The sequence below is a fragment of the Streptomyces sp. CB02923 genome (assembly GCF_001905005.1).
In the GTDB taxonomy this organism is placed as follows: Bacteria; Actinomycetota; Actinomycetes; order Streptomycetales; family Streptomycetaceae; genus Streptomyces.
The window spans coordinates 184,600-242,270 of record NZ_LWKZ01000003.1 but is presented as its reverse complement, the minus strand read 5'-3'; the positions used below and the strand labels follow the sequence as shown (position 1 = coordinate 242,270).

Annotated in this window: 29 protein-coding genes (1 of these 29 running past the window's edge); 17 read left to right on the top strand and 12 right to left on the bottom strand. The window is 72.1% G+C overall.

Annotated elements, in window-relative coordinates; translation table 11 throughout:
• The 3 genes in view from A6A06_RS08130 to A6A06_RS08120 are tightly spaced (at most 2 nt apart) and all read right to left on the bottom strand, a layout consistent with a single transcriptional unit that may run on beyond the window.
• A protein-coding gene (locus A6A06_RS08130) for a non-ribosomal peptide synthetase (RefSeq protein WP_073760499.1) crosses the window boundary here: on the bottom strand, positions 1-4,676 show its 5' portion. Its footprint begins 5,671 nt before the window's first position; 4,676 of the gene's 10,347 nt are visible here — the first part of the coding sequence; it begins with the start codon at positions 4,674-4,676; its stop codon lies off the left edge, out of view.
• Positions 4,673-12,508, bottom strand: a complete 7,836-nt coding sequence (locus A6A06_RS08125) for a non-ribosomal peptide synthetase (RefSeq protein WP_073760498.1) — start codon at positions 12,506-12,508, stop codon at positions 4,673-4,675. Before A6A06_RS08125 ends, A6A06_RS08130 begins: the two co-directional genes overlap by 4 nt.
• 2 nt (positions 12,509-12,510) lie before the next feature.
• Positions 12,511-22,755, bottom strand: a complete 10,245-nt coding sequence (locus A6A06_RS08120; protein ID WP_073760497.1) for a non-ribosomal peptide synthetase — start codon at positions 22,753-22,755, stop codon at positions 12,511-12,513.
• Positions 22,756-24,013: 1,258 nt separating this feature from the next.
• Between A6A06_RS08120 and A6A06_RS42600 the strand changes: the two genes are divergently transcribed.
• Genes A6A06_RS42600 through A6A06_RS08090 form a run of 5 tightly spaced genes read left to right on the top strand, consistent with a single transcriptional unit; the run spans position 24,014 to position 30,624 of the window.
• Positions 24,014-27,286 (top strand): amino acid adenylation domain-containing protein, encoded by a 3,273-nt coding sequence (locus A6A06_RS42600; RefSeq protein ID WP_079193875.1) that lies wholly within the window; start codon positions 24,014-24,016, stop codon positions 27,284-27,286.
• Between the two features lie 22 nt (positions 27,287-27,308).
• Positions 27,309-28,346: a 2,3-diaminopropionate biosynthesis protein SbnB gene (sbnB, locus tag A6A06_RS08105; protein WP_073760496.1), complete on the top strand. Its 1,038-nt coding sequence runs from the start codon at positions 27,309-27,311 to the stop codon at positions 28,344-28,346.
• 42 nt (positions 28,347-28,388) lie between these two features.
• The gene (gene sbnA / locus A6A06_RS08100; protein WP_073760495.1) at positions 28,389-29,375 is read left to right on the top strand and encodes a 2,3-diaminopropionate biosynthesis protein SbnA; all 987 of its coding nucleotides are present in this window, start codon (positions 28,389-28,391) and stop codon (positions 29,373-29,375) included.
• Positions 29,376-29,434: 59 nt separating this feature from the next.
• Positions 29,435-29,641, top strand: coding sequence for an MbtH family protein (locus tag A6A06_RS08095; RefSeq protein WP_073760494.1), 207 nt, complete (start codon positions 29,435-29,437; stop codon positions 29,639-29,641).
• 5 nt (positions 29,642-29,646) lie between these two features.
• Positions 29,647-30,624 carry a TauD/TfdA family dioxygenase gene (locus A6A06_RS08090; protein WP_073760493.1) on the top strand — a complete coding sequence of 326 codons (978 nt, stop codon included), beginning with the start codon at positions 29,647-29,649 and terminating at the stop codon, positions 30,622-30,624.
• A 93-nt stretch (positions 30,625-30,717) separates the two neighbouring features.
• Here A6A06_RS08090 and A6A06_RS08085 read toward each other — a convergent pair whose 3' ends face one another.
• From A6A06_RS08085 to A6A06_RS08075, 3 genes are all read right to left on the bottom strand, one after another.
• A complete protein-coding gene (locus A6A06_RS08085; protein WP_242440641.1) occupies positions 30,718-32,796 on the bottom strand; it encodes an AfsR/SARP family transcriptional regulator in 2,079 nt (692 codons plus the stop codon).
• Positions 32,797-33,297: 501 nt separating this feature from the next.
• Positions 33,298-33,957, bottom strand: a complete 660-nt coding sequence (locus A6A06_RS08080; protein WP_073760491.1) for a response regulator — start codon at positions 33,955-33,957, stop codon at positions 33,298-33,300.
• A 6-nt stretch (positions 33,958-33,963) separates the two neighbouring features.
• Positions 33,964-35,112 carry a sensor histidine kinase gene (locus A6A06_RS08075; protein ID WP_242440630.1) on the bottom strand — a complete coding sequence of 383 codons (1,149 nt, stop codon included), beginning with the start codon at positions 35,110-35,112 and terminating at the stop codon, positions 33,964-33,966.
• A gap of 531 nt (positions 35,113-35,643) precedes the next feature.
• Between A6A06_RS08075 and A6A06_RS08070 the strand changes: the two genes are divergently transcribed.
• The 3 genes from A6A06_RS08070 (at position 35,644) to A6A06_RS08060 (ending at position 38,668) form a co-directional block, all read left to right on the top strand.
• Positions 35,644-36,600, top strand: coding sequence for an alpha/beta hydrolase (locus A6A06_RS08070; protein WP_242440629.1), 957 nt, complete (start codon positions 35,644-35,646; stop codon positions 36,598-36,600).
• A complete protein-coding gene (locus tag A6A06_RS08065) occupies positions 36,593-37,894 on the top strand; it encodes an acyltransferase family protein (protein WP_073760489.1) in 1,302 nt (433 codons plus the stop codon). The genes A6A06_RS08070 and A6A06_RS08065 overlap by 8 nt, the downstream gene beginning before the upstream one ends.
• 75 nt (positions 37,895-37,969) lie before the next feature.
• The gene (locus A6A06_RS08060) at positions 37,970-38,668 is read left to right on the top strand and encodes a class I SAM-dependent methyltransferase (RefSeq protein ID WP_073760488.1); all 699 of its coding nucleotides are present in this window, start codon (positions 37,970-37,972) and stop codon (positions 38,666-38,668) included.
• 122 nt (positions 38,669-38,790) lie between these two features.
• On the opposite strand, the gene panD is transcribed toward A6A06_RS08060, so the two are convergent.
• The gene (gene panD, locus A6A06_RS08055) at positions 38,791-39,204 is read right to left on the bottom strand and encodes an aspartate 1-decarboxylase (RefSeq protein WP_073760487.1); all 414 of its coding nucleotides are present in this window, start codon (positions 39,202-39,204) and stop codon (positions 38,791-38,793) included.
• 117 nt (positions 39,205-39,321) lie between these two features.
• A complete protein-coding gene (locus A6A06_RS08050; RefSeq protein ID WP_242440628.1) occupies positions 39,322-40,032 on the bottom strand; it encodes a thioesterase II family protein in 711 nt (236 codons plus the stop codon).
• A 347-nt stretch (positions 40,033-40,379) separates the two neighbouring features.
• On the opposite strand from A6A06_RS08050, the gene A6A06_RS08045 reads away from it, so the two are divergent.
• The 6 genes from A6A06_RS08045 to A6A06_RS08020 all read left to right on the top strand — a co-directional run bounded on the left by A6A06_RS08045 (position 40,380) and on the right by A6A06_RS08020 (position 50,453).
• The gene (locus tag A6A06_RS08045) at positions 40,380-41,930 is read left to right on the top strand and encodes a tryptophan halogenase family protein (protein WP_073760485.1); all 1,551 of its coding nucleotides are present in this window, start codon (positions 40,380-40,382) and stop codon (positions 41,928-41,930) included.
• Between the two features lie 135 nt (positions 41,931-42,065).
• Positions 42,066-42,695: a flavin reductase family protein gene (locus tag A6A06_RS08040; RefSeq protein ID WP_079193872.1), complete on the top strand. Its 630-nt coding sequence runs from the start codon at positions 42,066-42,068 to the stop codon at positions 42,693-42,695.
• A 93-nt stretch (positions 42,696-42,788) separates the two neighbouring features.
• Positions 42,789-43,040 carry an acyl carrier protein gene (locus A6A06_RS08035; RefSeq protein WP_199930751.1) on the top strand — a complete coding sequence of 84 codons (252 nt, stop codon included), beginning with the start codon at positions 42,789-42,791 and terminating at the stop codon, positions 43,038-43,040.
• A complete protein-coding gene (locus tag A6A06_RS08030; protein ID WP_079193870.1) occupies positions 43,037-44,590 on the top strand; it encodes an amino acid adenylation domain-containing protein in 1,554 nt (517 codons plus the stop codon). Before A6A06_RS08035 ends, A6A06_RS08030 begins: the two co-directional genes overlap by 4 nt.
• A complete protein-coding gene (locus A6A06_RS08025; protein WP_073760482.1) occupies positions 44,590-49,035 on the top strand; it encodes a non-ribosomal peptide synthetase in 4,446 nt (1,481 codons plus the stop codon). Before A6A06_RS08030 ends, A6A06_RS08025 begins: the two co-directional genes overlap by 1 nt.
• Positions 49,032-50,453, top strand: coding sequence for a cation:proton antiporter (locus A6A06_RS08020; RefSeq protein ID WP_073760481.1), 1,422 nt, complete (start codon positions 49,032-49,034; stop codon positions 50,451-50,453). The genes A6A06_RS08025 and A6A06_RS08020 overlap by 4 nt, the downstream gene beginning before the upstream one ends.
• 132 nt (positions 50,454-50,585) lie before the next feature.
• On the opposite strand, the gene A6A06_RS08015 is transcribed toward A6A06_RS08020, so the two are convergent.
• A complete protein-coding gene (locus A6A06_RS08015; RefSeq protein WP_242440627.1) occupies positions 50,586-51,281 on the bottom strand; it encodes a TMEM175 family protein in 696 nt (231 codons plus the stop codon).
• Between the two features lie 165 nt (positions 51,282-51,446).
• Complete coding sequence (locus tag A6A06_RS08010) at positions 51,447-51,953, bottom strand: CcdC protein domain-containing protein (RefSeq protein WP_073760479.1); 507 nt, start codon at positions 51,951-51,953, stop codon at positions 51,447-51,449.
• 292 nt (positions 51,954-52,245) lie between these two features.
• On the opposite strand from A6A06_RS08010, the gene A6A06_RS08005 reads away from it, so the two are divergent.
• The 3 genes from A6A06_RS08005 to A6A06_RS07995 are packed head-to-tail and all read left to right on the top strand — an operon-like array spanning position 52,246 to position 54,389.
• Positions 52,246-53,370, top strand: coding sequence for a sensor histidine kinase (locus tag A6A06_RS08005; protein ID WP_073760478.1), 1,125 nt, complete (start codon positions 52,246-52,248; stop codon positions 53,368-53,370).
• Positions 53,367-54,062 (top strand): response regulator, encoded by a 696-nt coding sequence (locus A6A06_RS08000; protein WP_073760477.1) that lies wholly within the window; start codon positions 53,367-53,369, stop codon positions 54,060-54,062. The genes A6A06_RS08005 and A6A06_RS08000 overlap by 4 nt, the downstream gene beginning before the upstream one ends.
• Before the next feature lie 48 nt (positions 54,063-54,110).
• Positions 54,111-54,389, top strand: a complete 279-nt coding sequence (locus A6A06_RS07995) for a hypothetical protein (RefSeq protein WP_073760476.1) — start codon at positions 54,111-54,113, stop codon at positions 54,387-54,389.
• A 39-nt stretch (positions 54,390-54,428) separates the two neighbouring features.
• Here A6A06_RS07995 and A6A06_RS07990 read toward each other — a convergent pair whose 3' ends face one another.
• Positions 54,429-55,757, bottom strand: coding sequence for a class I SAM-dependent RNA methyltransferase (locus A6A06_RS07990; RefSeq protein ID WP_073760475.1), 1,329 nt, complete (start codon positions 55,755-55,757; stop codon positions 54,429-54,431).
• Positions 55,758-56,050: 293 nt separating this feature from the next.
• Positions 56,051-57,671 (bottom strand): APC family permease (locus tag A6A06_RS07985; protein ID WP_073760567.1); only part of this gene is annotated, 1,621 nt, incomplete at its 5' end.

Genomic DNA, 57,671 nt, shown 5'->3' with positions numbered 1-57,671 from the left:
GCGTTCAGCTCCGCGTACGACAGCTGCTCCCGGTCGTGTACGACCGCCACGGCGTCCGGCGTCCGCGCCACCTGGGCCTGGAACAGCTCCGGCAGCGTCGCCGCCGGGACGTGGTGTGCGGTGTCGTTCCAGCCGGTGAGCAGCTGCTCGCGTTCCTCGGAGGCGAGCAGTTCCAGCTCGCCGATCGGCCGGGTGACGTCCGTCGCCACGGCCCGCAGCAGCCGCTCCAGCCGCTCGGCGATCCGCCGCGCGGTGTCCGGTTCGAAGAGGTCCGCCGCGAACTCCACCGAACCGCGCAGCCCGGCCGGCGTCCCGTCGCCGGTGAGCTGTTCCTCGACGGTGAAGGACAGGTCGAACTTCGCCGCCACCGCGGACAGGATGTGGTCCCGGGCCTCGGCCCCCGGCAGATCGGCCTCGATCTCCTCGCTGTTCTGGAAGGTCAGGATGACCTGGAAGAGGGGGTGGTGGGAAAGCGAGCGGGTGGGGTTGAGGATTTCGACGAGCCGTTCGAAGGGCACGTCCTGGTGCGCGTAGGCCGCCAGATCCGTCTCCCGCACCCGCGCCAGCAGTTCGGCGAAAGTCGGGTCGCCGGAGGTGTCGGTGCGCAGCACGAGCGTGTTGACGAAGAACCCGACGAGGTCCTCCAGCGCATCATCGGTACGCCCGGCGATCGGCGAACCGATGGGGATGTCGGTGCCCGCGCCCAGCCGGGTCAGCAGCGCGGCGATACCTGCCTGCACCACCATGAACAGGCTCGCCTGGTGCTCCCGGGCCAGCCGCACCAGCCCGGTGTGCAGGTCCGCGTCCCACTGGAAGGCGACACTGGCGCCTTGGTGGCCGGCGATGGCGGGCCGGGGCCGGTCGGTGGGCAGTTCGAGCTGGTCGGGCAGCCCGGCCAGGGTGTCCTTCCAGTACGCGATCTGCCCGGCCAGCACCGACCCCGGGTCGTTCTCGTCACCGAGGACGTCACGCTGCCACAGCGTGTAGTCCGCGTACTGCACCGGCAACGGCGCCCACGCAGGCGCCCGCCCGGCACAACGCGCCCCGTACGCCGTCGACAGGTCCCGCAGCAGCGGGCCGGCCGACGCGCCGTCGCTGGCGATGTGATGGGCCACCAGCAGCAGGAGGTGGTCGTCCTCGGCCAGCGTGAACACATGGGCCCGCAGGGGCATCTCCCCCGTCAGGTCGAAGGGCCGGGCCAGCGCCTCCCGCACCTCAGCGTCCAGACGGTCCGCGTCGACATCGGCGGTTTCGAGCACCGGGCGGGCCGCGGTGCTCCCCAGCACCTGCTGGTACGGCGTGCCGTGGGCCTCGGGGAAGACGGTGCGCAGACTCTCGTGGCGCTCCGCCAGGTCGGCGAGCGCGGTACGCAGCGCCGTGACGTCGAGCGCGCCGGTCAGCCGCAGCGCCACCGGCACGTTGTAGGTCGCGCTGGGTCCCTCGAACTGGTGCAGGAACCACAGTCGGCGCTGGGCGAACGACAGCGGCACCCGTTCGGGCCGCTCGGCCGCCCGGGTCAGCGCGGGCCGCGCCCCCGCCACCCCGTCCAGCCGTGCCGCCAGCCGCGCCACCGTCGGTGCCTCGAACAGGTCGCGCACCGCCGGCTCCACCCCCAGTACGGCGCGGACCCGGCTGATCAGCCGCATCGCCAGCAGGGAGTGCCCGCCCAGGTCGAAGAAGGCGTCGTCGATGCCCACCCGCTGCACACCCAGCACACTTTCGAAAAGGCGGCACAGGATCTCTTCGCGCGGATCGCGCGGCCGCCGTGACCCGGCGGCCGCGCCGAACTCCGGGGCGGGCAGCGCGCGGCGGTCCAGTTTGGCGTTGGCCGTCAGCGGCAGCTTGTCCAGCACGACGAACGCGGCCGGCACCGCGTAGCCGGGCAGTGCTTCGGCGGCCCGTGCGCGCACCGACGCCACGTCCGGCTCTCCCTCGCCGGCGGGCACGAGGTAGGCGACCAGACGCCGGTCACCGGGCCGGTCCTCGCGGACCACGACCGCGGCCCGGCCCACCCGCGGGTCACCGGCCAGGACAGACTCGACCTCGCCCGGTTCGATCCGCTGGCCGCGGATCTTCACCTGGTCGTCGGCCCGCTCCAGGTACTCCAGCCGGCCGTCCGCCCGCCGGCGCACGACGTCGCCCGTGCGGTACAGCCGCTCGCCGGCCGCGCCGTAGGGGTGGGCGACGAACCGCTGCGCGGTCAGGCCGGGGCGGTTCAGGTAGCCGCGGGCCAGCTGGGCGCCCGCGACGTACAGCTCACCGGCGACCCCCACCGGGGCCGGGCGCAGCGCGGCGTCCAGCACGTACAGCCGGGTGTTCCACACCGGCTGTCCGATGGGCACCGTTCCGGTGTCGGCCGCCGGGTCGAAGTCGTGCGCCGTCACCTGGACCGTGGTCTCGGTCGGGCCGTACAGGTTGTGCACCCGCACGCCCCAGGCCGCGACCGCTGCCGCGGCCTGCCCGGACCCGATCGGTTCGCCGCCGACGAAGACATGCTCCAGCGGCGGTGCCGCGTCCACCGGCACGCGGAGCAGTTCGGCAAGCAGCGAAGGGACGAACTGGGCCACCGTGACGCGGTGCCGCGCGATGAACGCCATCAGGCGCTCCGGGTCCTTCACCACGTCGTCCGGCGCCACGCACAGGCCGGCACCGGTGAGCAGCGGGAGCCAGATCTCCCAGACCGACGCGTCGAAACTCACCGCCGTGCGGAACAGCACCCGGTCCTCCGGCTCCAGCGGGTACCTGGAGGCCATCCAGGCCAGGTGCCCGCTGACACCGGCGCAGGTGGTGAGGACGCCCTTGGGCCGGCCGGTGGACCCGGAGGTGTAGAGGGCGTACGCCGGGTGCGACGGGAGCAGGGGGGCGACGCGGTCGGCGTCGGACGGATCGGTGGCCGGCTGCGCGGCCAGCGCCGCCCGGGTGCCGGGAGAGTCCAGGACGAGCTGCGGGACGGCCGTCCCGGCCACCGCGCCGGCCGTCCCGGCAGCGGTGATCAGCGTGCTGGGGGCGGCGTCGCCGAGGGTGGACGCGATCCGCTCCCGTGGCTGGCCGGGGTCCAGCGGGAGGTAGGCCGCGCCGCTCTTGCACACGCCGAGCAGCGCCACCAGCAGGTCGGCCGAGCGCGGCAGCGCCAGCGCCACCAGCTGCTCGGGTCCCGCGCCCCGTCCGATCAGCAGATGGGCCAGCCGGTTGGCCCGCTCGTTGAGTTCCGCGTACGTCCAGCTGCCCCCGTCGTCCACCACCGCCGTGGCCTGCGGTGTCCGGGCGGCCTGTGCCTCGAACATGGCGGCCGGGTGGGTTTCGGGCAGGGGGTGAGCGGTGTCGTTCCACGTGCCGAGGACCTGCTCGCGTTCGGCCGCGCCGATCAGCGCGATCCGGTCCAGCGGGATGTCGGGCGTGTCGAGCACCGAGGCGAGCAGCGCCCGCACCCGGCCGAGGAGAGCGGTGGCGCGCTCCCGGTCCATGACGTCGGCGCGGTGGTCCAGGCGCAGCGCGAGCCGGTCGCCCACCAGTTCGCCCACGAGGTTGAGGGCGTAGTGCGTGGCGTCCCGGCCGTCGACCTCGGTCAGGCGCAGCCCGGCCACGACGTCCTCGTCGTCGGCGATGCCCAGCGGGTAGTTCTCCAGCAGCGCGGCGGTGTCGAAGAGGTCGCCGACGTCGGCCAGTTGCTGGATACGGCCCAGCCCCAGGTACTGGTGGGGCAGCAGGGCGCTCTGCTCCTCCTGGAGCCGTACGAGGTTGTCCAGCAGCGGCTGCCGCTGGTCCAGCCGCACCCGGACGGGAACGGTGTTGACGAACAGCCCGACCATCGACTCCGATCCGGGCAGGTCGGCCGGCCGGGTGGACACGGTCGTGCCGAACACCACGTCGTCCCGCCCGGTCAGCTGGGCGAGCGCGACCGCCCACGCGCCGTTCAGCAGGGTGCTCATCGTCAGCCGCCGCTCGCGCACCGCCGCGGTCAGCCTCGCGGTGTCCTCCCGCGGCAGTTCCAGCGCCACCCGGCCCGGCACCTCGGGTGTCCGGTCGGTGGCCGCCACCAGCGTCGGCTCCTCCAGGCCCGCCAGCGCCCGCTGCCAGGCGTCCTCCGCCGCCGCCTGGTCCTGCCGTCCCAGCCAGGCCAGGTAGTCGCGGTACGGGGTGACCCGGGGCATCCCCGCGTCGCTGCCCCGCTGTCCGTACAGCGTGAACAGTTCGCTCAGGACCAGTGGCGTCGACCAGCCGTCGAGGAGGACGTGATGGCAGGTCAGTGCCAGGCAGTAGCGGCGATCGGCGAGCCGGTACAGGGTCAGCCGCAGCAGCGGCGGGCGGGCCAGGTCGAACCGCTCGGCCCGGTCGGTGGCCAGCAGCCGTTCCAGCTCCGCGTCCTGTCCGGCGGGCCCGTCCGCGTACCCGGTCAGGTCGTGTTCCCGCCACGGCAGCGGCACCGCGCGGTGGATCACTTGGATCGGCTGGCCGTTCTTGCGGGTGCGGAATCCGGCCCGCAGGTTGGCGTGCCGGGCCAGCAGCGTGCCGGCGGAAGCGCGCAGCGCGGCGGCGTCCACCTCGCCCTCGATCCGCAGGATGAGCTGCACGTTGTAGATGTCGGGCGCCTGCCCGTCGTACAGCGAGTGGAACAGGAGCCCTTCTTGCAACGGCGCGAGCGGCAGGACGTCCTCAAGTGCGGACTGAGTCTTCACAGCATGTCCAATTCAGCTTCGAGGTCATTGATTTCGTCCTGGCTCATCGATTCCAGGGACAGGTCGGAAGGGGTGAGACCGCCGGCGTTCAGGTCCTCGCAGTGGGTCACCAGCGCGGTCAGAGCCGCGAGCCAGCTCTCGGCGAACGCCCGGACGTCCTGCTCGGCCAGCAGGTCCCGCGACCATTCCCAAGTGGCCGACAGCCGTGGTCCGCCGGGCAGGTCCTCGGTCACCGCGTTGATCGTCAGTGGGTGGCCGGCCGGCATCCGGGGGTCGGCGCCGGGCGGGGCCGGCGCATCCGCGACGACACCCCAGTCGTCGGTGGCGCCGCCCGCCGCTGCCGTCAGGCGGCCCAGGTAGTTGAAGCCGATCTGCGCGCCGGGCAGCCTGGACAGCTCGGCGGCGGTCCCGGGGTTGAGGTGGCGCAGCAGACCGAAGCCGATGCCGTGGTCGGGGACGGCGCGCAGCTGTTCCTTGATCCGCTTGACCACCTGGCCCGCCGCCGGGCCGCCGGCCCACACCTCGTCCCGGTCGAACGGCCCCGGGTCGAGCCGCACCGGATACAGGCTGGTGAACCAGCCGACGGTGCGGCTCAGGTCGGCACCGGGCACGATCTCCTCCCGGCCGTGCCCCTCCAGGTCGATCAGCACCTGGCTGCCGGCCTCGCCCCGGCTCCGGCGCCGGTCGACGGCGGCCAGCGCCAGCGCGGCCAGCAGGAAGTCGTCGACCCGGGCGTGGAAGGTTTCCGGCACCGCGGTGAGCAGCGCCGTCGTGGCCGGTACGGGCAGGGTGACGGTCAGCGACCAGGTGGTGCTTCCCACATCCCGGGTACGGTCCAGCGGCCGGCTGCCCAGCAGCGGCTCCTCGGTGCCCAGCAAGGCGGTCCACGACGGCAGTTCGGCCAGCCGCTCGGGACGGTGCGCGGCCGCCGGCAGCTGCCGCGCCCACTGTCGCAGGGAGGTCCCCGCGCGCTCCGGTGACGGCTGCTCGCCCGCTGCCACGGCCCGCCAGGCGGCGGCCAGGTCCGGCAGCAGGATCCGCCACGACACCCCGTCCACGACCAGGTGGTGCAGCATCAACAGCAGTCGGCCGGGTACGCCCGGCCCGGCGTCGAACCACACGGCCTGCACCATGGTCCCCTCGCGCGGCCGCAGCCGGTCCCGGGCCCGTTCGCCCTCGGCGGCCATCAGGTCGTCCAGTGCCGCGCCGTGCAGCCCTTCGGCAGCCACCCGCCGCACGCAGTCCCCGGCCGCCACCTTGCCGTGGGGCAGCACCTCGGGCTCCCAGTCCGGCAGCCCCGCGCCGTCGTCCGACGGCCGCTCCGTGAGGCGCATCCGCAGGGCGTCGTGGTGGTCGAGCAGCGACTGCACCACGTCGATGAGCTGCTGCTGGACCAGACCCGCCGGGGTCTGGAGGACCATCGACTGGTGGAAGCCGTCCATCGGCGCGTCCAGTTCCCGCAGCCAGTGCACGATCGGCGTCGGCGGCAGGGTGCCGACCGCGTCCTGCGGGTCCTCGGCGACCGCCGACGGCGCTTCGGCGGCGAACGCTGCCAGCGCCTCGGCGGTCTGGTGCCGCACGATCTCCCGCGCCGTGAGCACGATGCCCTCCTTCCGCGCCCGGGAGATCACCTGGATGGACAGGATGCTGTCCCCGCCCAGCGAGAAGAAGCTGTCGTCGACACCGACCCGGTCCAGGTGCAGTACCTCGGCGAAGATCCGGCAGAGCGTCTCCTCGCGTGCGGTGCGCGGTGCCCTGGTGCCCGCCGCCGCCGCGAAGTCCGGTGCCGGCAGGGACCGGACGTCCAGCTTGGCGTGGGTGGTCAGCGGCAGTGCGGCCAGTTCGAGGAACGCAGCAGGCAGCATGTAGTCGGGCAGCTGCCCGGCCAGGTGCGCCCGCAGCGCGCCGGCGTCCAGTGGGGCTTCCCCGGCCGTGACGACATAGGCGACGATGCGCTTGTCGCCGGGCCGGTCCTCACGGACGACGACGGCGGTCTCCGCCACTGCGGGGTGCCCCGCCAGGACGTTCTCGATCTCGCCCAGCTCGATGCGGAAACCGCGGACCTTGACCTGGTCGTCCGCGCGCCCGACGAACTCCAGCTGCCCGTCGGCGCGCCACCGCACGAGGTCACCGGTGCGGTACATCCGCGCTCCGGGCGCGCCGAACGGGTTGGCGACGAAGCGCGCGGCGGTCATTCCGGGGCGGTGCAGGTAGCCGCGGGCCAGCTGGACGCCCGCGAGGTACAGCTCGCCGGGCACCCCGGCCGGCACCGGGCACAGCGCGTCGTCGAGGACGTACACCCGGATGTTGCGCACCGGGCGGCCGATCGGCGGGGCGACCGGCTCGGACAGCGGCGGGCTCGATGTCACCCAGACCGTCGCCTCGGTCGGACCGTAGCCGTTGAACATCCGGCGCCCCCCGGCCCAGCGGGTGACGACCTCTCCGGTGAAGGCGTCTCCGCCGACCGTCAGCGACCGCAGCTCCGGCAGCGGTGTGGCCGGCACGCTCGCCAGCGCGGCCGGCGCCAGCACCGCGTGGTTGATGCGGAGTCCGGCCAGCTGCTGGGCCAGCACCTCACCGGCGAGCGGCCCGGCCGGGGGCATCACCAGGCAGGCGCCGGACAGCAGCGCCAGCCACAGTTCGAGTACCGACGCGTCGAAGCTGGGCGACGAGAACTGCGCCACCCGGCTGCCCGGCTCGACACCACAGCGGTCGATCTTGTCCGCCGCGAAGCTCGCCATACCGGTGTGCGCCACGACGACGCCCTTGGGCCGGCCGGTGGAGCCGGAGGTGTAGATGACATACGCCGGATGCCCCAGCAGCAGCGGCCCGGTGCGGTCGGCGTCGGCCGGATCGGTTCCGGGCCGGTGGGCCCAGGCGCCGGCGTTGCCGGGCACGGGCAGGGCGGCCAGGCCCGGTACGGGTGTCGCGGCGGCATCGGCCGTGGTGAGGACGAGGGCCGGACCGGCGTCGCGCAGCATGTAGTCGATGCGGTCGGCGGGGTACTCCGGGTCGACGGGCAGGTAGGCGGCGCCGGCCTTGAGGACCGCGAGCAGGGAGACGACCAGGTCCAGGGAGCGGGGCAGCAGCAAGGCCACGGTTTGCTCGGGGCCCACGCCCCGGCCGATCAGCTCGTGCGCCAGCCGGTTCGCCCGGGTGTTCAACTCCGCGTACGTCAGGACCCGGCCTTCGTGCTCGGCCGCCGGGGCGTGCGGGGTGCGGTCCGCCTGGGCCTGGAAGAGGTCCGGGAGGGTGGCCGGCGACACCTCGTGCGCGGTGTCGTTGCGCTCCACCAGCAGCCGGTGCCGCTCGGCCGGGGACAGCACGTCCAGCCGGGACACCGGCAGCGAGGCGTCCGCCACGACGGCACGCAGCAGCCGCTCCAGCCGCTCGGCCAGCGCCTCGGCCGTCTCCCGGTCGAAGAGGGCGGTCGCGAACTCCACGGTTCCCGTCATTCCCGCCGGAGTCCGCTCCGCGGAGTACAGCTCCTCCATGTTGAACGTCAGGTCGACCTTGGCGGCGCCGGTGTCGACGTCTTCCAGGGCGGCCCGCAGTCCGGGCAGGGCGAGCTGGGCGTCCTCGGTGTTCTGGAGGACCAGCAGCACCTGGAAGAGCGGGTGGTGCGCCATCGACCGGACGGGGTTGACGGCTTCCACGAGCCGTTCGAAGGGCACGTCCTGGTGGGCGTAGGCCGCCAGGTCCGTCTCCCGCACCCGCGCCAGCAGCTCGGCGAAGGCCGGATCGCCGGAAGTGTCCGTACGCAGCACGAGCGTGTTGACGAAGAACCCGACCAGGTCCTCCAAAGCATCATCGGTACGCCCCGCGATCGGCGAACCGATGGGAATGTCGGTCCCCGCACCCAGCCGGGTCAGCAACGCCGCCAGCGCAGCCTGCACCACCATGAACACACTGCACTGGTGCGTACGGGCCAGCCGGATCACACCGGCGTGCAGGTCCGCGTCCCAGGTGAAGGGGGCCTGGTCGCCCCGGTAACCGGCGACGGCGGGCCGCGGGCGGTCGGTGGGCAGCGCCAGCTCCTCCGGAACACCGGCCAGGGCCGTGCGCCAGTGGTCGATCTGGGCACGGATCACGCTGTCCGGGTCGTCCTCGTCGCCCAGCATGGCCTGCTGCCACAGCGTGTAGTCCGCGTACTGCACCGGCAGCGGCGGGAAAGCGGGCGCGGAGCCGGCCAGGCGCGCGGTGTAGGCGACGCTCAGGTCACGGGCGAGCGGCGCCAGCGAGGCGCCGTCGGCGGCGATGTGATGCACCAGGATCAGCAGTGCGTGCTCTTCGGGTGCCGTGGAGAACACCCAGGCCCGCAGCGGGACGTCCCGGGCCAGGTCGAAGGTGTGCCGGGCGGCCTCGGCGATCAGCTCCGGGGCCTGCCCGGCGACGGTCTCCACGGCCTCGACGACGGGCCGTGCCGCGGCGCCGTCCAGCACCAGCTGGTACGGCTTGCCGTCGACGTCCGGGAAGACCGTGCGCAGGCTCTCGTGGCGTTCCGTCAGGTCCGCCAGTGCCGCCCGCAGCGCCGGGACGTCCAGCTCCCCGGTCAGCCGCAGCAGCATCGGCACGTTGTACGTGGTGCTCGGCCCCTCCAGCTTGTCGAGGAACCACAGCCGCCGTTGCGCGAAGGACAGCGGTACCCGCGCGGGCCGCACCGCCGGCTCCAGCACCGCCCGTGCGCCCGCCGCGCCGTCCAGCCGCCCGGCCAGGCCGGCGGCCGTCGGGGCCTCGAACAGGTCCCGGACCGCCAGCTCCACCCCGAAGGCGGCACGTACCCGGCTGATCAGCCGGGTCGCGAGCAGCGAATGCCCGCCCAGCTCGAAGAAGTCGTCGTCGGCCCCGGCCCGGTCGATGCCGAGGACCTCCGCGAAGATGCCGCACAGGATCTCCTCGCGTGCGGTACGCGGCCCCCGGCTGCCGGTGTCCGGCTCGCTCTCCGGAGCCGGCAGCGCCGCCCGGTCGACCTTGCCGTTCGGGGTCAGCGGAAGGGCGTCGAGCACGACGAAGGCGGTGGGCAGCATGTACTCCGGCAGCAGGGTGCCCGCATGGCGCCGCAGCCCGGCCGACGCGGGCGCCGCGCCGCCGTGGGCCGGCACCACGTAGACCACGATGCGCTGGTCGCCCGGCCGGTCCTCCCGGACCAGCGCCGTGGCCTGCCCGACGGCCGGGTGCCCGGCGACAGCGGACTCGATCTCGCCCAGTTCGATGCGGAAGCCGCGGACCTTGACCTGGTGGTCGACGCGGCCGAGGAATTCCAGCTGCCCGTCGGCGCGCCACCGCACGAGGTCACCGGTGCGGTACATCCGCGCTCCGGGCGCGCCGAACGGGTTCGCCACGAAGCGTCCTGCCGTCACCCCGGGCCGCCCGCGGTAGCCGCGTGCCACGCCCCGCCCGGCGAGGTAGAACTCGCCCGGGACGCCGGGCGGTACCGGCCGCAGCCGCGCGTCCAGCACGTACGCCCGGGTGTTGCCGATCGGCCGGCCGATGGGGGCCGCGCCCTCCCCGGTGACGTCCGCGAGGGTCGACCAGATGGTGGTCTCCGTCGGGCCGTAGAGGTTCGTCACGCCGGCGGCGTGCGCGGCCAGGGCGTGCGCCAGCGGGGTGGGCAGCGCCTCGCCGCCGACCAGAACCCGCAGCCCGTGCAGCGCTTCGGGGAACTGGTCCACCAGGCCCTGCCACAGCGACGGGGTGGCCTGCATCAGCGTGGCACCGGAGGAGGTCAGCAGCGCGGCCAGGCGCGGGGTGTCGCGCACCTCCTCGGACGTGGCGAGGTGGACGGACGCGCCGCAGATCAGCGGCAGGTACATCTCCAGTCCCGCAATGTCGAACGCGATGGTGGTGACGGCGAGCAACCGGTCCGACGGTTGCGGAGCGAACACCTGCCGCATCGCGCCGAGGAAGTTGACCAGGTTGCCGACCGAGACGACGACGCCCTTGGGGCGGCCGGTCGACCCGGAGGTGTAGATCGCGTAGGCCGGGCTTTCCGGCGTCGTGCCGACCGGCTGCTCGGGCCCGGTGAGGCGGCCGTCCGGCAGGGCCGCCAACGCGGCCGTGGTGTCCGGCGCGTCGAGCACCACCCGTGCGGCCCCCGTGCCGGGGAGCCGCGGTGCGAGGGCACCGGTGGTGAGCACGCAGACCGGGGCGGCGTCGGCGAGGACGTGGGCGAGGCGGTCGGCGGGGTGGTCGGGGTCGACGGGCAGGTAGGCGGCGCCGGTCTTGGCGACGGCCAGCAGCGCGACGGGAAGTTCGACGGACCGGGGCAGGGCGAGGGCCGCATAGCTCTCCGGGCCGACGCCGTGGGTGCGCAGCAGGCGCGCCAGCCGGTTGGCGCGGGCGTCGAGCGCCGCGTAGCTCAGGCACGCGTCCCCGCAGCGCACCGCGGCGGCGCCGGGTGTCCGGTCGGCCTGGGCCTCGAACAGCTCCCGCACGCTCGCCGCCGGCACCTCGCGGTCCGTGGCATTCCACGTGACGAGCTGCCGGTGGAGCTCTTCCTCCGAGAGCACCGCCAACTCCCCGACCGTCCGTGACGGGTCGGCGAGTGCCGCTCGCAGCAGCCGTTCCAGCCGCCGCACCATCAGCTCGACGCTGCCCTTGTCGAACAGCTCCGTGGCGAACTCCACCTCGACGGCGATCCCCTCGGGTTCACCCGCGGAATCCAGCCGCTCCTCCAGGTCGAAGGAGAGGTCGAACTTGGCGACCCCGGTGTCGACACCGTCCAGCTCGGCCCGCAGCCCCGGGAACTCCGGCACGGCCTTGGCGTTGTTCTGGAGGACCAGCAGTACCTGGAAGAGCGGGTGGTGCGCCATCGACCGGACGGGGTTGACGGCTTCCACGAGCCGCTCGAAGGGCACGTCCTGGTGCGCGTAGGCCGCCAGGTCCGTCTCCCGCACCCGCGCCAACAGCTCGGCGAAGGCCGGATCGCCGGACGTGTCGGTACGCAGCACGAGCGTGTTGACGAAGAACCCGACCAGGTCCTCCAGAGCATCATCGGTACGCCCGGCGATCGGCGAACCGATGGGAATGTCGGTCCCCGCACCCAGCCGGGTCAGCAACGCCGCCAGCGCAGCCTGCACCACCATGAACACACTGCACTGGTGCGTACGGGCCACGCGCACCAGATCACGGTGCAGCCCGGCATCCCAGGACAGCGCGACCTGGTCGCCCCGGTAACCGGCCACCGCCGGCCGCGGCCGGTCGGTGGGCAGCTCCAGCTGGTCGGGAAGCCCGCCCAGCGTCTCCTGCCAGAAGGCGACCTGCTCGCTGATCAGGCTGTCCGGGTCGTCCTCGTCGCCGAGGACCTCCCGCTGCCACAGCGTGTAATCGGCGTACTGCACCGGCAGGGCGTCCCACCGCGGCGCCGCGTCCGTACGACGGGCGGCGTAGGCCACCGACAGGTCCCTGGTCAGCGGGGCGAGCGAACCGCCGTCGGCCGCGATGTGATGCACCATCAGCAGCAGGACATGAGCATCCGGTGCCGTCTCGAACAGCCACGCGCGCACCGGAATGTCCCGTGTCAGGTCGAAGGCGTGCGAGGCGGCCTCCAGCAGCAGCGCGGGCAGCCGCTCCTCGTCGGTGCGGACCGTCTCGATCACCGGACGGGCCTCGTCGGCCGCGAGCACCTGCTGGTGGGGGTTGCCGTCGTGGTCGGGGAAGACGGTCCGCAGGCTCTCGTGCCGCTCCACCACGTCATGGAGCGCGCCCCGCAGGGCCGCGACGTCCAGGTCGCCGGTCAGCCGCAGCAGCATCGGCAGGTTGTAGGCCGCGCTCGGTCCCTCGAACTGCTGGAGGAACCACAGCCGGTGTTGGGCGAATGACAGCGGAATCATGGCTACTTCCCAGTCCTCGACATCGGCCGCAGCGCAGGCCGTGCTCTGCGTTTGGCACCTGTTAGACGTTCGGCGAGCGCCGCCACCGTCGGCGCCTCGAACACCGTCCGGATGGACAGTTCGGCTCCCAGGTCCGTCCGTATCCGGTTGATCAGCTTGGTGGCGAGCAGGGAGTGTCCGCCCAGGTCGAAGAAGCCGTCGTCGATGCCGACCTCGGACAGTCCCAGCACCGCCGCGAAGATCTCGCACAGCGTCCGCTCCCTCGCGTCCCGCGGCCGCCGGCCGGTGGCCGCCGCCGTGTGATCGGGAGCCGGGAGTGCCCGCCGGTCCAGCTTGCCGTTGGGCGTCAGGGGCAGGTCCGGCAGCACCACGAACCCGGCGGGCACCATGTGCACCGGGAGCCCGGCGGCTGCGAGAGCCCGCAGCTCGGTGATGTCCACGCCGGTGTCCCCGGCCGGCACCGCGTAGGCCACCAGCCGCTTCTCCCCCGGTGTGTCCTCCCGCGCCACCACGGCCACCTGGCGCACGGCCGGGTGTTCGGCGAGCACGCTCTCGACCTCGCCCGGCTCGATCCGGAATCCGCGGATCTTCACCTGGTGGTCCCCCCGCCCGAGGTACGCCAGCTGCCCGTCGCCGTCCCACCGCACCACGTCGCCGGTGCGGTACATCCGCTCCCCCGGCGCGCCGAACGGGCAGGCCACGAACCGCTCGGCGGTCATCCGCGGCGCGCCCAGATAGCCCCGGGCCAGCTGTGCGCCGGCGAGGTACAGCTCCCCGGGTACACCGGACGGCACCGGCCGCAGCCGCTCGTCGAGCACGTACACCCGTACGTTCCAGATCGGCCTGCCCACCGGCGCGCTGGCCGGCCAGTCCTCGACCTGCTCCGGGAGCGTGTACGCGGTCACCAGATGGGTCTCGGTCGGCCCGTAGTGGTTGTGCAGCCGCCGCGCCGCGGCACCGCACCGGTCCCGCAGCGCCGGGCTGAGGCTCAGCGCCTCGCCGCCCTGGGAGAGGTCGGTCAGCGCGGGCAGGCCGATGCCCTGCGCGGCGGCCTCCTCCGCCACCGCGCCGATGACCAGGTTCGGCGCGAACAGCTCGGACACCTTCTGCTCGTCCAGCCACCGGGTGAGCGCCGCGGTGTCCCGGCGGGTGTCGTCGTCGGGGATGACCAGGGTGTTGCCGTGCAGCAGCGCCGAGAGCGTCTCCTGCGTCGCGACGTCGAAGCCCACCGCGGTGAACTGCGCGGTGCGCCGGCCGAAGCCCCCCGGCAGCGCCTCGGCGTGCCACGCCAGCAGATTGATCAGCGCGCCGGCGGGCATCACCACGCCCTTGGGCACCCCGGTCGACCCCGACGTGTAGAGGACATAGACCGGGTGCGACGGCAGCAGCGGCGTGGGCCGGTCGGTGTCACGCGGATCGCGGTCCGGCCGTGCGGCGAGCACCCCGGCCGCGTCCGGGCCGTCCAGCACGAGCCGCCCGGCCCCCGGACCCACCGGCAGCCGCCCGGCCACCGCCTCGTGGGTGAGCACATACGCCGGCCCGGCGCTCTCCAGCATCCGGGCGATCCGGTCGTCCGGGTGCTCCGGGTCCACCGGCAGGTACGCCGCGCCGGCCTTCAGGACGGCGAGGATGCCCGTCACCAGGTCCGCGGAGCGCGGCAGCGCCAGCGCCACCACGTCCTCGGGCCCGACGCCCTGCGCCAGCAGGTGGTGGGCCAGCCGGTTGGCGCGGGTGTTGAGTTCGGCGTACGACAGCACCGTCCCCGCGTACTCCACGGCCGGGGCCCGCGGCGTGCGGGCCACCTGCTCCTGGAACAGCTCCGGCAGCGCCGTCGGCGGCAGCTCGCGCGCCGTGTCGTTCACGCCGGTCAGCAGGTGCGTGCGCTCGGCAGGGGAGAGGATCTCCAGCTCGCCGAGTGGCCGGGTGGCGTCCTCGACCACCGCGCGCAGCAGACGCTCCAGCCGCTCGGCCAGCGCCTCGGCCGTCTCCCGGTCGAAGAGGTCGGTCGCGAACTCCAGCGCACCCACCAGACCCGCGGCGGAGCCGTCCTCGGCGTGCCGCTCCCCGATGTGGAAGGTCAGATCGAACTTGGCGGCGAAGGCACGGAACGGCCCGTCGGCCACCTCCAGTCCGCGCATCGCGAACTCGCCCTCGGTGGTGTTCGCCAGGACGAGCATCACCTGGAACAACGGGTGGTGTGCCAGAGAGCGCGTGGGGTTGACGAGCTCCACCAGCCGCTCGAAGGGCACGTCCTGGTGGGCGTAGGCCGCCAGGTCCGTCTCCCGTACCCGGTCCAGGAGCTCGGCGAAGGCGGGGTCGCCGGAGGTGTCGGTGCGCAGCACCAGGGTGTTGACGAAGAACCCGACGAGGTCGTCGAGGGAGCTGTCGGCGCGGCCGGCGGTCGGCGAGCCGATGGGGATGTCGGTGCCCGCACCGAGCCGGGTCAGCAGGGTGGCGAGCGCCGCCTGCAGCACCATGAAGACACTCACCTGGTGCTCCCGGGCCAGCCGGGTCACACCGGCGTGCAGGTCCGCATCCCAGAAGAAGTCGACGTCCTCCCCGTGGTAGCCGGCGACGGCGGGACGCGGGCGGTCGGTGGGCAGCTCCAGCCGGTCGGGCAGACCGGCCAGCCGGTGCTTCCAGTACTCCGCCTGGCGACTGATCACACTCTGCGGGTCGCTTTCGTCGCCGAGTACCTCGCGCTGCCACAGGGTGTAGTCGATGTACTGCACCGGCAGCGGCTCCCACCGGGGGGCGGTGCCCTCGCAGCGCGCCGCGTACGCCACCGTCAGGTCCAGTGTGAGCGGGTCCATCGACCAGCCGTCGCTGGCGATGTGGTGGGCCAGCAGCACCAGGACGTGCTGCTCGGGGCCGGTGCGCAGGAGCCTGGCCCGCACCGGCAGCTCCCGCGTCAGATCGAAGGCGTACCGCGCGGTCTCGGCGACCAGTTCCGCCACCTCGTCGGGAGCCGCCTCGGTCACCTCTACGGCGGGCCGCGCGGCCGCGCCCTCCAACACCAGCTGGTACGGCGTGCCGTCCGCCTCCGGGAAGACGGTGCGCAGGCTCTCGTGCCGCGCCGCCACGTCCGCCAGCGCGTCGCGCAGTGCCGCGACGTCCAGCGCGCCGGAGAGCGTCAGCACCATCGGCACGTTGTAGGTGGCGCTCGGTCCCTCCAGCTGGTGCAGGAACCACAGGCGGCGCTGGGCGAAGGACAGCGGGACCCGCTCGGTGCGTGGCCGCGGGGTCAGGGCCGCACGGGCCTCGCCCGCCGAGTTCAGCCGTGCCGCGACCCCGGCGACGGTGGGTGCTTCGAACAGGTCGCGGACGGTCAGTTCGGCACCGAACGCGTCGCGGATCCGGCTCAGCAGCCGTACCGCCGACAGCGAGTGCCCGCCCAGGTCGAAGAAGTTGTCGTCGGTGCCGAGCGTGGTCAGTCCCAGCGTCCGGGCGAAGAGACCGCACAGGATCTCCTCCTGCGGCGTGCGGGACCGGCGCCGCACCGGGGTCCGTGCCGTCCCGGTCTCCTCGGTGTCCGGCTCCGCCGCGGCGGCCGTCGCCAGCAGCCGGCCGTCGGCCGTCCAGCGGGCGCCCACACCGGTCGGGAACATGCGCGCCGGTGCCGCGGCGAACGGATCGGGCGTGCCGCCCTCCGGCGCCTGCCCGCACAGCGTCACACCGGACAGGTCGGTGCCTTCGGGGACGGTGACGACGAGCAGCCCCGGTACTCCGGCCGGCACCGGCCGGCCCTCCGTGTCCAGGACGTACACGCCCGCCCCCGCCGGCAGCGCCTCGCCGCCGGGCAGTTCCCGCACGCCGAAGGCCCGGCGGCCGAGCAGGTCGTCGCGCTCGGGCCCGGACACCAGGTCCAGTTCCTTGACCGGACGGGCGGCGTCCGCGACCGCTTCCCGCAGCAGCCGTTCCAGGCCCAGCGCGAGCGCCTCGGCCGTCTCCCGGTCGAAGAGGTCGGTCGCGAAGTCGAGCAGTCCCCGCATTCCGGCCGGCCGGCCGTCGGCGGTGGCGGTCTCCTCCAGCGCGAATTCCAGGTCGAACTTGGAGGTCTGGGACCCGATCTGCTCCAGCTCGCCGTCGATACCGGCGAAGTCCACCTCGGCAGGCGACGCCTCGAAGCTCAGCATGACCTGGAAGAGGGGGTGGTACGCCAGCGACCGGGTGGGGTTGACGAGCTCCACCAGCCGCTCGAAGGGGAGGTCCTGGTGCGCGTAGGCGGCGAGGTCGGTCTCCCGTACCCGGTCCAGGAGTTCGCCGAAGGTCGGGTCGCCGGAGGTGTCGGTGCGCAGCACCAGGGTGTTGACGAAGAACCCGACGAGGTCGTCGACGGCGTCGTCGGTACGGCCCGCGGTCGGCGAGCCGATGGGGATGTCGGTGCCCGCACCGAGCCGGGACAGCAGGACGGCGAGCGCCGCCTGGACGACCATGAACACACTCGCCTGCCGCTCCCGCGCCAGACCGGCGATGCCGGCGTGCAGTTCCGCGTCCCAGGCGAGCGGGACGCTGTCCCCCTGGTAACCGGCCTCGGCCGGACGCGGCCGGTCGGTGGGCAGTTCCAGCACGTCAGGCAGGCCGGCCAGCTGCTCCCGCCAGTAGCCGGCCTGGGCGGCCAGCGGGCTGTGCGGATCGCTCTCCTCGCCGAGGACCTCCCGCTGCCACAGGGTGTAGTCGGCGTACTGCACCGGCAGTGGTGTCCACTTCGGTTCCCCGCCCGCGCGCCGCGCGGCGTAGGCCGTGGACAGGTCGCGCACCAGCGGTCCCATCGACCACCCGTCACTGGCGATGTGGTGCGCCAGCAGCAGCAGGACGTGCTCGTCCGGTGCCGTCTCGAAGAGGCAGCCGCGCAGCGGCAGTTCCGCCGTCAGGTCGAAGACGTACCCGGCGGCCTGCCGCACCGCCTCGGCCAGGTCTCCGGCGGCGACCCGGACCACTTCCACCTGCGGCCGGGCCGCGGCTCCCTCCAGCACCTGCTGGTAGGGCGTGCCGTCGGTCTCCGGGAAGACCGTGCGCAGCGTCTCGTGCCGGTCCGCCAGGTCGGCGACCGCCGTCCGCAGCGCTCCGATGTCCAGCGGTCCGCTCAGCCGCAGCCGCATCGGCACGTTGTACGTCGCACTCGGCCCCTCCAGCTGGTGCAGGAACCACAGGCGGTGCTGGGCGGACGACAGCGGCACCCGCCGCGGCCGCTCCCTCGGCACCAGAGGCGCGACCGATGTCCCGTCCCGGTCCGCCAGCCGCTCGGCGAGCTGCGCCGCCGTCGGCGCTTCGAACAGGTCCCGGACGGACAGCTCCACGTCGAACGCGGCCCTGGCCCGGCCGATCAGGCGCATCGCCAGCAGGGAGTGTCCCCCCAGGTCGAAGAAGTTGTCGTCGATCCCGACGCGGTCGAGGCCCAGTGACCCGGCGAAGATCCCGCACAGGATCTCCTCCCGCGCCGTGCGCGGCCCCCGGCCGCCCGCGGCCACGGTGAACTCCGGGGCGGGCAGCGCGGCGGTGTCGACCTTGCCGTTGGGCGTCAGCGGCAGCGCGTCGAGCAGGACGCAGGCCGAGGGCACCAGGTACTCCGGCAGGGACTCGGCCAGCCGGGCCCGCAGTCCGGCCGGGTCCGCGTCGTGGCCCGCATGCGCGACGACATGGGCGACGATCCGCCGGTCGCCGGGCCGGTCCTCACGGACGGTGACCACCGCCTGGGCGACGGCCGGCAGCCCTGCCAGCGCGTTCTCGATCTCGCCCAGCTCGACGCGGAAGCCCCGGACCTTGACCTGGTTGTCGGCGCGCCCGGCGAACTCCAGCCGGCCGTCGGCGCGCCGGACGGCGAGGTCCCCGGTGCGGTACATCCGTGTCCCGGGCGGCCCGAACGGGTTGGCCACGAACGCGGACGCGGTGACACCGGGCCGGCCCAGGTAGCCGCGGGCCAGCCGCGGCCCGGCGGCGTACAGTTCACCGGCCACCCCCGCCGGCACCGGGCGCAGCCGCTCGTCGAGGACGTACACCTGGGTGTTCCAGCCCGGTCCGCCGATCGGCGGCGTCTCGTTCCCGGAGAGCCGTTCGCTGGCCGTGACCCACACCGTGGCCTCGGTCGGGCCGTACGCGTTGTGGACGGCATGGCCGGCCGACCACCGGTCGACGACCTCGCCGGTGATCGCGTCGCCGCCGGTGAGCAGCGTACGCAGCGCGGGCAGCGGCCGTACCGGCATGCTCGTGAGCGCTGCGGGGGTCACCAGCGTATGGCTGATCCGCAGCTCCGCCAGCGCCTCGGTGAGCGCTTCCCCCGCGAGCGGGCCGGAGGGGGGCACCACCAGGCAGCCGCCGGAGCCGAACGCCATCCACATCTCCAGCACCGACGCGTCGAAGCTGGGCGAGGCCAGTTGCAGCACCCGGCTGTCGTCCGCCAGCCGCCAGCGGTCGGCCATGTCCGCGGCGAAGGAGGCCATACCGGTGTGCTGGACCACGACGCCCTTGGGGTGGCCGGTGGACCCCGACGTGTAGATGACATAGGCAGGGTGGTCCGGGCGCAGCGGGGCGCGGCGGTCGCTGTCCGACGGGTTTTGCGCCGGGCGCCCAGCCGGGTCGTGATACGTCACCACGGGGGGCCCGGCCTCCGGCAGGCGGCCGGCCGTGGCCCGGTCGGCGAGCACCAGCACCGGCCCGGCGTCCCGCAGCATGTAGCGGATGCGGTCGGCCGGGTAGTCCGGGTCGACGGGCAGGTAGGCGGCGCCCGCCTTGAGGACCGCGAGGATCGCGACGACGAGGTCCAGGGAGCGCGGCAGCGCGAGGGCCACCACACCCTCGGGGCCGGTACCCCGGGCGATGAGGTCGTGCGCCAGCCGGTTCGCCCGCGCGTTCAGTTCCCGGTAGGTCAAGGCCGTCCCGCCCTGCTCGGCGGCCGGCGCGTCCGGGGTCCGCGCCACCTGCGCCTGGAACAGGTCCGGCAGGGGCGCCGGGGCGATGGCGCGGGCGGTGTCGTTCCAGCCGGTGAGCAGCTGGTCCCGCTCGGCGGAAGAGAGGATGCCGAGGGAGCTGATGAGCCGGGAGGGGTCCGCGGCCACGGCACGCAGCAGTCGCTCCAGCCGGCCGGCCAGCGTCTCGACCGTCGCCCGGTCGAAGAGGTCCGTCGCGTACTCCACCGTCCCGCGCATCCCGGCCGGGCGGCCTTGCGCGCCGTGCTCCTCCGTCACCTCGAAGGACAGGTCGAACTTGGCGGACGTGACGGCCAACGGGCACGCGCGCACGGCCACCCCGGGCAGGTCGAGCGCGGTGTCGTCGTTCTGGAACGCCAGCATGACCTGGAAGAGGGGGTGGTACGCCAGCGACCGGGTGGGGTTGACGAGCTCCACCAGCCGCTCGAAGGGGAGGTCCTGGTGCGCGTAGGCGGCGAGGTCGGTCTCCCGCACCCGGTCCAGGAGTTCGCCGAAGGTCGGGTCACCCGAGGTGTCGGTGCGCAGCACCAGGGTGTTGACGAAGAACCCGACGAGGTCGTCGAGCCCTTCGTCGGTACGGCCGGCGATGACCGAGCCGATGGGGATGTCGGTGCCCGCGCCGAGCCGGGTCAGCAGGGTGGCGAGCGCGGCCTGGACGACCATGAACACACTGGCCTGGTGCTCGCGCGCCAGCCGTACCAGGTCCAGGTGCAGCTCCGCGTCCCAGGTCAGCTCGACCACATCGCCCCGGTGGCCGGCGACTGCGGGCCGCGGCCGGTCGGTGGGCAGCTCCAGCTGTCCCGGCAGCCCCGCCAGGGTCTTCGTCCAGTGGGCGATCTGGGCGGACAGTACGCTCTGCGGGTCGTTCTCGTCGCCGAGGACCTGCCGCTGCCACAGGGTGTAGTCGGCGTACTGCACCGGCAGTGGTGTCCACTCCGGTTCCCCGCCGCGGTGCCGGGCCGCGTACGCTGCCGACAGATCTCCGATCAGCGGGTCCATCGACCAGCCGTCACCGGCGATGTGATGCACCAGCAACAGCAGCACACGCTCGTCCGGGCCCGTCTCGAACAGCCAGGTCCGCAGCGGCAGTTCCGCCGCCAGGTCGAACCGGTACCGAGCCGCCCCGGCCAGCTCCTCCGGCAGCCTCTCCGGGTCCGTCGGCACGACCTCCACGACGGGCCGGGCTGCCGCACCGTCCAGCACCCGCTGGTACGGAGTGCCGTCCTCCCGGGGAAAGACGGTCCGCAGGCTCTCGTGGCGCTCCGCCACGTCCGCCAGCGCCGCCCGCAGCGCCCCGATGTCCAGGGCGCCGGTCAGCCGCAGGGCCACCGGCAGGTTGTAGGCCGCCCGTTCGTCGCCCAGCTGGTCCAGGAACCACATGCGGGTCTGCGCGAACGACAGCGGGACGCGCGCGGGACGCGCCATCGGCACCAGCTCCGCCCGCGCACCGGCCGCCCCCGCCAGCCGGGCCGCGAGCCGGGCCGGCGTCGGTGCCTCGAACAGGTCCCGGATACCCAGTTCGGCGTGGAACGTGGCCCTGATGCGGCTGGTCAGCCGGGTCGCGAGCAACGAGTGGCCGCCCAGCTCGAAGAAGCTGTCGTCGATACCGACCTGCTCCACGCCCAGGATCTCGGCGAAGAGCACGCACACGATCTCCTCGCGGTCGTCGCGGGGCCGGCGCCCGGTTGCCGCGAGGGTGGCGTCCGGTGCCGGGAGCGCCTTGCGGTCGACCTTCCCGTTCGGATTGAGCGGGAAGGAGTCCAGCTGTACGAAGGCGGACGGCACCATGTACGGGGGCAGCGTCCGGGCCACCCGGTCGCGCAAGCCGGCCACGTCCAGCCGCTCGCCGTCGCGCACCGGCACCACATAGGCGGTGATCCGCTGGTCCCCGGGGCGGTCCTCCCGCACGACGGCGACCGTCTGGGCGATTGCGGGGTCCTCGCCGAGCGCGGACTCGATCTCGCCGAGCTCGATGCGGTAGCCGCGCACCTTGACCTGGAAGTCGGTCCGGCCAAGGTATGCCAGCTGTCCGTCCTGCCGCCATTTCACCAGGTCCCCGGTGCGGTACAGCCGCTCGCCCGGGGCGCCGTACGGGTGGGCGACGAACCGTCCGGCGGTCAGGCCCGGACGGCCTAGATAGCCGCGTGCCATGCCCTTTCCGGAGATGTACAGCTCACCCGGTACGCCCACCGGGACCGGCCGCAGGGCGTCGTCCAGGACGTACATCCGCATATTGCCGATCGGCCGGCCGATGGGGGCCGCGCCCTCGCCGGTGACGTCCGCGAGGGTCGACCAGACGGTGGTCTCCGTCGGGCCGTACAGATTGGTGACGCTCGCGGCCAGCTCCACCATCCGCCGGGACAGGGCGGGCGGTACCGCCTCCGCGCCGACGAGAATCCGCAACCCCTTCAGGGCCTCGGGGAACTGGGCCACCAGACCCTGCCACAGCGAGGGGGTGGCCTGCATGAACGTTGCGCCGGAGGAGGACAGAAGCGCGGCCAGACGCGGGACGTCACGCACCTCCTCGGTGGTGGCGAGGTGGACGGACGCCCCGGAGAGCAACGGAAGGTAGAAGTCCAGCCCCGCGATGTCGAACGCCACGGTGGCGACGGCGAGGAACCGGTCCGAGGGCCGGGGGCGGAACGTCCCGCGCATCGCGGCGAGAAAGTTCACCAGGTTCTCCCCCGTGATCACCACGCCCTTGGGACGGCCGGTGGATCCGGAGGTGAACAGGGCGTACACCGGGGATGCCGGGGACCAGCCGGCCGGCCGCTCGTCCGCGCCGAGGTCCCCGGCCGGCAGCTCCGCGAGAGCGGCACGGGTGTCCGGGTCGTCGACGACGATGACCCGGGCGTCGGTCAGCGGCAGTTGCGGCGCGAGCGCCCGGGTGGTGAGCACGCACGAGGGGGCCGCGTCGGCGAAGACCGCACCGATCCGGTCGGCGGGGTGCTCCGGGTCGACGGGCAGGTAGGCGGCGCCGGTCTTGACCACCGCCAGCAGGGCGGCGGGCAGGTCGACGGTGCGGGGAAGGGCGACCGCGACATAGCGCTCGGGGGCGGCGCCGTGCCGGATCAGCAGGCGTGCCAGGGCGTTCGCCCGGGCGTTGAGTTCCGCGTAACCGAGGAGGTCGTCCCCGCAGCGCACCGCGTCCGAGCCGGGCGTCAGCGCGACCTGCGCCTCGAACTGCTCCCGCAGGCTCGCCGTGGACACCTCGGAAGCGGTCGCGTTCCACTCGGCCGGCACCGGCCGGGGCGGCTCCGTGCCGACGCCGGGCGGCCCCTCATCCGGAAGGTCCGAACCGTGCATCGATGCTCCCACCATGCCGTCGACTCCTTGTGCGGTCCCGTGTCGAGGCCATGGGTGTTACGGAAAAGAGAACGGGCCTCGCGATTTCTGCGCCGGCGAACACGCGAAAGGAACCCGTGAAGTCACGGGTTCCATTTCACCAGCCGATCGGAAAGGTAGGCGGTCCAGCTTTCGTCTTGTTATCGCGGCTGCTTCGCAGTCAGGAAGCCCGCGCCTGCGCCCTCACCGGATCCACCGGACGCGACCGGCGGTCGGGAAACCCGGCGGCGCCGACAGTCCAACGATCAACGTCTCTTCCGGCGTATTCGCCGCCGGGCGGAGGGCGGCGCGGCACCGCGCAGGCCGATGTCCGCGCGCGGGCCCTGCCCTCGACGCCCGGCCGTTCCGTACCCCACCGTGACACCGCGCCCAGACCACATGTCAGCAGTAATTCCCGTGCACTCGGGGAACCGAAGAAGTGGTCCGGCAAGCCTTGATCCATGCGTCCCCGGGAATCCGATGAGCCGCTCACAGCTCAGATCGAGCGCACGATAAGAGAAGAGATTTCCTCCGGAGTGCCACGTCCCCGCACCCGGCTGCCGCCCAGGGCTCCGGCACCCTCATCACCCTGCCGCCCAGGGCTCCGGCACCCGCATCGCCCTGCCGTCCAGAGCTTCGGCACCCGCATCGCCCCGCCGCCCAGGGCTCCGGCACCCGCATCGCCGCGTACCTGGTGCCCGCCCCCGCCCTGCGGTGGGACTGCGGCCCTTCCCGTCCCCGTGGACGCCGAAGGCATCGACATCGAGGCGCCGGCCAGGACAGGCGCACGGGCGATGCACCGCTCGGTGCCGGTGCGCGGCGGTGGCGGTGCGCGGCGGAGCCGAACCGCCGTCGCGCACCTACCGGAGCAAATCGAACGGACTCGTCCCCCCACCTCGGGGGTTACCCAAGGCGGGTGGGCGAGAACCACGTCGGGGGCTACCCAAGGCGGGTGGGCCAGAACCACCTCGGGGGCTACCCAAGGCGAGTGGGCCAGAACCACCTCGGGGGCTACCCAAGGCGGGTGGGCGGGAACCGCGCCAGGGCGCGGCAGGGAACCGAACCGTCTCCGCCCTCCGGCCGGCGCCCCTTCCCCGGCAAGGGCCGTCGGTTCCCGCGCTGCGCCCGACCGCCTCCGACGGTATCCCCATGAGGATTTCACCGGCCCCGGGGACGCTGATAGTCCAGCGATAAGGGCCCCTTCTAGCGTCACTTCCACCAGGTGGGATCACTCGGTGATCCTGCGATCCGACAGATGTCCGGTGTGGGGTGCAGACTCGTGAGGGACAGCGCAGGCGGCAGTCAGGTCAGCGACGGTACGGCGGAGCAGGGCCTGTCCGTACTGCCCTCGGACGTCGCGGCCGGAATCGACCGGCTCGCCGTGGAGTCCGCCGTCGACAGCCGGACGGTATGGCTCGCGGCGCAGGCCAAGGTGGCCGCCGCGGTCACCGGGTTCCAGGAATGGCCGGCCGGCGGGGGCACCTGGCGCGACCTGATCGCCTGGGCCGCCACCGAAGAGGGCCGCGAGCAGGCCCGTGCCGCATGGCGGGCGGCCCAGGCCCAGGAGTACGTCGATGCCGATCGCATCGCCGCATACCTGGAGCGCGCCCTGCGCCGGATGACCACGGCCCCGAACGCCCCGCACCACCTCGACAGCCTGCTGTCGGCTGCCGAACTCGACCAGCTGCTCCTCGGGTTCGCGGGCCCGGTCAAAAAGCTGCCCGACCGCCGCTGCCACGAGCTGTTCGAGGAGCGGGTGCGCCGCCACCCCGACGCCGTCGCCGCTGTCCAGGGGGACCGCAGCTGGACCTACGCCGAACTCAACCGGCGCGCCAACATCCTCGCCCGGTCCCTGCACGAGCAGGGCCTGCGCCCCGAGGACATCGTGGCCGTGGTCTGCGAACGCAACCTGGAGTGGCTCGCCGCGGTGCTCGCCGTCTTCAAGGCGGGTGGCTGCTATCTGCCGCTGGAGCCCCGGTTCCCGGCCGAGCGGATCGCCACCGTCCTGGCGCGGAGCGAAGCCCGCTGGGTGCTCGCCGAACACGGCGTCCCCCACCTGGAGGAAGCGCTCACCGGACGCGAGCGCATCCGCACCGCCGTCATCGACGAGGTGCTGGCGCAGGGCGGGCCGGACGACGACCTCGGGCTGCCGGTCGCCGCCGACCAGCTCGCCTACCTCTACTTCACCTCCGGCTCCACCGGCGAGCCCAAGGGCGCCATGTGCGAGCACGACGGCTTCCTCAACCACGTGCTGGCCAAGATCGAGGACCTGGGCATCGAGGAGGGGTACGTCGTCGCGCAGACCGCCCCCCAGTGTTTCGACATCTCCCTGTGGCAGCTGGTGTCCGCACTGCTCGTCGGCGGCCGCACCCACATCGTCGAGCAGGAGGCGGTCCTCGATGTCAGACGCTTCGTCGACACCCTGGCCGACGGCGGCGTCCACGTGGCCCAACTCGTCCCCTCCTACCTGGAGGTGGTGCTGTCCGCCCTGGAGGAGGAGCCCCGCGCGCTGCCCCGGCTGCGCTGCGTCTCCGTCACCGGCGAGGCACTGAAGAAGGAGCTGGTCCAGCGCTGGTTCGCGGCGTTCCCCAAGGTGCTGCTGGCCAACGCCTACGGCCTCACCGAGACGTCCGACGACACCAATCACGAGGTCATGGACCGGGTGCCCGACACGCGCTCGGTCCCGCTGGGCAAGGCCGTCCGCAATGTCCGGGTGTACGTGGTCGACGAGTGGCTGTCACCGGTCCCGCTGGGCGTACCCGGCGAGATCGTCTTCTCCGGTGTCTGCGTCGGCCGCGGCTACATCAACGACGAGGCCCGCACCAAGGCGGCCTTCGGCCAGGACCCGCACCGGCCCGGGGAGCGGCTGTACCGCTCCGGTGACTTCGGCCGCTGGCTGCCCGGCGGCACCCTGGAGTTCCTCGGCCGCCGCGACTCCCAGGTCAAGATCAACGGGTTCCGCATCGAGATCGGCGAGATCGAGAACCGGCTGCTCCAGGTACCCGGCGTCCGTGATGGGGCGGTGGTCGTCACCGGAAGCCCCGAACGGCGCGCTCTCGTCGGCTACTACACCACGACCCGGCCGCTGGCCACCGACGAGGTACGCCGGGCGCTGGCCGCCGCGCTGCCCGCCTACATGGTCCCCGGACACCTCCACCACCGCGCCGGACTGCCCCTCACCGACAACGGCAAGACCGACCGCAAAGCGCTGGCCCACCTGGCGGAGGAGGCCGTGCGGCAGGCCGGCGGGGACGCCTCCGGCCCACCGGCGACCGCCACCGAACGCCGCGTCGCGGCGATCTGGGCCAAGCTGCTCGACATTCCGTCGGAACGCATCGGCCGCGACACGCACTTCACGGACCTCGGCGGCACCTCCCTGACCGCCATCCGCCTCGCCATCGCCCTGGACCGGGTGGTGACGGTCGCAGACCTCGCCGACACCCCGACCGTCGCCGAGGTCGCCGCACTGGTCGACCGCAAGACCGGTACGGCCCCCCGTACCGGGAAGGCGTCTCAGGAGGCGGCTCCCGCACCGGCCACGGACCCCACCGCCGACGGCCCCCGGCCCGTTCGGTCCGACAGCGGCCTCGCGGTGCTGACGGTGCCCGCCGGCGAGGAGGCGGCGACCGGCGCCGCCTGGGCCGAGCGGCACCGGGCCGCCGTACACACCGCCGTCGCCGAACACGGCGCCGTCCTGCTGCGCGGCCTCGGCGTGGCCACACCCGCCGAGGTGGCCGCCGTCGCCGCCGCCCTGGGCATCGAGGCGATGACCGAACGGGAGCGGTTCGCCCCCCGCGCGGACCACGGTCACGGCGTGTACGGGTCCTCCGAGTGGCCCGCCGCCGAACCGATGTGTATGCATCACGAACTGAGCTACGCCACCGAGGTCCCCGGTCTGCTCCTCTTCGGCTGCCTCACCGCACCCGCGAGCGGCGGCCGCACCGGGGTGGCCGACTCCCAGGCGGTGCTGCGCGCCCTGCCCGCCGATCTGGTCGACCGCTTCACCCGCGACGGCGGCTGGCTGCTCACCCGCATGTACCACGACATCGGCGTCTCCTGGACGGAAGCGTTCGGCACCGACGACCGCGCGCAGGTCGACGCGTACTGCGCCGCCGCCGCCCTGGAACACACCTGGCTGCCGGACGGCCGGCTGCGCACCCGGCAGCGCCGTGCCGCCGTCGTCCACCACCCGCGGACCGGCGCCCCGGTGTGGTTCAACCAGGCGGCGTTCCTCAACGAGCGGACGCTCGACCCGGTCGTCCGTGACTACCTCGTCGACGTGTACGGCCCGGAGGGCCTGCCCTTCAACACCGCCTACGGCGACGGCACCCCGCTCGACACCGAAACCGTCGAGACGCTCAACGCCGCCTACCGTGACGCGACCGTGAGCGAGCCCTGGCAGGACGGCGACGTCCTGCTGGTCGACAACCTCCGCATGGCCCACAGCCGCGACCCCTACCAGGGTGCCCGCGAAGTCGTGGTGGTCCTCGGCGACCCCGTCCGACTGCCCGGCCATGTCCTTTCCTGACCCCTCACCAGTGGAGTCCTCGATGCCCCCTTCCACCACAGCGCCCAGCTTCGCCGTGATCTCCGGCGGCCAGGTGCACCGCGCCCTCGAAGGCAGGCACCACGAGGTCGTCGGGGTCGTCGAGGCGGCCTACCGCGCCCACGGTGCCGGCGACACCGTCAACCCGCCCTCGTACTTCCTGCGCTTCGCCGACCGCCCCTCGTCCCGGATCATCGCGCTCCCGGCGTCGGTCGGCGGCGACACCCGGGTCGACGGGATCAAATGGATCTCCAGTTTCCCCGAGAACGTCGCCGCGGGCCTCCCCCGCGCCTCTGCCGTCCTCATCCTCAACGACCACGACACCGGTTACCCGCTGGCCTGTCTGGAAAGCTCCATCATCAGCGCCACCCGCACGGCCGCCTCGGCCGCGCTCGCCGCCGACCGGCTCAGCCGGGGACGCGAACGTCCGCGCCGTATCGGCTTCTTCGGCGTCGGCCTGATCGCCCGCTACATCCACGACTACCTGGCGGCCACCGGCTGGACCTTCGACGAAGCCGGCATCCACGACCTGTCCGCCGAGTACGCGGGCGGCTTCGCCGACTACCTGGGGCGGGCCACCGGCGAGGGCACCGCCATCACCGTGCACGAGCGCGCCGAGGACCTGGTCCGCGGCAGTGACCTGCTGGTCTTCGCGACCACCTCGGGAACCCCGCACGTCAGTGACCCCGCCTGGTTCGCCCACAACCCCCTCGTCCTGCACGTCTCGCTGCGCGACCTGTCCCCCGAGGTGGTCCTCGCGTCGGCCAACGTCGTCGACGACGTGGAGCACTGCCTCAAGGCGGACACCTCGCTGCACCTGGCCGAACAGGCCGTGGGACACCGCGGCTTCGTCGACGGAACCCTCGACGACGTGCTCACCGGCCGCCTCACTCCGCCCACCGACCGACCGGTGATCTTCTCCCCGTTCGGGCTCGGTGTGCTCGACCTCGCGGTCGGCAAGCACGTCTACGACACCGTGCGCGCCGCCGGAGACCTACCCATCGTCGAGGACTTCTTCCATGAACTGCGCCGCTACGGATGACGGGCCCACGCCCCTGGACCACGCGCCCACGCGGGAGGTGCTGTGCCGGTAATCTCGGCTCCGCAGGAATACAACGAGGACGACCTCTACGTGGACCTGCGGTCCTCCCTGGGGCTGCCTCTCTACCTGAAGTGTGAAGGGTTCAACTTCTCCGGCTCCATCAAGCAGAAAGCCGCCCTGGAGATGATCGAGGCGGCGGAGAAGGCGGGCCGGCTCACCGACGGGTCGGTGATCGTGGAGTCGTCCTCCGGCAACCTGGGGGTCGCGCTCAGCACGATCGCGGCGAGCAAGGGCTACCGCTTCGTGTGCGTCACCGACTCCCGCTGCAACGCGGCCACGCGACAGCTGATGGAGGCGCTCGGCGCCGAGGTGCACACGGTCGGCGCACCCGACCCGGAAGGCGGTCTCCTGGCCGCCCGGCTCGCTTATGTCCGCGCGCTGTGCGACAGCGACGAGCGGTACGTATGGCTCAACCAGTACGTGAACGAGGACAACTGGCGGGCGCACCACCGGCTCACCGCCCCGCACATCGCCGAGCGGTTCCCCGCCCTCGATGTGCTCTTCGTCGGCGCCGGTACCACCGGAACGCTGATGGGCTGCGCCCGCTGGTACCGGGAACACCGCCCCTCCGTGCGCATCGTCGCGGTGGACAGTGTCGGCTCGGTCACCTTCGGCGGTCCCGCCTCGCCCCGGATGATCCCGGGCCTGGGAGCCGGGGTGCGTCCGCCGCTGTTCGACGAGTCCCTGGTGGACGATGCCGTGCTGGTTCCGGAGGTGGACACCCTCCGCGCCTGCCACCGCATGGTCGGCCAGGGGTTCCTGTTCGGCGGTTCCACCGGGACCGTCATCGCGGGCGCCACCCGCTGGCTGACCGTGCACGCCGCCGGCCGCGACGACATCACCGCCGTCGCCATCTCCCCCGATCTGGGCGAGCGCTACCTCGACACGGTCTACCGGGCCGACTGGGTGCGCCGCGTCTACGGGGCGGCACTCGACATGGACGAGGCCGCTCTCGCCGGACCGGTCTGACCCGCGCCGCCTGTTCCCGTCCGCACGACGCACCACCGAGAACACTGGAGAGACACACCATGAGCAATCCGTTCGAGGACACCGACGGCCGCTACCTGGTCCTGATCAACGACGAGGACCAGTACTCCCTGTGGCCCTCCTTCGCCGAGGTGCCGGGCGGTTGGCGCGTCGCCCAGCAGGAGGCGAGCCACGCGGAGAGCCTCGCCTACATAGAGGAACACTGGACCGACATGCGTCCGCGCAGTGTCGTCGAGGCGATGGGCTGATCGCGATGACGATGACAGCACAGTCCAGCGCCCGGCCGCAGACGGTGAAGGTGGCCGCCGCGGAGGCGCAGCTGGTCGAACGCGTCGCGGGGCGCCTCGCCGTGCCGGCCGGCTGCCTGATCGACAGTCCCGACTGGCTCGCGCGGGCGCGGCGGGCCTGGCCCCAGCTCCCCACCGGCCTGGTCACCGGCCTGCGCGAGTACCGCAGGGACTCCGGTCCCACGGGCACGCTGCTCGTCCAGGGGCTCCCCCTGGGCGAGGTGCCGCCCACCCCCGCCGAGCCCGGCTCGGTGCAGCGCGAGGGCACCGTCGCGGCGGCGGTGCTGGCCATGATCGCCTCCGGTCTGGGCGACCCCGTCGCCTACCGCCCGGAGAAGACCGGCGCGATCGTGCAGAACGTCGTGCCCGTTCCCGGAAAGGAGGACTACCAGAGCAACGCGGGTTCCGTGCTGCTCACCTTCCACACCGAGAACGCCTTCCACCCCCACCGTCCCGACTTCGTGATGCTGCTCTGCCTGCGCGCCGATCACGAACGGGTGGCGGAGCTGCGTACCGCGTGTATCCGTGAGGTGCTGCCGTTGCTCAGCGACGAGTCCCGGGAAGCCCTGCTCGCGCCGGAGTTCGTCACCGCGCCGCCGCCGTCGTTCGGCCTGCCCGGCGCCGGCACCGCACCGCACGCGGTGCTCACGGGGGCCCCGGAGGACCCGGACATCTGTGTCGACCTGGCGGCCACCGCACCGCAGACGCAGCGCGCCAAGGTGGCGATGCACGAACTGCAGGATCTCTTCGACCGCACCGCGCAGAGCGTGCGGCTGGTTCCGGGCGAACTGGCCGTCGTGGACAACCGTGTGACCGTCCACGGCCGGACGTCCTTCCGTCCCCGCTACGACGGCCAGGACCGCTGGCTCCAGCGCACGTTCGCCGCCACCGACCTGCGCCGCTCCCGCGGCGTACGGGACGCCGACGGCTACGTGCTCGACTAGGGACCGGCTGCGGAGCGACACGGTGGGCGCGCTGCCCGACGACGAGCGTGCCCACCGTGTGTCCTTTCGTGCCGGCCCGGACGGCGGAACTCTTCACCCGGTGCAGCTGGACTCCATCGGCGTCACCAGCAACGCGGACAGGTCCCGGCTGAGCTCGTCCATCCCGCACCAGGCCGCCTGGTCGATCACGGAGATCAGCGCGAGCCGCTCCGCGGCGAACCACTCGGACGCCGAAGCCGTCAGCTGGTCCAGGACGTCGGTGCCCAGGGTCCGCTGGAGCACCGAGCCGTGGTGCCGCCCCCCGTGGTGGCCCCGCTCCCGCCGCCGGGCGTGCGAGGCGATCGTCAGCCAGGTGCGGAACGCTCTGCCGAGCGCCTCGCGCTGCTCCAGGACGTCGCCCTCCCGGTGGGCGGCTTCTCGCGCGTAGAGCCGCGACAGGGTACGGAACCGGTAGCGCGGCCGTCCCGTGGCATCGAAGCCCATGGTGTGCAGCAGCTGGGCGTCGACCAGTTGTTCCATCAGGCTCTCCGCCATGTCGACGTCCTCGTCCAGCAGGGCCGCACCGACCCAGCCCGCGAAGTCCGTCGTCTCCAGGAGGCCCAGTCGCTGGTAGAGCTCGGCGGCCTGCGGGGTCAAGGACCGGTAGCTCAGCTCGAAGCTGGAGCGTAGCCGCGACTCGCCCGCGCTGAGTTCGTCCAGCCGCTGCTGCTCGTTGGCCAGCCGGGAGACCAGATAGCCCACCGACCAGTGCGGTTTGGCCGTCAGCTTGGCCGCCGCGATCCGCACGGTGAGCGGCAGGCTGTCGCACAGCTCGACGAGCCGGTCGGCGTCCGCCCTGGCGAACCGGACGCGCTCCTCCCCGATGATCCGCTCCAGCAGGCCGGTGGCCTCCTGCCGGGTCAGCGCGTCGAGGTCGATGCGCAGCGCGCCGTGCCGGACCACCAGCTGTTCCAGCTGGCAGCGGCTGGTGACCACCACGCAGCAGCACGGGCTGCCGGGAATCAGCGCGCGGATCTGGTCGAAGGTGCGGACGTCGTCCAGCACGATCAGCACCTTCCGGTCGGCCATCAGACTGCGGTAGAGCGCGATCCGCTCGTGCACACCGTCCGGGACGTCCGCCTCCGGGACGCCCAGGGACTGGAGGAACCGGCCGAGCACCGCCTCGGACGACACAGGCGGCCGGTTCTCGTCGTGCCCCGACATGTCGGCGTAGAGCAGCCCGTCGGGGAAGCGGCCGGCGACCCGGTGCGACCAGTGCAGGGCCAGTCCGGTCTTGCCCACCCCGGCGCTGCCGGTGATCAGGGCAGCCGCGATCGACCGCTGCCCGCCCCTGCCGTCGACGAGCCGGTCCAGCGCTCCCAGTTGCCACTCCCGTCCGCTGAACGCGGGTACGTCGGCGGGGAGTTCCAGCGGCGTCTGACGATCCTTCGGCATCGCCCTGGCGGCCGTCGCCGGGGGTTCGAGCGACGGGTCGTCGCGGAGGATCGCGTCGTGCAACCGCTGGAGTTCCGGGCCCGGTTCCAGCCCGAGGTCCTCGATGAAGTGCGCCCAGCCCTCCCGGAACGTCTCCATCGCCTCGGCTCGGCGGCCGGCCCGGTACTGGGCGAGCATCAGGGCGCCGCGCGACCGCTCCCGCAGCGGGTGATCACGTACGACCGTGACCAGGTCCGGGATCAGTTCCCGGTGGTGGCCGAGCTCCAGCTTGGCCGCGACGTACGTGTCGTAGGTGGCGAGCCGGAGCTCCTCCAAGCGGGCCGCCTCGTCCTCGACGAGCGCCCCGGCGACCCCCGCGAGGGCCGGCCCCCGCCACAGGGCCAGCGCCTGTTCGTAGGCGTGTGCCGCATCCACGACGCTGCCTTGCTCAAGGGCTTCCTGGGCCGCGGAGGTGAACTGCTCGAACTCCACCGCGTCGACGGAGTGGTCGTCCAGAGCGAGCAGATAGCCGGGGTGCGCGGTGACGATGACCTCGCCGTCACAGCCCTCGGCCTTGAAGCGTTTGCGTAAAGCGGCGATGCAGATCGCCACTTGGGTGCGTGCGGTGGCCGGCGGGTGTCCCTTCCACACGGTCTCTATCAATGTCTCAACAGAGACTATTTTTCCTGGGTTTAGCAGGAGAAGTGCCAGAATTGTCCGTTGTCTGGCGCCGCCGATGGCTATCGGGCGGCCATGCATCGCCACCGCAAGCGCACCCAATATTTTGAACTCGAGTCGTTCCCCCATGACGTCCCCCAGTAGCTCGACGATCACGTCCTCGCGAACGCGTGTACGCCTCAAGCATGTTACTGGAGTTTTCCAGAGATGCGATTGTTAACTATTGAGGTTACGTGGAGTGATCAGTTCCGTTTTTTTATTCCGGGATGATCCCGCACTTTTGAGAACGGTCGAAGACGGTCGGCGCTATCCCCGCCCGCGCCGCGAACACGCTGTACACAAGCGCGCCGGGCGGCCGGACGCCCACCGGTCACCTACCCCGCACAACCGCGCGGCAATGCGTCTCCGCCCCGCCACCACTATCGAAAGGCTACAGACGGTCAGTACCCCGAAGGTGCAGACCCGCAGGCATTACCCCCGCGCCGCGGTGTTAACGGGACCCGCCCGGGAAAGGTAATTGAAATCCGCCCGGTCCATTCTAGAGAAACGGCTTATCGTCTACCTATTGGCCCTGTTGGCCGCTCAGTCACCGGCCTGCACGAGACCCGTCTCATACGCGAAGACCACCGCCTGTGTACGGTCTCGCAACCCCAGCTTCACCAACACGCGGCTGACATGTGTCTTGACCGTCTGCTCGGCGATGACCAGGCGCTCGGCCAGCTCGGAATTGGACAGCCCCTGCGCTATCAGGCGGAGCACTTCCGTCTCCCGTTCGGTGAGCCCGGCCACCCGGCCGCGCCGCACCGTGCGCGACGCTTCTCCCCGGGCGAACTCCTCGATCAGCCGCTTGGTGACGGTGGGGGCGAGCAGCGCCCCGCCCATGGCCACCGTGCGCACCGCCTCGGCGAGCTGCTGCGCCGAGGAGTCCTTCAGCAGGAAGCCGTTCGCGCCGACCCGCAGCGCCTCGTACACGTACTCGTCCTCATCGAACGTCGTCAGCATCACGATCTTGACGTGCGGCGAGCTCCGGGTGATCCGGTGGGTCGCCTCCAGACCGTCGAGCACCGGCATCCTGATGTCCATCAGGACCACGTCCGGACCCAGCTCGGCGATCCTGTCGATCGCGTCCTGGCCGTCCACCGCCTCACCTATCACCTCGATGTCCGGCTGGGCGTTCAGCACGATGCCGAAACTCTCCCGGATCAGTCTCTGGTCGTCCGCTAGCAGCACCCGGATCGTCATACGCCCTCACTCCTGCTCTCTGGTGGGCAGGGACGCCATCACCTCGAACCAGCCGTCCTCGCGTGGCCCGATCCGTACGGACCCGCCGAGCATGGACGTTCTCTCCCATATGCCCACCACGCCGTGCCCGGTGCCCTTCCGCCGCACCGCACCGGGCGCGGCCGGGCTGTTGACCACACGTATCCCGATATCACCGGGACCGTAGGACAGTTCCACTTCGGCCCGGCATCCGGGCGAGTGCCGCAGCGCGTTGCTCAGCGCCTCCTGGGCGATCCGGAACACCGACAGCTCCACCCGCTGCGGCACCGGCCGCTCCGTACCGGAGATCACCGTGTCGATGCGCAGCCCCGCCGCCCGCACATTGGCCACCAGCTCATCGATGCTCTCCAGCGTCGGCTGCGGCGCGTACCGGGTGTCCGACTTCTCGTCCGGGGACCGCAGCATGCCCAGGATCTGCCGGAGTTCGGTGAGCGCGCTCACCGCGTTCTCCCGGATGCTCGCGAAGGAGTCCCTCAGTTCCTGGGGAGGCTCGGCCACCCGGTACGGCGCCGCCTCCGCCTGTGCGGCGACGACGGACATGTGATGCGCGACGACATCATGCAGCTCGCGGGCTATGCGGGTGCGCTCCTCCAGCAGCGTCCGCCGGGTCCGTTCGAACTCCGTCAACGCCTCCTGCTCCCGCAGCTCGCGGCGCGTCCGGCTGCGCCCCCGCAGCGTCGCGGCGGCCGCCAGTATGCACACCTGGAGCACGGTCAGCGGCAGCAGATCGCCGACGAACGACGGCGGTGACAGGACCGCGGTCAGCACCCCGCCGAGCAGCAGGGTCAGCAGCCACTGCGCGAGCGCCACCCCGACCCGCACCCGGCACGCGACCAGCAGCGTGACCCCCAGATACGCGATCAGTCCGGGCTCGGTCCACGGCCACGGCACCCCGGCCGGCGCCGCCGTGCCCACGACGGCCACGCCGATCGCGTACGGCAGCGACGCCGCGAACGCCAGCCACCAGGCGGCCACCGGGCGGAACAGCGCGAGCACCAGTGGCAGCGCCTGGGCGCCGGCGACGAGCGCGGCGGCCCACCACGGCAGCCCCAGCCGGTCCACGATGATGATCGTCCCGGCCGCGGCCAGGTCCGCCGCGACGAACACGGCGCACACCAGCGGAAGCTGCCGCAGGAAACGATTCCGCGCGCCGCGTAAGGGGGGTGAGGTCCGGCGGGAGGTGTCGCACAACTCGCGGCCCACCGCGCGAAGGGCGTCCCCGGGACTCCTCCGCTCACTCAGGTGTGCCCCCGGCTCATTCGGTACGTTCGGGTGTTCCCGTGTCACGCGCCCATCGTACGAGTCACCAGGGATCTTGCGGTGGGCCGCTCCCGGTGGAGTCCCCCCGTCCCACCACGGCCGACGCGGGCGGCCGGGCCGGGGCGGGCCGTTCCGCGCGTCCCGCGGCGGCGCCGTGACGCGTGATCCGGAACACCTTTTCCAGGTCCGGGGTGCGCGTCGCCGTGCGACGCCGCATGTCATACCTCAGAGCTACACCGGAAGATAGCTCCTACGCGTGACGCCCTTCCCGGCCGCGGAATCTAGGTTCGAGACAACCGTACGCACAAGAGGCGGACGGCGGACAAGAGACGCGTGGAGGGGAACGGCACAGTGCGAGCTGCCAGGTTGAGGAGAGGCGGGCTGACGGTGGCCATCGCCGCGGCCATCGTGGGGTCGGTCGCCGCCGGCACCGCGTCCCCCGTTCCCGGCACTCCCGCCCCGCCGCAGCTGCCCCCGGTCCAAGCGCGGACGCTCGACGAGCGGTACACCGCCAACCGCGACTACATCGCGGACGCCGAGCGCGCCGCCCACCGCCTGGGGGACTCCTACAGGGAACACCACCTGCGCGAGCTGCACGCATCCGGACGGCAGTTCCTCTCCTTCGACGCCCAGGGCGACGGACAGGCCGTCGAAGTGCTCGGCGACCTCGCCACCGCCGACCGGGTCGTCGTCCTCGTCCCGGGCTCGGACACCACCCTCGACACCTTCGACTACCTCGGCTCGCGACAGGCCTCCCTCAGCGGCGGCGCCCACGCCCTCCACGACGAGATGCGGCGGCTCTCCCCCTCCTCCGTCGCCGTGGTCGCGTGGTACGGCTATCAGGCCCCGCGCACCATGAGCCGTGACGTCGCCACCACCGCCCGCGCCGATGAGGGCGGCCACCGCCTGACCGCCCTGCTCGGAGAGTTGCGGACCGCCAACGCCCAGGCGCCCGTCACCTTCATGTGCCACTCCTACGGTTCGGTGGTGTGCGGCAGCGCCCTCAGCCGTATGGACACCCGGACGTCCGCCGGCCTGGCCGGGGCCGCCCTTTTCGGCAGCCCCGGCACCGGCCTGCGCTCCACCGCCGACCTGCCCGTCCACGTCCCCGTGTGGGCGACCCGCGGCACCCAGGACTGGATCGCCCGAGCACCGCACGTCAGCGTGAGCGTCTTCGGCACCACCCTCGGATTCGGCACCGACCCGACCTCGCCGTCCTTCGGCGCCCGCCCCTTCGACGCCGGGAACAGCGGCCACAGCGGCTACTTCGAACCCGGCAGCCTCGCCCTGCGCAATCTCGCCCTGATCGGCCTCGGCCGTGGACCGGAGGTGTCCGGTGACTGAGTTACGTCTGCGCCCCTCCGAAGAATCCCGGCGGACCCGCGCCACCGAACGGGTCGAGCCCCGCCCGCGCCCGGCCGGCCGGCTGCACCGGGCCGTACTCCGCATCGACGCGGCGACCCCACCGGACCGCGACCGGGCGATCGACGTCCTGCGGACCCTGTCCATCCTCGGCGTCGTGCTCGGGCACTGGCTGGTCAGCGCGGTCGTGCTGCACACCGACAACCATCTGCTGGGCGCCAGCCCGCTCCAGAGCATGCCCGCCCTCTCCCCCCTGACGTGGGTGCTCCAGCCGCTGGCGGTGTTCTTCTTCGTCGGCGGGCGGGTCGCGGCCCAGGGGTACGCCACCGCCCTCCGGCGCGGCGTCCGCTACCGGCCGTGGCTCGTCCGGCGTGCCCGCAGGCTGGCGCGCCCCACGGTGCCGCTGCTCTCCTTGTGGGCGCTGGTCCTGGTGGGCATGGCGGCCACGGGCACCGCCCACGAGACGGTGCACACCCTGCTCAACCTCGTCGTTTCACCGCTGTGGTTCCTGCTGGTCTTCGTCGTCCTGACCGCGGCCACCCCGCTGCTGCACCGCCACGGCATCCGGATCGCCGTCGTGGCAGGTGCGGTGGTGGCCCTCCTGGACCTCGCGCACTTCGCGGGCGGCGGCACCGCCTGGATCGAGCGGCTCCGCGATGTCAACATCCTCGCCGGCTGGCTCGTCCCGTACTGCCTGGGCGCCGCCTGGTCCGCCGGTGCGTTCGCCCGCCGCCGGTCCGCCGTCGCACTCCTCGTAGGCGGCGCCCTGGCCACCGCCGGGCTGATCCTGTGGGGCGGCTACCCCGCCGCCATGGTCGGTGTACCGGGCGCGGAGCTCTCCAACCTCAATCCGGTCTCCCTCGCCGCCGTCACCTTCGGCCTGGCGCAGTGCGGCGGCGCCCTGTTGATGTGCCGTCCGCTCCGCCGGGCGGTGGCGGCGCCGGGCCAGACCTCCAGGCCCCTGGCGGACACTCCCCTGCGTGCCCGCCCCGCTCAGTTCCTGTGGGCGGCGGTGGCGACGCTGAACCTTTCGGCGATCACGGTGTTCCTCTGGCACCAAACCGCCATGCTCGCCGTGACCACCCTGTTCCTGGGGCTCGGCGACCCCCTCTTCGGCCTGCACACCAGTCCCGGCACTCCGGCGTGGGCGGCTGCCCGCTGCGCCTGGGCCCTGGTCTTCGCCGTGGCGCTCCTCATGTTGTGCGCTGCCTTCCGGCAGGTGGAACGGGACGCCTCCGCACGAAAGGACGGCATCCGAGCGCTCACGAACGCCTGACGACTTCTCCCCCCTTTGCACGTGATGAACAGGACGGCTCGCCGGGCCGACCGGGCCCGCCCGTTGGAGGAACGCATGGACGCCATAACCACCGACCACATCCGCACGCTCTACCAGAAGTACGAAAAGGACCTGCGGGCGGTGCGCGATGCCCAGCGCCAGTTCCTCCAGGACCGCGGCAAGTCGATGAAGGCGCAGCTCGACGATTACGAGGCCGAGATCACCTATCTGCTTCTGCGGGACCTGCGCCCCGATGTCGTGGTGGAGATCGGCACCTTCTACGGCTGGTCCACCATGTGGATCCTCAGCGCCCTGCGGGACAACGAAGCGGGCCACCTGCACTCGTTCGACATCGTCGACAACGTCGTACGGAACGTGCCGGCCGAACTCTCCGAGGGGCGCTGGACGTTCACCAAGGGCGATGTGCGCGAGCACCTGGGCAAGGTCCCCGCCGAGGCGGACTACCTCTTCATCGACGCCGACCACGGCGCCCGGTTCGCCCACTGGTACATCGACAACCTCTTCCCGGCCGTTCCCCCGCACACGCCGACCAGCGTCCACGACGTCTTCCACGGCCGGCGCCCCAAGCCCTTCAGCGAGGGCTCGGTCATCGTCAAGTGGCTGGCCGAGAACGACATCGACTTCTTCACGGCCTCCACCGCCAAGGCGCCCGAGGTGACACGTGAACTCGCCGAGTTCAAGGCCGGGCTGGAGCTCGACGAGCCGGTGCGCGACAGCGACCACAACCCGATGATCTTCTTCACGCTGCCGTAGCGCGGCAGGGGCGCCGCCGGGCTCCCCACCCCCATGACAGACGCCGGTCGCCCGGCGGGAGAACCCCCGCTCCCGCCGTGGCGACCGGCGTCCTTGCGTAGGGAAGCGCACGATGCCCGTGCTCAGGACACGATGTCTCCGCGCCGCAGACCGGAGCCGGCCGGGACCTCCGCCGGATCGCCGCCCACGCTCACGGCACGGTTCTCCCCGTCCACGAAGACGACCCGCGGCTCCAGCTTGCGGGCGGCCTCGTCCTCGACCGAGGCGTAGGAAATGATGATCACGAGGTCACCGGGGCTGATGAGCCGGGCCGCGGCACCATTGATGCCGATGATTCCGGAATCCCGCGGCCCTTCGATGACATAGGTGGACAACCGCGCACCGTTGTCGATGTCCACGATATCCACCTTCTCCCCGGGGAGGAGGTCGGCCGCCTCCATCAGGTCGGAGCTCACCGTCAGCGAGCCGACATAGTGCAAGTCCGCCTGGGTGACGGTCGCCCGATGAATCTTCGACTTCATCATGGTCCGGTACACGTGTTTCCTCTTTCTGCGCAGGGATGGTGCGGATAACGGTTCAAAGCTCCCGGTGGCGGACACCGGGAGCTGCGAAGCCAGGGAGAGAGAATGGGCTGGGCGGTGCGGCCCGTCGGGTCACAGCAAGGCGGTGAGCCGGGCGCTGATATCCCGCACGACGTCCCGCTCATGCGGTACGAGGAAGAAATGACCGCCCGGAAAAGCGAGCGTTTCGCATCCGACGGTGGTGAGTTCCGACCAGGCCCGCACATCGTCCGGCGAGGGGCCGGGGTCGTCGGTACCGAAATAGGCTGTGACGGGTACGTCGACGGCCGGCGCTTTGGGGCCGGCCGCATAGGCGTCCAGCAGCTGGTAGTCCGCGCGGATCGGCGGCAGGAGCAGGTCCCGCAGCTCGGGCTCCTGGAGCAGCTCCGCCCCCGGGCCGCCGAGACCGGCGACCCTCGCCAGCAGTTCGTCGTCGTCCAGCTCGCCGTCGCTCATCCGTCGCAGCCGGTCGGGCGCGGCCCGGCCGGAGACGAACAGGGCCCGCGGGGCGGGGGCGCCGCGCGCCGCGAGCAGCGCGGTGACCTCATGGGCCACCGACGCCCCCATGCTGTGCCCGAAGAACACCGTCGGCACACCCATCGCCGGCGCCAGGACGTCGGCCAACTGCCCCGCGAGCTCCGCCATCGAGACGGGGCACGGCTCGGCTATGCGCTCTTCACGCCCTGGATAGCGCACCGCGCTCAGTTCCCAGTCCTGCGGCGCCCACTGGTGCCAGTTGCGGAAGAAACTCGCCGTCCCTCCCGCGTGCGGGAAGCAGATCAGCTGGATTCTCGGTGCGTCCACGGGCCGGAACGTACGCAGCCACGGAGTGCCTGAGGACGAGGCAGGGAAGGGAGCCATGCGCGCACCCTAAGCAGCGGCTCTATCGGTGCCTTATCGCCTGCCCGCCCGCCGTCCCGGTGCCGTGCGCCCGGGGCCGAGACCCGTACCCACGTGCACGGATACAGCACCCTCACACACCCGCAAATCGCCTCGGCAGCGGCCGGGAATCGTCGATAACGAAAGGAAACCCGGCCCGGCTAGCTTCACCGCAGACACAGCGGCCCACCGCCTGACGGGGTGTGGTCGGCACGATCCAGCTCACGTTTTCCACCAGCTGGTTCCAGTTCTTCGACGCAGGAGATAGCAGCGTGATCAAGTCAGTTGTCATTGTCGGCGGCGGCACCGCGGGCTGGATGAGCGCCTCCTACCTCAAGGCGGCATTCGGGGACCGCCTGGACGTGACCCTGGTCGAATCCGATCGGGTGGCCACGATCGGCGTCGGAGAGGCGACGTTCAGCACCGTCCGGCATTTCTTCGACTACCTCGGCCTGGACGAGTCGGAATGGCTCCCGGAGTGCTCCGGCTCCTACAAACTGGGAATCCGCTTCGAGAACTGGCGCGAGCCCGGCCACCACTTCTACCACCCGTTCGAGCGGCTGCGGACCGCCGACGGCTTCCCCCTCGCCGACTGGTGGCTGCGCGAGGGCGACCGCAGTGAGCCCTTCGACCGCTCCTGCTTCATCACTCCCGCCCTGTGCGAGGCCGAGCGCTCGCCGCGGATGCTCGACGGCTCGCTCTTCGCCGGTGACCTCGACGGCTCGCTGGGCCGCTCGACGCTGGAGGAGCAGCGCGACCAGTTCCCCTACGCCTACCACTTCGACGCGGCGCTGCTGGCGAAGTTCCTGACCAAGTTCGGCACCGACCGCGGTGTCCGGCACGTCGTCGACGATGTGCTCGATGTCGCGCGTGACCAGCGCGGCTGGATCAGCCACGTCACCACCCGCGAGCACGGGGACCTGTCCGGCGACCTCTTCATCGACTGCACCGGCTTCCGCGGTCTGCTGATCAACCAGACCCTGGAAGAGCCCTTCGAGTCCTTCGAGGACGTCCTGCCGAACAACCGCGCCGTCGCCCTGCGCGTCCCGCAGCCCAACCAGGCCGAGACCGGCATGAGGCCGTACACCACCGCCACCGCGATGGACGCCGGCTGGATCTGGACCATTCCGCTGTTCGGCCGCATCGGCACCGGTTACGTGTACTCCGACGCGCACTGCACGCCCGAGGAGGCCGAGCGCACTCTTCGCGCGTTCGCCGCCCCCGGCCAGGACGACCTGGAAGCCAACCACATCCGGATGCGCATCGGCCGCAACCGCCGTTCGTGGGTCAACAACTGTGTCGCCATCGGTCTGTCCAGTGCCTTCGTCGAGCCCCTGGAGTCCACCGGCATCTTCTTCATCCAGCACGGCATCGAGCAGCTGGTGAAGAACTTCCCCGACGCGCACTGGGACCAGGCCCTGATCGACGACTACAACAACCGGGTCGCCAACGTCCTGGACGGCGTCAAGGAGTTCCTGGCCCTGCACTACCGGGCGGCGCAGCGCGACGACACCCCGTACTGGAAGGAGGCCAAGGTCCGCGCCCTGCCGGACGGCCTCGCCGAGCGCCTGGCGCTCTCCTCGTCCCACCTGCTCGACGAGCACACCATCTACCCCGCCTACCACGGCTTCGAGCAGTACTCGTGGATCACGATGCTGCTGGGCCTGGGCCACGAGCCGGCCCGTCCGCGGCCGGCTCTCGCGCACATCGACCCGGCCGGCGCCCGCGCCGAGTTCGCGGCCCTCAAGGCCAGTACCCAGCGCCTGGTCGAGAACCTGCCGAGCTGCTACGAGTACGTCGCGTCGCTCAACGCCCGCCGCTGACCCGGCAGTTTCCCCCGCCGACGCCTGTCACCCCAGCACCGGTCACGGGCGTCGGCGCGCCCCCGTACACCCCGCGTCCCGACGGCGCGGGGCACGCCGCCGCACCGCCGCACCCCTCCTGAAGGGCGACCGAGCATGGCCAGCCGCCTGTCCGCATCCCACGCCGCAGTACCCGACGCTTCGCGCCTCCTCCCGTGGCAGCACCGGGACACCGTCGGTACGCCGGTACCGCTCGACGGCTTCCGGGCGTTGATGAGCGCCTTCCCGGCGGGCGTCGCGGTGATCACCACCTATGGTTCCGACGGCGACCCACGCGGCCTGACCTGCACCTCTCTGGCCAGCGTCACGGCCGAGCCGCCCATCCTCTCGGTCTGCCTGAACACCCGCGGCGAGACGCTCCAAGCCCTCTGCGACCGCGGCGCGTTCGCGGTGAACCTGCTGCACGACCGGGCACGGCACACCGCCGAGGTGTTCGCGAAGCCGGTCGCCGACCGGTTCGCCCACACCGAGTGGCAGCCCTCGCCCGAGGCCGGTCTGCCGTGGCTGACCGACGACGCGTTCGCCACGGCCGAGTGCGAGGTGGCACACCTGGCGGAGATCGGCGACCACACGCTGGTCCTGGGCCTGGTGACCGGCGTGGTCCGCGCGGCAGGGACACCGCTGCTGTACGGGGCGCACCGGTTCGCCGCCTGGCCCGGTGGCGAACTGCCCGAATTCCGGCGCGACACCGCGCTGCCCACCGTCGCCGCGGGCACCTCGCGCTGACCACGGTCGCTCACCACGGCGCAGGGCAGCCCGGACGCCCGGCACCCGCCGTCCCCCTGCTCGCAACGGAACCGCATCGGAGGAGTGAGATTCGTGTCAGCGAATGCTGCCGGTACGTCCCTCAGGACGCTGGTGCTGGCTCTCGTCGAGGAGGTACTGCGGGCGGGCCCGGTCACGGCCGAGGACAGCTTCTACGACTTCGGGGGCTCGTCCTTGCAGGCCATGCGCGTCTGCGTCCGCGTCCAGAAGGAGACCGGCATCGAGATCATTCCCGAGGCCCTCCTCGACAGCGACAGCCTCGGCGCCTTCGCGGACGCGGTGGTGGCGCGGGCAGCGGACGGATGAGCGGCCCAGGACCGATCCATGAGGCGGTGGCCCGGCAGGCGGCCACCAGGCCCGGGGCGACCGCCGTCATCGGCGGTGGCGAGCGCGTCGGTTACGCGGAACTCGATGCGGCCTCGACCGCTCTCGCCGTGCGGTTGCGCGACCGCGGTGTGGTGCCCGGCAGCCTGGTACCGGTGGCACTGCCCCGGTCGGCGCACCTCATCGCCGTCCTTCTCGGCGTACTCAAGTGCGGGGCGGCGTACGCCGCCTTGGACCCCCGATGGCCGGCGGCCAGGTTGCGCCGGCTCCTGGACGTACTGAAGCCGCCGCTCCTCATCGCCGCGGGGACGCTGCCGGGTACGGAGATGCCCACGTGGGCGCCTCCGTCGGGCCCCTTGGCGGCGCTGGCCGATCGCCACACCTCCGGCATCCTGGCGCCCGGTGTCACGGGCGACGACCCGGCCACCGTGTTCTTCACCTCCGGCACGACAGGCGCGCCCAAGGCGGTGCTCTCCCCGCACCGGGCGACCACCCGCCTGACCGGGATGACGGCCGGCTGGTCGGGGCCCGGCCGGACCATGGCCCAGGCGGCCCCGGCCTCCTGGGACGCCTACGCACTGGAGGTGTGGGGGACGCTCACCGCCGGGGGAACCTGTGTGGTGGCCGAGGGCGACCACCTGCTGCCCGGCACTCTGCGCACCCTGGTCCGCGAGCACGGCGTCGACGCGGTCTTCCTGACCACGTCCGTCTTCAGTCTCTTCGTCGAAGAGGACGTGGAAAGCCTCCGCGGGCTGCGCCACGTGCTCACCGGCGGCGAGCGGCTGCCGGCCGGGGCGGCCCGCAGGTGCCTGGCCGCCCACCCGGACCTCGCGCTGATCAACGGCTACGGTCCTGTGGAGAGCTGTGTCTTCGCCACCACCCACCGGGTGCGCCCCCAGGACTGTGCTGCCCCGTACATCCCGCTCGGCACCGCCGTACCGGGGACGGCGGTTCACGTACTGGCCGCAGACGCGCCGGCGGCCACCGGAACCGAGGCGGAGATCTGTATCTCCGGTGCCGGCCTGGCACTGGAGTACCTCGGCGCCCCCGGCCTGACCGCGGAGCGCTTCCCCGTGGTACGGCTCGGCGGCGTACCGACCCGGATCTACCGGACCGGGGACCGGGGGCTGCTGGACGACCGGGGAACCCTCCACTTCCGTGGCCGCACCGACCGCCAGGTGAAGATCGCCGGTCACCGTATCGAGCCCCGGGAGATCGAGGAGGCGGGCAGCACCGTCCCGGGTGTCCGGGAGTGCGTCGTCGAAGTGCTTCCCGACGTCTCGGGCAGCGGCCGCAGGCTGGCCATGTTCTACACGATGACCTCACCGGGCACCGGCGGACACCGGGACCTGCCGCCGCCGGCCATGCGGCGTGAACTGTCCGCGAGGCTGCCCGGCCACCTCGTGCCGCAGGTGCTGAAACGGTGTTCCGCCCTGCCCCTGACGGCCAACGGCAAGCTCGACCACGCGGCTCTGCTGGCGACCCTGTCCCCGCCCCGCTACCGGCACCGCCCCATGAACAGGAGCCTGTGATGACGCTCGACCCGGCCGGGGCGGCGGACACCACGGCATCGCTTCCCACCTACCCGATGTCGTACGAGCAGGAGTCCATCTGGCTCACCGATCAGTTCGACGGCAACGCCCACCAGTACGTCGAGTCCTGGGTCCACCGCCTCCGCGGTGACTTCAGCGTGCCCGCCCTGGAAGCAGCCCTGACGGGCATCGTGCGTCGGCACGAGTCGCTGCGCAGCCACCTGCACATGGCCGGGGGGACACCGAGCCAGACGGTGCTGCCTCCGATGCCGGTCCCCCTGCCAAGACGCCGGGTCACCCCCGACGAGCTGGACACCGCCGTACGAGAGGCGGTGGCACCGCCTCTCCCCCTGAACGAGCCGCCCTTGCTGCGGGCCACCCTCCTGGAAGTCGGCGACCGGGACGCGGTTCTCGCCGTGGCCGTCCACCACGCCGTCGTCGACGGCTGGTCGTTGCATCTGCTCGACGAGGAGTTCAGTGACCTCTACCGCGCTGCGCTGGACGGACGCGGTCCCGAAAGACCGTCGCTCCCGCTGCAGTTCGGGCCGTACGCACAGCGGCAGCGCAACGCCGGAACGCCCCGGGACGGCCTGCCGGCGTACTGGCGGAACACCTTGAGGGACGCGCCGCCGGAGTCGGCCTTCCCACTCGACCATCCGCGCCCCGACGTCGCGGTCCATCGCGGCGGTCTGGTCGAATTCACCCTGGACACCGAACTCACGCGCCGGATACGCCGGTTGTGCCGGGAGCAGAAGGCCACCCCGTTCATCGTACTCGCCGCCGCCCTGACCGCGCTGATCGGCAGGCACGGGGACCAGCGGGACGTGGTGCTCGGCACCCCGGTGTCCCGCCGCGAGGGGCCCGAACTCGAACCCATGATCGCTTGTCTGACCGATGTGATGCCGCTGCGCCAGACGGTGGACCCGCGGCAGTCGTTCCGCGACCTCGTCGCACAGACGAAAGACACGGTCCGCGCGGTCGTCGCGCACAAGGACGTGCCGTACACCAGGCTGGTCAGGGAGTCCGGGGAGCAGCGGACCCTCGCCCGCCTCCCCCTCTTCCAGGTCGTGCTGACCGTGGACGACGGTCAGCCTCCGGGCCTGTCCCTGCCGGGCGTGCGGAGCGAGCGCCGCTATCCGCACAACGGGACGTCGAAGTTCGATATCTTCGTCCATCTCATCCCGGAGAACGGCGGCTTCCGGGGGCGGCTGGAGTACGACACGGGCCTGTTCACGCCCGGTACGGCCGGGAAACTGGCACAGCGGTTCGCTCTCCTGCTCCGGGACGCGACCGAGCATCCGGACCAGGCCCTGGCGGAGTCGGCACTGCTGACAGACGACGACCACGCCGTGCTCCGTGAGTGGGGCGAAGGACCGCCACCGGCGACGGGCACACTCCTTGCCCACGAGGCGTTCGTCCGTGCCGCCCGGCGCACACCGGACCTGCCCGCCATGACGCACCGGGGCCGGCACCTCACCTATGCGCAACTCGACGAGGCTTCCGACGCGCTGGCCGCGCGGCTGGTGGCCGAGGGCTACGGGCATGCCCGGATCGGCATCCTGCTGGAGCGGGGGCTTCGGCTGCCGGTCGCGGTGCTTGCGGTCCTCAAAGCGGGCGGCTGCTGCGTGCCCGTCGACGCCGCGTACCCGGCCGACCGTATCGCCTTCATGCTGAGCGACAGCCGGGCCGGGGCCGTGCTGACGAGCGGCGCCCTGCTCCACCACACCGCCGGGCTGCCGGAAGTCGATCCCTGGCTTCTGGACACTCTCCCGGCGGCGGACAGCCCGAGGAGACGCCTTCCCTCCGTCGGCGAAGAAGCCCCGGCGTACCTGATCTACACCTCGGGCTCCACCGGCCGGCCCAAAGGCGTCGTCATGCCGCACCGGGCCCTGGCCGCTGTCACCGACTGGCAGACCCGCCGGTCCGCCGTCACCGGCGCGCTCCGCACCGCGCAGTTCGCACCGCTGAGTTTCGACGTGTTCTTCCAGGAACTGTGCTCCACCTGGGCCGCCGGCGGCACTCTCGTCCTGGTCGACAACGGGATACGCCGTGACCCGGCCCGCCTGCTGGCGTTGATCGGGGCCGAGTCGATCGAGCGGCTGTTCCTCCCGTATGTGGCGCTGCACCAGCTCGCCGAGTACGCGGCCGTGGATCCCCGCTCCTGCCCTTCGCTCAAAGAAGTCATCAGTTCGGGCGAGCAGCTGTTCATCACGCCGGCGATCCGCCGCTTCTTCACAAAGAGCACCGACGCCGTCCTGGACAACCAGTACGGGCCGTCCGAGACCCATGTGGTCACCGCGGAGAGGCTCTCGGGGCACCCCTCCGGGTGGCCCGACCGCCCGTGCATCGGCCGGCCCGTCCCCGGAGCCGGCATCCGTATCCTCGACGACCGGATGCGGCCCGTGCCGCCGGGGGTGGCGGGCGAGATCTGCATCGGCGGCAGGAGTGTCGCCACCGGATATCTCGGGCAGCCGGACCGCACACGGCAGACGTTCGCACCGGACCCCGCCCGGCCGGAGCCGGCCCGCCTGTACCGCAGCGGCGACCGGGGCAGGTTCCGGCCCGACGGCACTCTCGTCTTCCTCGGCCGACGCGACGACCAGGTGAAGATCCGCGGGTACCGCGTGGAACCCGGCGAGGTCGAATCCGTACTGAAGTCCATGCCCGGCATCGCCGACGCCGTCGTGACGGTCGACGCGTCCGATCCCCACGACAAGCGGCTGGTGACCCACTACGTCCCCGCCGACCGGGACGGTCCGGACGCGGGAGCGCTGCGCCGGCGTCTGCGGACCCGGCTGCCCGAACCGCTGGTCCCGTCGCTGTGGGTGCCGATGGCCGACCTGCCGTTGACCCCGAGCGGCAAGGTGGCCCGTACCGGCCTGCCCGTACCGCACCGGCACCCCGCACCGGCGGCCGACAGGGCGGCGGGAGCCGATGCGGAGCCGGCCGCCCCCGGAGACGCGCCGGCGCTCAGCGACGCGGAACGCCGGGTGGCGGCCGTCTGGAGCGACGTGCTCGGCGTCGGCGAAATCGCCGCCGACGACGACTTCTTCGCTCTCGGCGGCGACTCGCTCCTGGCCGTCCGGCTCCTGCTCGCGCTGCGTGAACGATGGGGCGTCCGCCTGCCCCTCGGAGCCGTCTTCACCGCCCCGACGCTCGCCCGCATGGCAGCACTCCTCACGGAGACGGCAACGCTCCCCGACGCCCCGGACCTGCTGCCCGACACCGTCCTCGACACCGCCGTCACCCCGACGCACGCCTTCACCCGGACCACCCGCGATCCGGCGCACCTGATGCTCACCGGAGCGACCGGATTCCTGGGCGCGTTCCTGCTGCACCGGCTGCTCTCCGCCACGGATGCCACCGTGCACTGCCTGGTCCGCGCGGGTGACGTGCCCTCCGGGATGATCCGGCTGAAAGCCGCGCTGGAACGGTACGAGCTGTGGGACGACACGTTCACCGGGCGGATCGCGGCGGCGCCGGGAGACTTGGCCCGTAAGCGACTGGGCCTGGCCCCTGAAGTCTTCGACACCCTCGCCCGCCAGGTGGACGCGGTCTACCACGCCGGAGCGACGGCCAACCTGGCCCTGCCATACGAACAGTTGAGGGGTGCCAACGTACTCGGCACAGCCGAGGTGCTGCGCCTCGCGGCCCTGCACCGCACCGTTCCCCTGCACCACGTCTCCACCGTGGGCGTGTACCCGGGCGTGGCCGCCGAGGGCGGCGGCCCGATCCGTCCGGAGGCACCCCTTCCGGAGGCAGGCGCGCTACGGAACGGATACGCACAGAGCAAATGGGCGGCCGAAACGCTCATCCACCGGGCGAGGTCGCGCGGGTTGCCGGTCTCCGTCTACCGGCCCACACGGATCAGCGGTGCCACAGGCAACGGACTGTGCCAGACGTCCGACTACCTCTGGCTGCTGCTGAAGGGGTGCATAGAGGCCGGACGGGCCCCGGGCGACCTGGAGACCGCTTTCGACCTCATACCCGTGGACCGTGTCAGCGACGCCCTGGTCGAACTCTCCCTCCTGCCACAAGCCGCGTCCCGCGTCTTCCACCTGGCGAGCGGACACCACATCCCCTTGTCGACCGCCGTCACCTGGTTGCGCACCTTCGGCTACCGCATCACGGAAGTGACCACCCGTTCCTGGCGCGGCACCATCGAGCAGGACGGTACGAACTCCGCTTTCCCTCTCCTCGCTCTCCTCCCGGCCGACGGGAAACCGGACGGAGCGGGTTCCGGACGCGATGCGGTGTTCGACGCGACGAGCACCTGGGACCTCCTGCGCGAAAGCGGCATCGAACGCCCCGAAGTGAACAGCGACGATTTCCTCCGCACGGTGCGCGCCTTCGTACGATCCGGATTCCTTCCCCCTCCCCCGCACGGGAGCCGGGAGCCGGGAGCCGCACCGAGCCCGACCGAGCAGCAGGGAGCTGTCGGATGAACACCCTCACCACGGCAGCCGTACTCCCCCTCGACCCGCTGGAACCACACACACTCCTGGTATTCCTGCTCCAGATAGGCGCTCTGCTCGGCCTGGCACTGGCGCTGGGCCGGCTGGCCCGGCGCCTCGGCATGCCGGCCATCGTGGGAGAGCTGGCCTCGGGTGTCCTGCTCGGCCCCTCCTTCCTGACCCAGGCCGCACCGGGCCTGGCCGGGTGGCTCTTCCCGCCGGACGCCCTGCAGATGCATCTGCTGGACGCCGTGGGACAGCTCGGCGTCCTGCTCCTGGTCGGCTTCACCGGCATGCACCTGGACCTGAAACTGGCCCGGAGGCACGGCGGCACGGCCACCGCCGTCGGCACCGCCGCCCTTCTGCTGCCGCTGGCGCTCGGCGTGTGGCTGGGTTACGCGATGTCCGGCCGGCTCAAGCCCCCGGCCGTCGACACCGTGACCTTCGCCTGCTTCATCGGCGTCGCCATGTGCGTCAGCTCGATCCCGGTCATCGGCCGGGTGCTCGTCGACATGAAGCTGATGCACCACACCGTCGGCCAGCTGATCCTGGTCGTCGCCACCATCGACGACGCGGTCGGGTGGCTCCTGGTCTCCGTCGTGACGGCCATGGCCACCACCGGCGTCGGAGCCCACGAAATCGCCACCCCGCTATGGCACATGGCCGTCCTCCTCCTCGTGGTGTGCACCGTCGGGCGCTGGACGGTGCACCGGGTGATGAGCTGGGCCGGCCGCTCCGCGTCCCCCGGAAACACCATCGCCGCGACCGTCATCCTGCTCGTCCTGTCCGGCGCGGGCGCCCAGGCCCTGGGCTTCGAGGCGGTGTTCGGCGCCTTCCTCTGCGGCATCCTCATCGGCGTCCGCGGCTCGGCGGACCAGACACGGAAATTGGAACCGCTCAACACCACGGTGCTGTCCTTCCTCTCCCCGCTGTTCTTCGCCCTCGCCGGCCTCCGCATCGACCTGACGTCACTGGCCGACACCACCGTCGCTCTGTGGGGCCTGGCCGCACTCGTCATCGCCGTGGCCGGAAAGTTCCTGGGCGCCTTCGTCGGCGGTGCCGCGGGCCGGCTCAGCCGCTGGGAGGCACTGGCGCTGGGCGCCGGCATCAACGCACGGGGAGTCGTCCAGATCGTGATCGCGGTCATCGGACTCCGCCTCGGCCTGCTGACCCCGGCCATGTACAGCATCATCGTCCTGATCGCCATCCTCACCCCCCTCATGGCACCACCCATCCTCCGATTCGCCATGAAACGCATGGAGGGCACGGCTGGAGGTGCACTGCACCCGGCCTCCCCTCTGCACGGCGTCGGCAGCACAGGGGCACGGGGTGAGGGGGCTACGCCCGCTGCCGCGGCCATCGACGGGCCCGGCGACCCGAGGGAGCGCCAGACGGCTGACCGGGCCTGAGCCACGCAAGTCAGCTGACCGGGCCTGAGCCACGCAAGTCAACGGGCCTGGGACACACGCCAAAATGACGCACCCGTACGCCAAGCAGGCTTCGCAGCCGGCCCGAACGCGATCGTCCCCCTTGACTGCGGGTCAGCGGGCGCGCCGGCCCCGAAGGAACGCCCGCCTGGGCAGGAGGAGCAGCAGCAGGCTGTAGTACTGCAGCACGGGTACGGCGAGGGCAAGGACAAGAGCCAGGACCAGAAGGAGGACGTTGAGACAGCTCACGGTATACAAATCGCTGATCTTCCGTCGGCCCTCTTCACCGTCCCCCTCGACCAGTCCCGGGGTGGTTTTGAGGATCCTCAGCATCGCCAGCCGGCACACCATGCTCGCCAGGAGAACCGTGTAGTAGAACGCCGCCACGAACCGGTTACGGCCGAAGGCGCCGATCATCTCCGTCGGCAGGGGAAGCACGACGACGGACAGCAGCCATCCCATGTTCCACACCGTCAAAGAGCGGGTGACCCTCGCGACCGACGAGAAGGTCCGGTGGTGCTCCTGCCAGATGTTTGCGATGACCGCGAAGCTGAGCAGGAAGCTCCAGATCTGGTCGAGGTGACCGGTGAGCACCTCGCTGGCCTGCTGGTGGGCGGACACGGCCTCCGGAACGAGATCGATCAGCGGCAGGATCAGCAAAGTGATCGAGATCGCGGTCACCGCGTCGGTGAACAACACCAGCCGTTCACCCGAGGCACCCCCTTCGCTCCTGCCCGGCGCGGGAAGCGGCGGCCGAGCCGGGTCGTATCCTCCCGTGCCGATGTGGTCGACGGTGTCGCTGGCACCCATGCGTGTTGCACCTTTCTTCTGTCCGGTCCGCCGGGCCGGGGTCTGCCGGCTGCGGCGGCTCCCACGACCGGGGCGAACCCCAATGCCTGGCTGTACAAGGGCTGTTGGGTAAACGGATTCGAGTTCGAGTACGAAGCAGCCGCTGCCCACGGGGCAGGCCGGGGCTCAGGGCTGCCCGGCGGCGCGCACCTTCAGCGCTGCCGAGCGGGTGAGCAGCGCGGCAATCGCCATGAACACCAGCCCGTTGGTGACGATCGAGGCGATGTCCTGAGGCGGGGCGCCGTGCCGGAAGAAGAAGCGGCCCAGCTCGGACTCGAACCAGTAGGTGGCGCCGATGGAGAACACCGAGCGGGCGACGATCAGGCCGATCCAAAGCGCCGCGTAGCTGCGGCCGGCCCGGGCGACGACCTGGCCGTCCGGCTCCCGGAAAACCTGGACCTGGCTGACGGCGACCAGCCCGAACAGCACACCGGCCGCGAGGCCGCAGATCTCGATGGCCAGGCCGATCCCGTTGTCGAAGAAGGTGTGGACGAACACGGGGACGATGATCACCGCGACGATCAGCGGGCGGAGCAGGCGTCCGCGGCTCACCGCCTTGGTGCCGAGGTCGGCGTGCAGGGTCGTGAGCAGCACGACGAGGTTGATGAGGAGAGCGCTCTGCAAGGTGGACATGGTTTCCGCCGGTAGGTGAGGGGGGTTCTTGTCCACACAGCGTCGGACCTGTGCCACGGCCCGGACGTCGGCCGAGGAACCGAGGAGGGTGGAGCGCGGATACCTCCACCCTTCTCCACCCTCCTCCACCTGCCGGCGGGCCCCGGCCCGGCTGCGGGGCAGAGGTGCATGCCAAGCTGAAACCATGGTCATGACCACCGAAGGCAAGCCGTCGTCGGCGCGCCCTGTGCCACCGCGACCGATCCTGCCGCGTGCTGACCTCTGGCAGCATGGGCTGCCTCGGGTGCTCGGGTTGGCTCTGGTACTGGTCGGCCTGCCGTTCTCGGACGGGCTTGTCTGGTCCGCCACCACCTGGGGGCTGGTGGTGCTGATGAGCGGCGCCTGGGCTCTGTGGTGCGCGGCCGGCTTCCGTACGGGATCTCCGGTGCCCGAGGCGTTGGCAGCGCCGATCCTGGGCGTCGCAATGATCAGCGGGAACCTCCTGGTCACCCTCGAACCCGAGGCCGTGCTGGCCACGGCAATCGTCGGCATGGCGGCGGTGTCGTCCGGAGCGATCCTGTCCACGCTGGTCAGCGCGGCCGTGCTGGCGGCCGGCGTCCTGGCGCTGGCGATCGGCGGGATCGTGGCCGGCTTCCCCGGGCAGGCATGGGCGCGCGTCGCCGCCTGGATCGCCGCCCTGCTGGCTTGCCAGCTCGCCGGCGCGACCCGACGCAGCATCGGGACTCAGCACGCGCAGGCGGAGGAACTGCTGCTGCAGACCCGGCGTGTGCACGAGGAGGAGCAGCGGGCCGCGGCGCTGGCCGAGCGGACCCGGGTCGCCCGGGAGATCCACGACGTCCTGGCGCAGTCGCTGGGTGCCCTGGCGGTGCAGTTGGACGTGACCGACTCGCTGCTCACCGCGGAGCCGCCGCGCACCGAAGAGGCGGTGGAGCGGGTCCGCAACGCCCGCCGGATCGCCGTCGACGGACTGACCGAGACCCGCCGCGCGATCACGGTCCTGCGTGCGGACACCCCGCCCCTGCCGGAGGCCCTCACCGCGCTGGTCCACGACCACCGCACCGCCTCCGGCGCGCCCGCGACCTTCACACCGGTCGGCACCCCGCGCGCTCTCGAACCGGACGTCGGGCTAGCGTTGCTGAGAGTCGCCCAGGAGTCCCTGGCGAACGCCGCCAAGCACGCCCGCGGACAGGAGCTGACCGCCATTTTGGACTACGAAGAGGACCAGGTGAGGCTGACCGTGCTGTCCGGGCCCGCCGGCTCCGGTGGCGGCGAGGCCGGCCCACGGCCCCGAGTGGCGGGGATGGACGGCGGCTACGGTCTGGCCGGCATGCGCGAGCGGTTGCTGCTGGTCGGCGGCGACCTGACGGCCGGCCCCACCCCGCAGGGGTGGCGCGTGCAGGCGGAGGTGCCCGCATGAGTACTCGGGTCGTGGTCGTCGACGATCAGCAGGTGGTCCGCGAAGGCCTGATGACCCTGCTGGACATGATGGACGGCATCGACGTCGTCGCCGGGGGCGCGAACGGCGAGGAGGCCGTCGCCCAGGTCGCCGCAACGCACCCGGACGCGGTGCTGATGGACCTGAGCATGCCGGGGATGGGCGGCGTGGAGGCCACCCGCCGGATCGTGGCGGCGCACCCGGACGTGGCCGTCGTGGTGCTGACGACCATGGCGGACGATCAGCTGATTCTCGACGCCCTGCAGGCCGGCGCCCGCGCCTACCTGACCAAGGACGCCGGCAAGACCGAGATCGTCCGCGCGATCGAGGCCGCGCTCGCCCGGCACACCACCTTGGACCCGATCGCCCAGGAGCGGCTGCTGGCCGCCGCCATGCGCGGCACCGACCATACGACCGAACGGCGGCGGGCCAAACCGTCCCAGGACCTGCTGACCCCGCGCGAGTCCGACGTACTGCGGCTGCTCGCCCAAGGGTTGTCGAACGGCGCGATCGGCCGTCGCCTGCTGGTGGGGGAGGCCACCGTCAAGACCCACATCAACCACCTGTTCGCCAAGCTCCAGGTCCGCACTCGCGCGCAGGCCGTCGCCTGGGCCCATGCCCACGGTTTCGGACCCGGTGCGGACGGCGTGCGCTCTGGCCAGCCCGCCGGGTGAGCGGCGCGCCGGGCACGTAGCTGAGCACGGCCGCCCGGCCGGGAGAGTGTGCAGCCGCTGAAGGCCTGCGTCGGTCGGCTCGCCGCGGGCTGCGTGGTGGAAGGCGATGGCGAGGTCGAGCAGGACCTGGATGGCGGTGAGTCCGGCGAGGTCGGCTTCGGTGCGCAGCGGGTGGGCGCGGTCGTCGAGCTGGGTGGTCGTGGTGCCGGCGTCACGGATGAGTGCGGCGATCTGCACGGTCAGGGATGTGGCGCGCAGGTCGAGGCCGGTCAGGTACTGCACGAGCGTCAAATGAGCGTCATTTCAGCGTCGAGACATCGCCCGTAACGCCCGCACCGCACATCATGCGCACCCACAAACCGCAGTTCAGGAGCCCTTTGTCGCCCTCTCAAGGATGACCACGCACTCCACGTGATGCGTGACCGGAAACAGATCGAACGCCCGCATCCGCCGCGGCACGTACCCCGCCTCCGCGAAGTACTTCAGGTCGCGGGACAGGGCGGCCGGGTCGCAGGCGACGTAGGCGATGCGGCGGGGGTTGAGGGCGGCGAGGTGGGTGATGGTGGTGTTGCCGGCGCCGGCGCGTGGGGGGTCGAGGACGACGAGGTCGACGTCGGTGATGCCGGTGCGCGGGAGGATCTGGTCGACCTTGCCGTGTTCGATGCGGACGCGGTCGAGGTCCTGGAGGTTGTGGCGGGCGTCCTCGACGGCGCGCTTGCTCGATTCGATACCGAGGACGGCGCCCTTGTCGCCTACGCGTTCGGCGAGGGCGCCGGCGAAGAGGCCGACGCCGCAGTAGAGGTCGAGGGCCATGTCGCCCTTCTTCGGCATCAGGCCCTGCATGACGGCCTCGACCAGGAGGTCGGCCGCCTTGGGGTGGACCTGCCAGAAGCCGCCGTTGCCGACGCGCCAGGTGCGGTCGGCGGCGCGTTCGCGGACGAAGGGGCGGCCGTGGACGCGGTGGACGCCGCCGTCCTTCTCGTGGACGCGGAGGACCGAGACGGGCTTGTCGAGTTCGACGATGGGGAGGCGGCCGCCGGGGCGGGGGGTCAAGACGACTTGCCGGTCGTTCGAGCCGGTGGCGGCGATGGCCTCGACGGTGGCGATCTGGGGCCAGTCGCGCTTTTCGATGCCGAGTTCCGAGACGCCGGGGGCGGCGATCAGGCAGTGGTCGACGGGCTGGACGTCGTGGGAGCGGTGCTTGCGCAGGCCGGGGTTGCCGTCGGCGTCCACGGCGTACTGGACACGGGTGCGCCAGGCGGGGACCTCGCCCTTGGCGACCTTGTCGCCGGGGGCCGGCTCGACGGTGCCGTCCCAGCGGGCCTCTTCCGGGGTGAGGCCGGCCAGGCGGGCCAGCTGCTCGGTGATGACGTCGGCCTTCAGGCGGCGCTGGGCGCCGGGGGCGGCGTGCTGCCAGTCGCAGCCGCCGCACTTGCCGGGGCCGGAGAAGGGGCAGGGCGCCTCGACGCGGTCCTTGGAGGGGGTGAGGATCTCGACGGCGTCGGTGCGCAGGAAGCGGGCGCCCTCCTCGCCGTCGGTGACGCGGGCGACGACGCGTTCGCCGGGCAGGGCGTGCCGTACGAAGAGGACCTGGCCCTCGTCCGTACGGGCGATGCAGTGGCCGCCGTGCGCGACGGGGCCGACCTCGACCTCGTACTCCTCGCCTACCAGCGACTTCTTGGGTTCTGTCTGCATGGTGGGAGGACTCCTGGGGTGGGACGAGGGAGGCGGGAGAGGGAGGGGGGAGAGAGGTGGTGGGGTTGTGGGGGGGTGCCCGTTCGCTGCCTGGGGTGCCAGTGGTGCTGCGGGCCGGACGCCAGCCGATAAGTCTACGGGGCGAAGAGCCGGAGGCCGAACCGGACGCAAGGCGGAGAGAACAGTCATGGGCCTGGCCCCGCCGCATGGCGGGGCCAGGCCCAGTGACGGAGCCAAGCCCAGTGGCTGCGCAAACGCCGATGGCCGTGCGCGCCGGCAGCTGTGCGGCCCCCCTACTTCCGCGTAGCCGCCTTCTCCTTCTTCGGCTGGGTGACCGGGCCGCGCCGCACCGCGCCCGGTGCGTTCCATTCGGCGCGCTTGCGGGCGCGGCGTTTGGCGGCCTCGGAGGAGTCGAGCTGCCAGGGGACGGAGGTGACCATGATGCCGGGCGTGAAGAGCAGGCGGCCCTTGAGGCGCAGGGCGCTCTGGTTGTGGAGGAGGTGTTCGTACCAGTGGCCGACGACGTACTCCGGGATGTAGACGGAGACGGCGTCGCGCGGGCTCTCGCGGCGCAGGGACTTGACGTAGTCGATGATGGGGCGGGTGATCTCGCGGTAGGGGGAGGCGAGGACCTTCAGGGGTACGCCGATGCCGCGGCGCTCCCACTCCGCCTTGAGGGCCTTGGTCTCGGCGGGGTCCACGTCGACGCTGACCGCTTCGAGGGTGTCCGAGCGCATGAGCTTGGCGTAGCTCAGGGCGCGCAGGGTGGGCTTGTGCACCTTGGAGACCAGCACGATGGAGTGCACGCGGGAGGGCCGTACGGCCTCGTCGCCGGGGACGTCCTCGGCGGCGATCTCCTCGGCGACCCGGTCGTAGTGGCGGCGGATCGCGGTCATGGTGGCGAAGAAGATGACCATGCCGAGGACGGCGACCCAGGCGCCGTGGCTGAACTTCGTGAGCAGGACGACGACGAGCACCAGGCCGGTCAGGGTGGCGCCGAAGGCGTTGATCGCCCGCGAGCGGTGCATCCGGCGGCGCTTGGCCGGGTCCTTCTCGGTCAGCAGGTGGCGGTTCCAGTGGCGGACCATGCCGATCTGGCTGAGCGTGAAGGAGACGAAGACGCCGACGATGTAGAGCTGGATCAGGCGGGTGGAGTCGGCGCCGTAGAGGTAGACGAGGACGATGGCCGCGCCGGCCAGCAGCACGATGCCGTTGGAGAAGGCCAGCCGGTCGCCGCGGGTGTGCAGCTGGCGCGGCAGGTAGCGGTCCTGGGCGAGGATCGAGCCGAGCAGCGGGAAGCCGTTGTACGCGGTGTTCGCGGCGAGGAAGAGGACCAGGGCGGTGGCGGCGGCCAGCACGACGAAGAAGAACGTGCCGTCGCCGAAGACCGCGGCGGCGACCTGCGAGATGACCGGGTTCTGGGTGTAGCCGGAGCCGACCGGGACGCCGTTGTGCAGCAGGTCCTTGGCCGGGGTCTCCGCCATCTTCACGTCGGTGGCCATGGCCAGGCCGATGATGCCGCAGAACATGGTGACGGCCAGGCCGCCCATCAGGGCCAGGGTGGTGGCGGCGTTCTTCGACTTGGGCTTGCGGAAGGCGGGGACGCCGTTGGAGATCGCCTCGACGCCGGTGAGCGCGGCGCAGCCGGAGGAGAACGCGCGCAGCAGGAGGAAGACGAGGGCGAAGCCCGCGAGGCCGCCCTGTTCGGCGTGGATGGTGAAGTCGGCGGTGGGCGCCTTCATGGTGTCGCCCATGATCGCGCCGCGCACCACACCCCAGATGATCATGATGAAGACGCCGGCGACGAAGATGTACGTCGGGATCGCGCAGAGCTTGCCCGACTCCTTGACGCCGCGCAGGTTCATCACCGTCAGCAGCGCGATCATGACGACGGCGCAGAGCGTCTTGTGTTCG

Coding starts and splice junctions, on each gene's coding strand:
- A6A06_RS08125 (WP_073760498.1), bottom strand. CDS start 12,508: ATGATTCCGCTGTCATTCGCCCAACACCGGCTGTGGTTCCTCCAGCAG.
- A6A06_RS08120 (WP_073760497.1), bottom strand. CDS start 22,755: ATGGTGGGAGCATCGATGCACGGTTCGGACCTTCCGGATGAGGGGCCG.
- A6A06_RS42600 (WP_079193875.1), top strand. CDS start 24,014: ATGTCCGGTGTGGGGTGCAGACTCGTGAGGGACAGCGCAGGCGGCAGT.
- sbnB (WP_073760496.1), top strand. CDS start 27,309: ATGCCCCCTTCCACCACAGCGCCCAGCTTCGCCGTGATCTCCGGCGGC.
- A6A06_RS08095 (WP_073760494.1), top strand. CDS start 29,435: ATGAGCAATCCGTTCGAGGACACCGACGGCCGCTACCTGGTCCTGATC.
- A6A06_RS08090 (WP_073760493.1), top strand. CDS start 29,647: ATGACGATGACAGCACAGTCCAGCGCCCGGCCGCAGACGGTGAAGGTG.
- A6A06_RS08085 (WP_242440641.1), bottom strand. CDS start 32,796: ATGCATGGCCGCCCGATAGCCATCGGCGGCGCCAGACAACGGACAATT.
- A6A06_RS08080 (WP_073760491.1), bottom strand. CDS start 33,957: ATGACGATCCGGGTGCTGCTAGCGGACGACCAGAGACTGATCCGGGAG.
- A6A06_RS08060 (WP_073760488.1), top strand. CDS start 37,970: ATGGACGCCATAACCACCGACCACATCCGCACGCTCTACCAGAAGTAC.
- A6A06_RS08040 (WP_079193872.1), top strand. CDS start 42,066: ATGGCCAGCCGCCTGTCCGCATCCCACGCCGCAGTACCCGACGCTTCG.
- A6A06_RS08030 (WP_079193870.1), top strand. CDS start 43,037: ATGAGCGGCCCAGGACCGATCCATGAGGCGGTGGCCCGGCAGGCGGCC.
- A6A06_RS08025 (WP_073760482.1), top strand. CDS start 44,590: ATGACGCTCGACCCGGCCGGGGCGGCGGACACCACGGCATCGCTTCCC.
- A6A06_RS08020 (WP_073760481.1), top strand. CDS start 49,032: ATGAACACCCTCACCACGGCAGCCGTACTCCCCCTCGACCCGCTGGAA.
- A6A06_RS08015 (WP_242440627.1), bottom strand. CDS start 51,281: ATGGGTGCCAGCGACACCGTCGACCACATCGGCACGGGAGGATACGAC.
- A6A06_RS08010 (WP_073760479.1), bottom strand. CDS start 51,953: ATGTCCACCTTGCAGAGCGCTCTCCTCATCAACCTCGTCGTGCTGCTC.
- A6A06_RS08000 (WP_073760477.1), top strand. CDS start 53,367: ATGAGTACTCGGGTCGTGGTCGTCGACGATCAGCAGGTGGTCCGCGAA.
- A6A06_RS07990 (WP_073760475.1), bottom strand. CDS start 55,757: ATGCAGACAGAACCCAAGAAGTCGCTGGTAGGCGAGGAGTACGAGGTC.